This window comes from Rossellomorea aquimaris, assembly GCF_001877785.1.
In the GTDB taxonomy this organism is placed as follows: Bacteria; Bacillota; Bacilli; order Bacillales; family Bacillaceae_B; genus Rossellomorea; species Rossellomorea aquimaris_A.
In genome coordinates, this window is sequence record NZ_MINN01000033.1 from 1 (window position 1) to 57,671 (window position 57,671).

The 57,671-nt window shown below is 49.0% G+C and carries 57 protein-coding genes and 1 pseudogene (1 of these 58 running past the window's edge); 14 read left to right on the forward strand and 44 right to left on the reverse strand.

Annotated elements, in window-relative coordinates; translation table 11 throughout:
• Positions 1–257 precede the first annotated feature (257 nt).
• The 4 genes from BHE18_RS01130 to BHE18_RS01145 form a co-directional block, all read right to left on the reverse strand.
• Positions 258–1,157, reverse strand: coding sequence for a YitT family protein (locus BHE18_RS01130; protein ID WP_411158752.1), 900 nt, complete (start codon positions 1,155–1,157; stop codon positions 258–260).
• 67 nt (positions 1,158–1,224) lie between these two features.
• Positions 1,225–1,545: a hypothetical protein gene (locus BHE18_RS01135; protein ID WP_058298818.1), complete on the reverse strand. Its 321-nt coding sequence runs from the start codon at positions 1,543–1,545 to the stop codon at positions 1,225–1,227.
• 576 nt (positions 1,546–2,121) lie between these two features.
• On the reverse strand, positions 2,122–3,141 hold the full coding sequence (locus tag BHE18_RS01140) for a DUF4179 domain-containing protein (protein WP_071616925.1): 1,020 nt from the start codon (positions 3,139–3,141) through the stop codon (positions 2,122–2,124).
• Positions 3,138–3,701, reverse strand: coding sequence for a sigma-70 family RNA polymerase sigma factor (locus tag BHE18_RS01145; RefSeq protein WP_071616926.1), 564 nt, complete (start codon positions 3,699–3,701; stop codon positions 3,138–3,140). Before BHE18_RS01145 ends, BHE18_RS01140 begins: the two co-directional genes overlap by 4 nt.
• A 166-nt stretch (positions 3,702–3,867) precedes the next feature.
• Here BHE18_RS01145 and BHE18_RS01150 point away from each other — a divergent pair, with 166 nt between their 5' ends.
• A complete protein-coding gene (locus BHE18_RS01150; protein WP_064567512.1) occupies positions 3,868–4,362 on the forward strand; it encodes a DinB family protein in 495 nt (164 codons plus the stop codon).
• Between the two features lie 33 nt (positions 4,363–4,395).
• On the opposite strand, the gene BHE18_RS01155 is transcribed toward BHE18_RS01150, so the two are convergent.
• Entirely contained in the window at positions 4,396–4,758 is a 363-nt protein-coding gene (locus BHE18_RS01155) for a YciI family protein (RefSeq protein WP_071616927.1), read from the reverse strand.
• A 153-nt stretch (positions 4,759–4,911) separates the two neighbouring features.
• Here BHE18_RS01155 and BHE18_RS01160 point away from each other — a divergent pair, with 153 nt between their 5' ends.
• Positions 4,912–5,520: an FMN-binding negative transcriptional regulator gene (locus BHE18_RS01160; protein WP_071616928.1), complete on the forward strand. Its 609-nt coding sequence runs from the start codon at positions 4,912–4,914 to the stop codon at positions 5,518–5,520.
• Between the two features lie 558 nt (positions 5,521–6,078).
• Here BHE18_RS01160 and BHE18_RS01165 read toward each other — a convergent pair.
• Together BHE18_RS01165 and BHE18_RS01170 are read right to left on the reverse strand one after the other, a co-directional pair.
• Positions 6,079–7,113 (reverse strand): zinc-binding dehydrogenase, encoded by a 1,035-nt coding sequence (locus BHE18_RS01165; protein WP_071616929.1) that lies wholly within the window; start codon positions 7,111–7,113, stop codon positions 6,079–6,081.
• 137 nt (positions 7,114–7,250) lie between these two features.
• Positions 7,251–7,625 carry a hypothetical protein gene (locus tag BHE18_RS01170; protein ID WP_071616930.1) on the reverse strand — a complete coding sequence of 125 codons (375 nt, stop codon included), beginning with the start codon at positions 7,623–7,625 and terminating at the stop codon, positions 7,251–7,253.
• Positions 7,626–7,765: 140 nt separating this feature from the next.
• Here BHE18_RS01170 and BHE18_RS01175 point away from each other — a divergent pair, with 140 nt between their 5' ends.
• The 3 genes from BHE18_RS01175 to BHE18_RS01185 all read left to right on the forward strand — a co-directional run bounded on the left by BHE18_RS01175 (position 7,766) and on the right by BHE18_RS01185 (position 9,594).
• Positions 7,766–8,248 (forward strand): HXXEE domain-containing protein, encoded by a 483-nt coding sequence (locus BHE18_RS01175; protein ID WP_071616931.1) that lies wholly within the window; start codon positions 7,766–7,768, stop codon positions 8,246–8,248.
• A 77-nt stretch (positions 8,249–8,325) separates the two neighbouring features.
• The gene (locus tag BHE18_RS01180) at positions 8,326–8,841 is read left to right on the forward strand and encodes a DinB family protein (protein WP_071616932.1); all 516 of its coding nucleotides are present in this window, start codon (positions 8,326–8,328) and stop codon (positions 8,839–8,841) included.
• Between the two features lie 39 nt (positions 8,842–8,880).
• The gene (locus BHE18_RS01185) at positions 8,881–9,594 is read left to right on the forward strand and encodes an alpha/beta fold hydrolase (protein ID WP_071616933.1); all 714 of its coding nucleotides are present in this window, start codon (positions 8,881–8,883) and stop codon (positions 9,592–9,594) included.
• A 461-nt stretch (positions 9,595–10,055) separates the two neighbouring features.
• Here the strand turns inward: BHE18_RS01185 and BHE18_RS01195 are convergent, their stop codons facing one another.
• The 5 genes from BHE18_RS01195 to BHE18_RS01215 form a co-directional block, all read right to left on the reverse strand.
• On the reverse strand, positions 10,056–11,507 hold the full coding sequence (locus BHE18_RS01195; protein WP_071616935.1) for a serine hydrolase domain-containing protein: 1,452 nt from the start codon (positions 11,505–11,507) through the stop codon (positions 10,056–10,058).
• A gap of 1 nt (position 11,508) precedes the next feature.
• The gene (locus BHE18_RS01200) at positions 11,509–12,084 is read right to left on the reverse strand and encodes a hypothetical protein (protein WP_235860230.1); all 576 of its coding nucleotides are present in this window, start codon (positions 12,082–12,084) and stop codon (positions 11,509–11,511) included.
• On the reverse strand, positions 12,015–12,356 hold the full coding sequence (locus tag BHE18_RS01205) for a PadR family transcriptional regulator (RefSeq protein ID WP_071616936.1): 342 nt from the start codon (positions 12,354–12,356) through the stop codon (positions 12,015–12,017). Before BHE18_RS01205 ends, BHE18_RS01200 begins: the two co-directional genes overlap by 70 nt.
• Positions 12,357–12,506: 150 nt before the next feature.
• The gene (locus BHE18_RS01210; protein ID WP_071616937.1) at positions 12,507–13,253 is read right to left on the reverse strand and encodes a hypothetical protein; all 747 of its coding nucleotides are present in this window, start codon (positions 13,251–13,253) and stop codon (positions 12,507–12,509) included.
• The gene (locus tag BHE18_RS01215) at positions 13,250–13,978 is read right to left on the reverse strand and encodes a hypothetical protein (protein WP_071616938.1); all 729 of its coding nucleotides are present in this window, start codon (positions 13,976–13,978) and stop codon (positions 13,250–13,252) included. Before BHE18_RS01215 ends, BHE18_RS01210 begins: the two co-directional genes overlap by 4 nt.
• Positions 13,979–14,230: 252 nt before the next feature.
• Between BHE18_RS01215 and BHE18_RS01220 the strand changes: the two genes are divergently transcribed.
• Positions 14,231–15,526, forward strand: a complete 1,296-nt coding sequence (locus tag BHE18_RS01220; RefSeq protein ID WP_071616939.1) for an MFS transporter — start codon at positions 14,231–14,233, stop codon at positions 15,524–15,526.
• 432 nt (positions 15,527–15,958) lie between these two features.
• Positions 15,959–16,936: an MBL fold metallo-hydrolase gene (locus BHE18_RS01225; RefSeq protein ID WP_071616940.1), complete on the forward strand. Its 978-nt coding sequence runs from the start codon at positions 15,959–15,961 to the stop codon at positions 16,934–16,936.
• A 226-nt stretch (positions 16,937–17,162) separates the two neighbouring features.
• Here BHE18_RS01225 and BHE18_RS01230 read toward each other — a convergent pair whose 3' ends face one another.
• The 7 genes from BHE18_RS01230 to BHE18_RS01260 all read right to left on the reverse strand — a co-directional run bounded on the left by BHE18_RS01230 (position 17,163) and on the right by BHE18_RS01260 (position 24,701).
• Complete coding sequence (locus BHE18_RS01230) at positions 17,163–19,745, reverse strand: FtsX-like permease family protein (protein ID WP_071616941.1); 2,583 nt, start codon at positions 19,743–19,745, stop codon at positions 17,163–17,165.
• A complete protein-coding gene (locus BHE18_RS01235) occupies positions 19,742–20,425 on the reverse strand; it encodes an ABC transporter ATP-binding protein (protein ID WP_071616942.1) in 684 nt (227 codons plus the stop codon). Before BHE18_RS01235 ends, BHE18_RS01230 begins: the two co-directional genes overlap by 4 nt.
• Positions 20,426–20,504: 79 nt before the next feature.
• Positions 20,505–21,518, reverse strand: coding sequence for a sensor histidine kinase (locus tag BHE18_RS01240; protein ID WP_071616943.1), 1,014 nt, complete (start codon positions 21,516–21,518; stop codon positions 20,505–20,507).
• A 1-nt stretch (position 21,519) separates the two neighbouring features.
• Positions 21,520–22,206 carry a response regulator transcription factor gene (locus BHE18_RS01245; protein WP_071616944.1) on the reverse strand — a complete coding sequence of 229 codons (687 nt, stop codon included), beginning with the start codon at positions 22,204–22,206 and terminating at the stop codon, positions 21,520–21,522.
• A gap of 413 nt (positions 22,207–22,619) precedes the next feature.
• Positions 22,620–22,838 (reverse strand): hypothetical protein, encoded by a 219-nt coding sequence (locus tag BHE18_RS01250; protein WP_064567549.1) that lies wholly within the window; start codon positions 22,836–22,838, stop codon positions 22,620–22,622.
• Positions 22,839–22,842: 4 nt separating this feature from the next.
• Positions 22,843–23,550 carry a DNA alkylation repair protein gene (locus BHE18_RS01255; protein WP_071616980.1) on the reverse strand — a complete coding sequence of 236 codons (708 nt, stop codon included), beginning with the start codon at positions 23,548–23,550 and terminating at the stop codon, positions 22,843–22,845.
• 359 nt (positions 23,551–23,909) lie between these two features.
• On the reverse strand, positions 23,910–24,701 hold the full coding sequence (locus BHE18_RS01260) for an aminoglycoside N(3)-acetyltransferase (RefSeq protein WP_071616945.1): 792 nt from the start codon (positions 24,699–24,701) through the stop codon (positions 23,910–23,912).
• 114 nt (positions 24,702–24,815) lie between these two features.
• Between BHE18_RS01260 and BHE18_RS01265 the strand changes: the two genes are divergently transcribed.
• Both BHE18_RS01265 and BHE18_RS01270 read left to right on the forward strand, forming a co-directional pair.
• Positions 24,816–25,619 (forward strand): putative hydro-lyase, encoded by an 804-nt coding sequence (locus BHE18_RS01265; protein ID WP_440480374.1) that lies wholly within the window; start codon positions 24,816–24,818, stop codon positions 25,617–25,619.
• A gap of 198 nt (positions 25,620–25,817) precedes the next feature.
• Positions 25,818–26,753 carry a nucleoside hydrolase gene (locus tag BHE18_RS01270; protein WP_071616946.1) on the forward strand — a complete coding sequence of 312 codons (936 nt, stop codon included), beginning with the start codon at positions 25,818–25,820 and terminating at the stop codon, positions 26,751–26,753.
• Between the two features lie 197 nt (positions 26,754–26,950).
• On the opposite strand, the pseudogene BHE18_RS01275 reads toward BHE18_RS01270, so the two are convergent.
• The 9 genes and pseudogenes from BHE18_RS01275 to BHE18_RS01315 all read right to left on the reverse strand — a co-directional run bounded on the left by BHE18_RS01275 (position 26,951) and on the right by BHE18_RS01315 (position 32,855).
• A pseudogene (locus tag BHE18_RS01275) lies at positions 26,951–27,398 on the reverse strand (N-acetyltransferase family protein).
• A gap of 83 nt (positions 27,399–27,481) precedes the next feature.
• On the reverse strand, positions 27,482–27,724 hold the full coding sequence (locus BHE18_RS01280) for a hypothetical protein (protein ID WP_058298847.1): 243 nt from the start codon (positions 27,722–27,724) through the stop codon (positions 27,482–27,484).
• A gap of 45 nt (positions 27,725–27,769) precedes the next feature.
• Positions 27,770–28,138, reverse strand: coding sequence for a PH domain-containing protein (locus BHE18_RS01285; protein ID WP_071616947.1), 369 nt, complete (start codon positions 28,136–28,138; stop codon positions 27,770–27,772).
• Between the two features lie 707 nt (positions 28,139–28,845).
• Positions 28,846–29,304, reverse strand: a complete 459-nt coding sequence (locus BHE18_RS01290; protein ID WP_071616948.1) for an ASCH domain-containing protein — start codon at positions 29,302–29,304, stop codon at positions 28,846–28,848.
• A 27-nt stretch (positions 29,305–29,331) separates the two neighbouring features.
• Entirely contained in the window at positions 29,332–29,577 is a 246-nt protein-coding gene (locus tag BHE18_RS01295) for a hypothetical protein (RefSeq protein ID WP_071616949.1), read from the reverse strand.
• Positions 29,549–30,052, reverse strand: a complete 504-nt coding sequence (locus BHE18_RS01300) for a phosphotransferase enzyme family protein (RefSeq protein ID WP_071616950.1) — start codon at positions 30,050–30,052, stop codon at positions 29,549–29,551. Before BHE18_RS01300 ends, BHE18_RS01295 begins: the two co-directional genes overlap by 29 nt.
• 6 nt (positions 30,053–30,058) lie before the next feature.
• Positions 30,059–30,316, reverse strand: a complete 258-nt coding sequence (locus BHE18_RS01305) for a hypothetical protein (RefSeq protein ID WP_071616951.1) — start codon at positions 30,314–30,316, stop codon at positions 30,059–30,061.
• Positions 30,317–30,633: 317 nt separating this feature from the next.
• The gene (locus BHE18_RS01310) at positions 30,634–31,140 is read right to left on the reverse strand and encodes a hypothetical protein (RefSeq protein ID WP_440480373.1); all 507 of its coding nucleotides are present in this window, start codon (positions 31,138–31,140) and stop codon (positions 30,634–30,636) included.
• Positions 31,141–31,292: 152 nt separating this feature from the next.
• Positions 31,293–32,855 carry a fatty acid--CoA ligase gene (locus tag BHE18_RS01315; protein ID WP_071616952.1) on the reverse strand — a complete coding sequence of 521 codons (1,563 nt, stop codon included), beginning with the start codon at positions 32,853–32,855 and terminating at the stop codon, positions 31,293–31,295.
• A 178-nt stretch (positions 32,856–33,033) separates the two neighbouring features.
• Between BHE18_RS01315 and BHE18_RS01320 the strand changes: the two genes are divergently transcribed.
• Positions 33,034–33,243 carry a hypothetical protein gene (locus tag BHE18_RS01320; protein WP_071616953.1) on the forward strand — a complete coding sequence of 70 codons (210 nt, stop codon included), beginning with the start codon at positions 33,034–33,036 and terminating at the stop codon, positions 33,241–33,243.
• Positions 33,244–33,283: 40 nt separating this feature from the next.
• Here BHE18_RS01320 and BHE18_RS01325 read toward each other — a convergent pair whose 3' ends face one another.
• The 4 genes from BHE18_RS01325 to BHE18_RS01340 form a co-directional block, all read right to left on the reverse strand.
• Positions 33,284–33,703, reverse strand: coding sequence for a hypothetical protein (locus BHE18_RS01325; protein ID WP_071616954.1), 420 nt, complete (start codon positions 33,701–33,703; stop codon positions 33,284–33,286).
• 106 nt (positions 33,704–33,809) lie between these two features.
• Entirely contained in the window at positions 33,810–34,286 is a 477-nt protein-coding gene (locus BHE18_RS01330) for a GNAT family N-acetyltransferase (protein WP_235860231.1), read from the reverse strand.
• A 37-nt stretch (positions 34,287–34,323) separates the two neighbouring features.
• Positions 34,324–34,854 carry a DinB family protein gene (locus BHE18_RS01335; RefSeq protein ID WP_071616956.1) on the reverse strand — a complete coding sequence of 177 codons (531 nt, stop codon included), beginning with the start codon at positions 34,852–34,854 and terminating at the stop codon, positions 34,324–34,326.
• A gap of 53 nt (positions 34,855–34,907) precedes the next feature.
• A complete protein-coding gene (locus BHE18_RS01340; protein ID WP_071616957.1) occupies positions 34,908–35,330 on the reverse strand; it encodes an SRPBCC family protein in 423 nt (140 codons plus the stop codon).
• A gap of 251 nt (positions 35,331–35,581) precedes the next feature.
• Here BHE18_RS01340 and katG point away from each other — a divergent pair, with 251 nt between their 5' ends.
• Positions 35,582–37,804, forward strand: coding sequence for a catalase/peroxidase HPI (katG, locus tag BHE18_RS01345; RefSeq protein ID WP_071616958.1), 2,223 nt, complete (start codon positions 35,582–35,584; stop codon positions 37,802–37,804).
• Positions 37,805–38,235: 431 nt separating this feature from the next.
• On the opposite strand, the gene BHE18_RS01350 is transcribed toward katG, so the two are convergent.
• The gene (locus BHE18_RS01350) at positions 38,236–38,565 is read right to left on the reverse strand and encodes a winged helix-turn-helix transcriptional regulator (RefSeq protein WP_071616959.1); all 330 of its coding nucleotides are present in this window, start codon (positions 38,563–38,565) and stop codon (positions 38,236–38,238) included.
• A gap of 124 nt (positions 38,566–38,689) precedes the next feature.
• On the opposite strand from BHE18_RS01350, the gene BHE18_RS01355 reads away from it, so the two are divergent.
• Entirely contained in the window at positions 38,690–39,181 is a 492-nt protein-coding gene (locus tag BHE18_RS01355; RefSeq protein WP_032085867.1) for a lactoylglutathione lyase family protein, read from the forward strand.
• Between the two features lie 234 nt (positions 39,182–39,415).
• A complete protein-coding gene (locus BHE18_RS01360; protein ID WP_032085731.1) occupies positions 39,416–39,931 on the forward strand; it encodes a DUF3231 family protein in 516 nt (171 codons plus the stop codon).
• A 60-nt stretch (positions 39,932–39,991) separates the two neighbouring features.
• Here BHE18_RS01360 and BHE18_RS01365 read toward each other — a convergent pair whose 3' ends face one another.
• The 7 genes from BHE18_RS01365 to BHE18_RS01395 form a co-directional block, all read right to left on the reverse strand.
• Positions 39,992–41,125 carry a zinc-dependent alcohol dehydrogenase gene (locus BHE18_RS01365; RefSeq protein ID WP_032085730.1) on the reverse strand — a complete coding sequence of 378 codons (1,134 nt, stop codon included), beginning with the start codon at positions 41,123–41,125 and terminating at the stop codon, positions 39,992–39,994.
• A gap of 159 nt (positions 41,126–41,284) precedes the next feature.
• A complete protein-coding gene (locus tag BHE18_RS01370; RefSeq protein ID WP_071616960.1) occupies positions 41,285–42,124 on the reverse strand; it encodes an MBL fold metallo-hydrolase in 840 nt (279 codons plus the stop codon).
• Between the two features lie 141 nt (positions 42,125–42,265).
• Positions 42,266–43,312, reverse strand: a complete 1,047-nt coding sequence (locus BHE18_RS01375) for a lactonase family protein (RefSeq protein ID WP_071616961.1) — start codon at positions 43,310–43,312, stop codon at positions 42,266–42,268.
• Positions 43,313–43,487: 175 nt separating this feature from the next.
• Positions 43,488–44,171 (reverse strand): hypothetical protein, encoded by a 684-nt coding sequence (locus tag BHE18_RS01380; RefSeq protein ID WP_071616962.1) that lies wholly within the window; start codon positions 44,169–44,171, stop codon positions 43,488–43,490.
• 675 nt (positions 44,172–44,846) lie between these two features.
• Positions 44,847–52,433 (reverse strand): carboxypeptidase regulatory-like domain-containing protein, encoded by a 7,587-nt coding sequence (locus BHE18_RS22805; RefSeq protein WP_171910632.1) that lies wholly within the window; start codon positions 52,431–52,433, stop codon positions 44,847–44,849.
• Between the two features lie 787 nt (positions 52,434–53,220).
• A complete protein-coding gene (locus tag BHE18_RS01390; RefSeq protein WP_032085726.1) occupies positions 53,221–53,877 on the reverse strand; it encodes a hypothetical protein in 657 nt (218 codons plus the stop codon).
• Positions 53,878–53,892: 15 nt separating this feature from the next.
• Entirely contained in the window at positions 53,893–54,117 is a 225-nt protein-coding gene (locus BHE18_RS01395; protein WP_071616964.1) for a hypothetical protein, read from the reverse strand.
• Positions 54,118–54,283: 166 nt separating this feature from the next.
• Here BHE18_RS01395 and BHE18_RS01400 point away from each other — a divergent pair, with 166 nt between their 5' ends.
• Positions 54,284–55,045: a DUF3891 family protein gene (locus BHE18_RS01400; protein ID WP_032085724.1), complete on the forward strand. Its 762-nt coding sequence runs from the start codon at positions 54,284–54,286 to the stop codon at positions 55,043–55,045.
• A gap of 827 nt (positions 55,046–55,872) precedes the next feature.
• Here BHE18_RS01400 and BHE18_RS01405 read toward each other — a convergent pair.
• The 4 genes from BHE18_RS01405 to BHE18_RS01420 all read right to left on the reverse strand — a co-directional run.
• Positions 55,873–56,694, reverse strand: a complete 822-nt coding sequence (locus BHE18_RS01405; protein WP_083573571.1) for a DUF817 domain-containing protein — start codon at positions 56,692–56,694, stop codon at positions 55,873–55,875.
• Between the two features lie 46 nt (positions 56,695–56,740).
• Positions 56,741–56,962 carry a helix-turn-helix domain-containing protein gene (locus BHE18_RS01410; RefSeq protein WP_071616965.1) on the reverse strand — a complete coding sequence of 74 codons (222 nt, stop codon included), beginning with the start codon at positions 56,960–56,962 and terminating at the stop codon, positions 56,741–56,743.
• 10 nt (positions 56,963–56,972) lie between these two features.
• On the reverse strand, positions 56,973–57,452 hold the full coding sequence (locus BHE18_RS01415; protein WP_032085722.1) for a DUF2975 domain-containing protein: 480 nt from the start codon (positions 57,450–57,452) through the stop codon (positions 56,973–56,975).
• A 181-nt stretch (positions 57,453–57,633) separates the two neighbouring features.
• A protein-coding gene (locus BHE18_RS01420; RefSeq protein WP_032085721.1) for a DnaD domain protein crosses the window boundary here: on the reverse strand, positions 57,634–57,671 show its end. The gene runs 289 nt beyond the window's last position; the window shows 38 of its 327 coding nt (coding positions 290–327); the start codon falls outside the window, past its right edge — the gene reads right to left on this strand; the stop codon is at positions 57,634–57,636.

The window sequence follows — 57,671 nt, forward strand, 5'->3', positions numbered from 1 at the left end:
CCAGCTAAATAAGACAAAACCTTCCAAACAAGGGTAAGTGGAAGGTTATTTGGCATGCATATTTTCAGTATAACATGAGTTATTTTAAGTTTTTATTGAAAAATGTTGACAAACTATTAGCTGGTTTTTTGATAATATATCAATCCGCAGACCCATCCCAAAGCTTGTTTCGCCCTCAAATCCCATGTAAACAGACATACTCTAGTAAGTTTAGTTAGTTTTTTTAAAAAAACCGACCCATTCCGTGAATGCCGCTATTAATGTATATCCCTCTTCTTAAACCGTCCGCCGCGGACTTCGTTGATATCGGCTACGGCAAGGAAGGCCGACGGATCCAGTTCCTCGACGATCGACTTCAGCTTGGCTTCTTCCAGCCTGGTCACGATGGTGAAGATCACTTTTTTGTCATCACCTGAGTAGGCGCCTTCCCCTTTCAGATAGGTGACCCCGCGCCCGAGCCGGGCCATGATCGCGTCCCCGATGTCCTCGTGTTTGTCACTGATGATCCAGGCGGATTTCGATTCGTCGAAGCCGTCGATGACGATATCGATCGTCTTGAAGGCGATGACGTACGCGAGGACCGAGTACATCGCCCGGTCCCATCCGAGGACGAAACCGCCCCATGCAAAGATGAACACGTTGAAGAGCATGATGAATTCCCCTACTGAGAAAGGGAATTTTTTATTTAAAAGAATGGCCAGGATCTCACTGCCGTCAAGGGCACCTCCGTACCGGATGACCAATCCCACCCCGGCGCCGAGCACGATTCCGCCAAAGACCGTCGCCAGCAGCACATCCTGCGTAAACGCCGCGACATGATGCAGATAACTCGTCGCAAGCGATAAAATCGTAATTCCGAATAATGTGGATATCGCGAACGTTTTTCCGATTTGCTTGTAACCAATGAAGAAAAACGGGATGTTCAGTAAGAAGATAAATAATCCGATGCCGATACCGGTCAGGTTATAAAGAATGATCGAGATTCCAACGATCCCGCCGTCCATGATCAAATTCGGTACGAGGAAAACTTCAATTCCAAGCGCCATCATGATGGCTCCCAGCAGGATGAAGACTCCCCGTTTCAAAACTTTCAATTTCGTTAATTTCGGATGCTGCAATTCAGCTTTTATCTGCTGTTCGATTGATTCATCACTCAATGTCGCTTCCCCCTGTTTCTATGTACTCATATTAAAGTATCTGTTTACGGTCGAATATATGTATAGATCAGGAGAGATAGTTGGACTGATACATCATGACTTCTATGAACCCATGTGTGTCTGGAGAGATGTCCACGGAATAACATGTCTGATCAGCGGGTGCATATGACTTTATTTTCCGGGCTGAATGGAAGGGAAGAGGAGCCGCACTGTCATCGTGGTGAGGGGACGAAGAGGTTGGAGAAAAAATCATCTCGATATTTGACAGGTGCGAAGTATCAACTTTTAAATCGGCTTCATTCATGGCAGCATCCTCGTATTTCAGTACATGGATCTGCTGCAGACCGGCAAGACAAACAAGTAAAATCCAGATCGACACATTCCTCACTCGATAACCTCCCTCCGCATTTCTTCTTATTTAATTATACCTCATTGCATTCCGCAGGGGAACGGATTGAACTTGCCGCTACAAGCGGCGGTGGTGGTGCGCCAAGCTAAAAAAACCGGAATCCCCGACTGAACCAATTTGGAGGGTAGATTTATAAGCGGAGAAATTCCGTCTAAGGCAGCTGGAGGAGGGTTAAGGTACTGAAATAAGGGGAGGAGTTACGCTTAACTGCTCAATATGTAACTATTTTTAACGGATATTTTACTATAAGCGGAAAAACTCCGGCTATTATCCGTGAAATAGCGGCATTTTCCGGTTTAACCGGAATTCATCCGCTAATTTTCAAACGCCAGGGAACCTGCTCTATTTGTTCCACATAAGGGTGCTAAAAAATTGATGATAAATAAGGCTCGAAGTATAATGGCTCCGAGCTTTTTCATGTGCTAATTTCACTGCTAAAGTGTCTTCTGATTAAACTGCAAATTACCGTACGAAAAACACTGTTAATTCAAATTTTGCACTTCAAAACCGAAACCGTTACCCCATCCAGGTCCGGTTTTCACTTCTATTAAAATTCTAATCCACAAGCTCAACTACAATCGGATCAAGCTCGACTTTCTCATGTCCTTTCCCGGACGTCAGGCTCGCGATGATCACCGGCTGGATGATGAGCTGTCCGCCCCCATCCCGAATCGCACCGAAGTCCGTCGTCCCTTCAAACGTTTTGCCGTCATCCATTGAGACACCGGGTCCGCTCGTACCGTCTGCATAGACATGCCCGAGATCATCCGTCACCCTGAACACCGGCGTCACACTCGGCCATTTTTCAAGGAAATTCTCTTTCACGAGCTGACTGTAGGAAATGATTGTCGACACATCCGTGAACTCCACCGATTTCAGGGTGAACGTCACATCTTCATTCTTCACCGTTTCATTTACGAGCTGCTGCTTCCCTTCCAGTCGCTCCAATGAAAAATCGAACGACCAATCCCCCTTAATCACAGCATCCTTTTCAACTCCGCTGAACCCTTGAGGTGACCATGAAATGTCCACCTTCTCAGGAGAATCACTGCCTTTAAAGTGAGGAGTAAACGTGGACAGCCCGACATAGCGGGTGTCACTAATCTTCGTGATTTCGGCGGTGCCGGCACTGCCGTTAGAGCCTGCGACCTCGAACCATTCCGCCCCGCTCATCTGCACCGATTCACCCAGATCCCGATTCGTTTCAATCGCGAACGACACCGTGATATTCGTACCGTCATAGACCGCATCATCGATCATGACCGTCGTACCATTGTCCGTCTCGGCAAGACCGATATCGGTGGAGAATTCATCAAAGGCGCCCTGATCTTCGTTTTGAAAATATGCGATGACATCATCCATAAACGGAATCTGCGAAGCGATCGACGGCACCGCAAAGCCCGCCGCAGCAGACGCCCCGATCAAGATGACCGCTGCAGCTGCAGCCGGCCGCCATACCGGTGCCTTTTTCCTTTTTTTCAAAACATGCTGTTTCACCCGTTCTTTCTCCGCATCCGTCACGTCCGATAACTCCAGCTGCTCCACATCGAGTTCCATCCATTCCTTCATGCTCATATCAATAGCTCCTTCAATTTCAAATTAGTCGCCAGGACCTTCTTCCCCCGGTACAAACGGTTATCGACCGCTGCTTTCGAGAGTCCCAGGTGTTCCGCAATTTCACGATTGGAAAGCTCCAAGTAATATTTCATCATGAAAATGTCCCGGTCATCGTCCTTCAATCGACTGATAGCAGCCAATAATTCATTTCTACCTTCACGCCTCATGACCGATTCTTCCGTTGCTGAGGCACCCGCTTTTTCTTTTAACAGGACATCGGACTTCTCACGCTCCCTGCGCTTTTTTGCCTGACGGTACCGGTCGATGGCCTTATACTTCGCGATCATGCCGATCCATTTTTTAAAATCAGCTGCCTCACCCTGAAACTGACGGGCATTCTCCCAGACAGTCAGGAACACATCGTTGACGCATTCATCGATATCATGCTCGTGCATACTGTGCAAAACCTTCGCCGCGATTGTTTTGACAAGCGGCATATATGCATCAATCACATACTCAAGCGCATCTTCTTTCCTTTTTTTCAGCCTCGGGATAAAATTTGCCGGCGTACTTTTCATCATTTCCGCTCCTTTTGTTTTTGAAAAAGCTTTTTCATAAAATACAACGAGTGACGTGTGACAGAATTCTCAACTTTATTGGATAGGAGCTTAATAGAAGCAATGGGAGGACCCTCCATGCTAAAATGAAACCGAAAGTCTTTTTGAAAAATGGGAGGGATTCACAATGTTCACAACGGTAAACGATTTTCTACAGGAATGGAAACAGGAAGCGGCAGTCACTCAGAAAGTGCTCGACGCCCTCACGGATGAGTCATTGAAACAAGAGGTCGCACCCGGCCTGTACAGCATCGGGAGTGTCGCGTGGCACATAACCGGAGCCGTGTTCTACTTTCCGTCTCAAGTCGGCATCCGCTTCGAGGCCCCGGATCTTCAAAAAGAAGCCCCTGCTTCTGCATCCGAAATCAGCGAAACTTACAAACTCGTAAGCGACCGTCTGTCTGAAGCCGTGACCGAACAGGTTTCTGATGAAAAAATGAACGAAATGGTCAATCTATTCGGTATGGACATGCCCGTCCAGGCCGTCCTGCGCCTGCTGATCCAGCATCAGGCCCACCACCGCGGGCAGCTGACCGTCCTCATGCGCCAGGCAGACCTGAAAGTTCCAGGGGTTTACGGCCCGAGCAAAGAAGAATGGGAAGCGATGAACGCTTCGAAATAAGAAGGAAAAAGACCGGCGCCGGCCGGTCTTTTTTTACTCTTTGAAATAGTGGACGGGCCTGACTTCAATACGCCAGCCAAATTCTCCCCCGCCCTCCACCTGCACAGCCGGATGCAGCCTCGCCAAACCCGCTGCGGCATCCAGATCCTCTGCTTCAATGAGGAACACGCTGCCGATCATTTCCCCGGTTTCTTCCATATCACTTACAATCACTTTGCCGCCATTTTTTCTTATGTCTTTTGCTTCAAGACCCGTACCTGCATCCATCAGGACCTGTCCTGTTTCGTACAACTCCTGAAGATGCGGCTCGCACTCTCCCATGACGGCATTGATCTCTTCCTCCGGCCTTGCATCCATCTTTTCCCGATTAAAATAGCCCACGCATAGAAATTTCATTTCACCGTCTCCTTTTCTGATCCATTACATGTAAAGTTCGACGTCCTGCGGGAAATCCCTTGTTCCGGATTAAGCCGCCGCATGGCAAAATAAAGAGGGATTCGTCTCTTTTTACAGAATCTATCCTTCATAGACTTAAAAAGGAGTGCCGCTATGTATATCCCGCCATATTTTAAAATCACAGACGAAACGACCGCCCATAGCATTATCAGCGAAAACGGCTTTACCACCCTGATCTCCCAGGGCGACGGCATGCCCATCGCCACCCATCTGCCGCTGCAGCTTAATGAGGATAAAACCTGTTTACACGGCCACTTCGCCAGACCGAACCCGCAGTGGAAGGACATCGAATCCCAAACTGTGCTCGCCATTTTCCACGGTCCGCACTGCTACATCTCCCCGTCCTGGTATGAGACGGATCAAACCGTGCCCACCTGGAACTACGTAACCGTCCATGTGTACGGAAAAATGGAGCTCGTCCATGATACCGATGAGAGCATGAAATCTTTAGAAGAGCTGGTCGCAGCATACGAAGCTCCCGACAGCCCTTACAGCCTGGAAAACGTAGATGCCGGATATCTCGCCGGACTGAGCAAAGGCATCCAGGCATTCAAGCTACATATCACGAAAATCGAAGGCAAAGCAAAACTAAGCCAAAACCATCCAGCCGAGCGTCGTGAACGGGTGATCCGGCAGCTCGAACAGATTCCCAGGGACGATGAAAGGGAGATTGTGGAGTGGATGAAGAGAAGTCTGAAGTGAAGGCAGAGCAGACAAAATAAGAGTGAAATTTCATTTAATAAGGGGGATGAAATATGTCCTCGAAAGTAAAACTTGTATACTTCATTGATGGCAATGAAGTCAGAGACCTAATAAATATGAAGTTCCAAATAGATCCCAATGATCTGGCCGGAAATTAATCGAAATGATTTAAAAAATATTTCAATAGGGGCATGGCCATAATTGCGAATCATGGCCATGCCCCCCTTGTTTTCAAAGAAAAGTGAGTCAAAATGACTTATTTTTTAAAAAATCTCTGCAGTGTTTTGTAGAAATCCAGTTTTCAACCGGATTCCAGCCCGCTATTTCAGTAGAGAGAAGGATCAGGCATCAAATATGATCCTAAATCTGATTTTATGAGCCCAATTGGAAATATATGATCCTGATCCCGATTTTATGATCCTAATTTCAAAAATATGATCCTAATTCAAATTATATGATCTTACAAGAATCATTCGAAACTAGAATCCCGAATATTCTCCTATCCATCAAATCAAAGATCACCAAAAAATTAGCCGCGGTACTGTCCCCCTGACCCGCTCAAGGCAGCAATACAATTTTCCCCAACTTCCCTTTTTCCTTAAAATACACCTGTGCTTCTTTTGCTTGTTCCAATAGAAAGGTTTTATCGATGACAGGCACTAGTTTTCCTTCAGAAATGGCTCCCAGCATCTCTTTGAACTCTGCCCTAGTCCCCAGCACCGACCCGTACATGGTGATATGTTTTAAATACAATGTCCGAAAATCCAGATTTGTCTGCTGTCCACCGGCAGATCCCGAGATAAAAAACTTCCCGCCTTTTTTTAAAACCCGAAGAGACGTATCGAATAGTGCATCCCCCACGACATCAAGGACGGAGTCGACCGGACCCCCATTTACATTCAGAATGTCTTCTGCCAGGCATTCGGAGTGATAGGATACGACATGGGCCGCCCCTAATTCCTTCAGCTTTTCCTCCCCGGCCAAGTCACCGATGACCGCAATGACCTTGGCTCCAAATACCTTTGATGCAATCTGCACATTCAACGAGCTCACCCCGCCGTTCGCACCGGTGACGACCACCGTTTCTCCGGCTTGAACCTGAAGCTGGTTCACCATATGCCACGCTGTCAGACCGCTCACTGAAAAAACAGCGCTTTCCGGATAACCGGGAAGTGGCATATCAAAGCAGAGTTCAGCCGGCCACACGACGTATTCAGCATATCCGCCGTCATACTCCGATCCGATGAATGACATATCTTCCGAAATATGCTCGAATCCACTTTCCCCACTCGATGCAAATGGAAAAAGCACAACATCCCTGCCCACCATCGATTGGGGGACAGAACTTCCAACCTTCACAACCTGACCCGTAATATCAGAGCCGGGAATCCGCAGGAACTGTACCCCTTCCGGCCGCCAGCCCGATTTGGTGCCGCTCCCGTAAGCCCCTTCCCTCATCCAGATTTCTGTATTATTAATCGCGCAGGCCTTAACGTTCACAAGCACTTCATCTGCTTTTGGTTCAGGAACCGGTATATCCACCACTTCCAGCTTATCCACATCCCCATATCCCGTTACTCGCACCGCTTTCATCGCTATCATCCTTTGTCGAATCAGATTTATTTGATTATGTAAAATATAGAACTTATTATTTGTTGTTTCCCTTTTTTTAAACGTATCCCACTGGTTCATGAGGGAGCGTGATGGTTGTGCCCCGGGACAATACCCAGTCACCGGGATCCTCCGCCAAATCCAAACCCCGTCTCAACCTCCCAATACTTCGTCACCACATTCCCTTTCGGCAGCACCACTCCCAGCTGCACCTTCTCAGAGCCCTTTGTGAAAACCAGCATTCCATGAGGCAGATAATCATAGCGGAACCCTTTCTGCGGATGCCAGCTGCGGCTGCTCGTATTGATTTGTTCCATTATCTCACGGATCTGTTCCTTATCGTCTATGACTTTAACTTCCTGCCCCTGCGTCGAAATCCTCAACTCATCAAAATCCCCCTCGACAATCGGAGCACGGTAAATCCAATAAACTGAAATACCCAAGAGGCACACAACCGCAAAGAAGCCCGGCACCAACCGCTTTTTTGCTATCAAAAAAGGTTCCACCCTTCATGTTTTCCTATAGTTTACTATATTTTGGATAAACCCTATAACCCTCTAAATCTTCTATATGGTAAAATATACTACATCCAGCACCATTTGAACGGAGACCCAGCCCAAAGGAGGTCATCACCATAAAAACCCATTACGCCCTTTTCTTCTGCCTGGCCATCAGCCTTCATAATCTCGAAGAAGCCCTGTGGCTCCCACAGTGGTCGCAAATGGGAATGGCCCTGCAAAAGCCAGTGACATCAAACGAATTTCACTTTGCCGTACTCATCATCACGGCACTTGCCTATCTCATTTCTTTTTTATATGTAAGCTTCCCAGAATCAAAATGGATGAAATGGGCCTTCACCGGCTTCCTCGGTTCCATGATCATCAATGCCGTTTTCCCGCATCTGCTGGCATCCATCCTAACGAAAACATACGCCCCCGGAGTCGGCACAGCACTCCTGCTGAACATCCCGGTCAATACGGTCATCTTATACAGATTACATAGAGAAAAATGTATATCCAGAAAAGAAATCTTCCTCTCCACGGTCGTGATCGGGGTTCTGTTGCTGGCATTGATTCCGGTTTTATTTATGTTGGGGGACAGTTTTATTAATTATTAACTATTGAGTCTATCATTATAGGAACTTATTAAGCAGCGAAGACAAACTTTTAAATGAATAAACGAGGTGCAAGTTAGATGGAATTTAAAATCGAAAAAATAAAGGGATTCAGCCCCCAAATTGGTCATCTTGTCTCACAAATGAATTATGCAAGGAAAACAACGATAGAAGCTGTAGATGGTTTATCGGCTTCCGATTTGGATTATTTATCGAGCAAGGACGGTAACAGTATCGGTGCCCTTTTACTGCATATGGCAGCTGTGGAAAAAGGATTTCAAATAGAGATTTTTGATGGCAGGAGACCGAATGAACGAGAAATGGAAGAATGGGGTCCCCCATACAGTCTAGGAGATAAAGGGAGAGCGCATATCAAAGGACATCCTCTAGAATTTTATACAGACAAACTGGAAGAAGTGAGAAGCAGAACCTTGATAGAACTGGCTAACCTTAACGATGATTGGTTATATGAAAATAGATCATGGGATAATCACCCTTCCAATAATTACTTCATCTGGTTTCATGTATTTGAAGATGAAATTAATCATAGAGGTCAGATTCGAATGATCAGAAAAATGCTGAAGCCGCAATCATAGGGAAAAGAATCCTGGGCATGCCCCAAAGGAAGGTCTATCATGCAAACACACCAAACAGGCAAATTTAAATACCATTCCACCACCCCGGCCAGCCTGGAGATCTGCCAGAAAACTCTCATCCTCTACCACGGCTGGGGCGGTTCCGCTGCAGGTTACCATGATGCAGCAAACGAAATAGCCAAAACAGGATATCGTGTCATCGTCCCTGAAATCATCTACCACGATACTCGGGAACCGCTCGCCTATCATTTCGTCCAAAAAACAACACAGCACTATTTTTGGAAAACAATCGTTGAGTCAATTGAAGAGTTTGATTCATTTGTCACTGAGCTGGGTATCCGAAAAGAGGATATCGTCGTTGCAGGCAGTTCCATGGGCGGCTTCATAGCCACCGGCATCTTCGCCCGTGAACACAAGCTTTCCGGTCTCGCTAACATCAACGGTTCTGGCTCCTTTCTTCTATCTGAGAAGGTATTCAGGGAGGCAGATGGACGGGGCGAGATACCAGATGCGATCGAGAAGGAATTAACCGAATACGATCCCGTCAAAAGAATAAACAGCCCATCCCCCGTCCTCCTCATCCATGGCGACTCCGATGAATTTGTTTCGATTGAAGGACAGAAAGACTATTACAGATATCTCACGGAGACAGGGGAACGAACCAATGTGGAGTTCAGGATTTATGCAGGGGTCAATCATGTTTTTACGGATGAGATGGTTGCGGATTTGGCGGAATGGTTGAAAACTTTATAAAAGAATTAACAGGGGCAGGGCAATGGTGACGTATGATGGCCCTGTCCCTTTATTTTCATAGAAATATAGAGTCAAAATGACTCATTTTTTATAGAATTTCTTTCAACCTTGATGGAATAATCAAGGTTCCAATCGATTCCAGGTCTACAATGATTCAAGCAGGACCGTCCGCAGTCATTTATGATCCATTCCAGAGATTTATGATCCAAACTGAAATTATATGATCCATTTTCCATTTTTATGATCCATTCTGAAAAAATATGATCCATATTCGAATTATATGATCTTTTAAGAATCATTCTAATTTACCGGCCTCATTGGATTCCCGCAGCAAAGCCGAAGCCTGTTTCCGCACTACACCCGCCAAACGGCACAAAAAACGGGCCGTGGTACCTGTCCCCGCGACCCACTCAAGAAAAGAACCGTCCCCTCCAAAATTCAGAAACAGCCTCCCTTAACAATCACATAAAATGTTCGGTACGTTCCATTTTTCTAAAAGCACCGGCAAACACCCAAATCCCATTCAACCCCAACAACCCGGCAATGACCATCACCAAAAAAGCCAGGTCAGGGGAAAACATCCACACTGCATGCCACGGCGACTGCGAAACATAACTCAGCGCCGGAATGAGGCCAAACGATAAAGCAATCAACACACTACCCGTTACGAAACCTCTTCCCCTTTTCAAAACCGGCTTCCTTATAAAAAACACCAGCATCCCCGCAAGCAAAACCGTCACCAGAAGAAGGATCAACTGAATCACAGGTGTATTCCCCGGAATCTCACCAGGTTCATCCCCGTTAAGAATATCAATGATCCCCATCTTCAAATAATAGAGACCTTCTTCTTCCAAGACATTATTTTTATTGGTGAGAATCACCCCGCCCCACCCGGTTTCAGGCATCGTGAATAACTCCGAATGCGAATCGGGGGTCGAGCCGGAGTGCCAGATCATTTCTTCAGGCGAGCCCGGATTTGAAACGCGGATTCCCAGCCCATAATAACGGTCTTCCCCCGTTTGGACATGGGGCGTAAGATAAAGCGACTTGCTTTCTTCACTTAAAAGCCCATCCGTATCCTCCCCGTTCAAAAATAAAAGGAACTTCACCATGTCATTCGCGCTTGCCGTCATGTATCCATAAGGAGCACCGCCATTGTCATAAGCAACGCTACTTTTCACCGGCACCCCGAACCATGACTGATAGCCTCGAGCGTATCCGTTCTCATAAGAATTCTCACGGTCACCAGCAGCATGCTCCATCCCTAGCGGCTTCAGCACGCTTTGATCCATATACTCTGAAAAACCAACACCCGTCACCTCTTCGATGAGGGCACCCAGAATCATAAAATTCGAATTGCTGTAGAGATGTTTTTGCCCGACAGGTACACTCAATTCAACATCTGCAAGGTTCTTTACATTCTCGCGGATTGCACTTAGATCGCTTGCTTCCTGATCTGACATAATAAGCCCGGTGTACGTACCCAGCCCGCTCGTCTGGGTTAGCAGCTGCTTGACTGTTATTCGCCCCGCCGCCTCTTCATCACTCAGCGTAAACCAGGGGAGGTGTTTCCGGACCGGATCATCCAATTCAATCAGATCCTCATCGACCAGCTTCATCACACCAAGGCCCGTCAATGATTTACTGATTGAACCAATCGTAAACGGCGTGTCAGCGGTCACCTTCCCTTCCTCTTCACCCGTCACACCCCACGATTTCGAATAAAAAACATCCCCGTCCTTCAAGAGGATGACCGATGCCCCCGGAACCCGGTACTCATCCACATACCCATCAATATAATGATCCAGCTCAGTCTCCACATCTCCTTGAGCGGAAACCGGCCAGCCTGTCACCAGCAAACTCCAGATCAGAGAGCACCCCATAACCATAAGCATGCGCTTCTTTATTTTCATATCACGCACCCATCTTTCGCTTATTCATCGTTTGAATAAGCACCCCCGCAAGCACGGAAATCCCAAGACTCACCAGTACAAGAAGACTGTTCCACCACGAATTCCCTGAAATACGATAGAGGAGATTGTACTCGAAATCGTTCAATTTTAGTGGATTGAATGCTTCCGTTAAAAATAAAGAGAAAAGAATTTGCGACATAAAATAAGCAGCCGCTGATGCGAGAAGGGCTGGCAGAATGGAACGGCCCGATTCTTTTTTTGTGAGATGAGTCTTCTTAATGCGGGAGTGAACATCAATTTCGTTGATCTCCACATAATCTTTTACAAAACCTTCCGCACCCCCGAGCTCTTCCAAGGCGTCGGTTCCATGCTCATGTGATTCTTGTATATGCTCCACAATCTGAAATTTCACCTTTTCCCGCTCCTTCGAACGGACTCCATACTCCTTCAACGCAGCCAATACTTCATTAACGAATTGTTTTTCCTCCGCCGTCATCCAATCCATCTTCACTCCGCCCCCTCTCCTTCTGAACCGCTCTTCAGCAATGAACGAATATCTTTCTGCAGCTCCATCCATTCGTCTATCTTCTGGCGAAGCACCTTCCTTCCCCTGTCAGTGATTTCATAATAAACTCTCATTTTCCCGCTTTCCGTCAGCTCCCGGCTGTTTTCAACAAGCTCTGACTCCTTCAATTTCGTAAGGATGGGATAAATGCTCCCCACACCCTTCAACTGCAGGCGGTGATTCTCCAGCTCCTTCATGATTTCATACCCATAGCTCTTTTTTGTCGACAATATCGACAACACACACATTTCCAAATGACCTTTAATCAAACTGGTTCTATTCATAGGAAAAATTTAACATACTTATATATCGGAATCAAGTATATATTTTTATTAAGTTTATTCGCCGAACTACTCAAAAAAAACCGCCCCGGCAAAATGCCGAAGCGGATCAAAAAAGAGTCGCGGTACCTGTCCCCGCGACCCACAATCTATTCATTCAACAACTTCATCCAAATTCACAATCATCATATGTTCTTCTTCCACTAGCCCAGTATGATAGCTCGATCCATTCACTGCACTTTCAGGGAAGGTTTCCTTACCGTTTTCATCAAGCGGGATCCATCCGATGCCGGAAGCCACCTGGCGCATGATTCCTTCCAAGGGGAAAACGCCGTTGTGAGATGCCCCATCGGCCATCTCTTCCATCACTGCGATCCAATCATCCGGCAGCTTTAGGACTCCGTATGGGTTCTCGCCAAACGAAACTTCCTTTTTCATCCGGATGCTCGGGGTGTATTCATGACGTGTGCCGGAAACGGAATAGTTCCGGTCCCTTTTATAATAAAAATTCAGCGTATCGATGTTCTTTTCTGAAGGATTGATATTCCACACGATCCGGTACGTTGACGGATCTTCAGGATCGACCTTCCAAATCTTCGGTTCCCCTTTCGTGCGCACGGTCCCAAGCTTCCATTTATGACGGTGCCACACCCAGGTACTTACTCCATATATCCCCTCTTTTGATATGAAAGGGGCCGCCGCGTGTTTACCGTCAATATTGATCACTTCCTGGATCTCCCCGGCCTGCGCTTCAGGCAGCAGCTCGTTGATTGCTTTTACCATCTGTTTTTCACCAGGCAGTGCATCTGGCTCTGAAAAGTAAAACCAGTAAACTGCCAGAGATCCCGCCACCAGAAAGAGTACAGCCCCTGATAGAATGGCTTTCATTTTCATCGTCATCTGGCTGCTCCTCCCTTCAATACCGAATCATCCAATCTATAATAATACTGATTCCGAGAGGTGGAGATCAGGATCCCCTTCCCGTCTTCCTCCACATAGATGATCGGCTTCAGCCCGCTTCCCCACTTCGAAGAAACACCGGTCATCTGATAAGGAAAACGCTCATTGCGATTCCTCTCGCCGTCTGATTCCTGGAACATTTCCTCGTACCAGCCATCGCTATCCACTCTTTCCTGCTCGGCAGAAGCCAGTTGATCCGCGAACTTCCCGCGATCCAGGGCCGCATCCCCGGCCCCAGAAGGATGAGTGGCGATAATCGAAGCCTCATCCGTATCCGCGATATGCGTCGAGAGATCACCCTCTGGATACACCGCCGCATACATCAGGAATGAAAGCAACGATGCTGCCAGGAAAATAAAATTCCCGGCAAACCCCAGCCAGGCAAATCGCCTGTAATTGTCCCACCGGTCCTCCACCCGGTTCAAAACCGCATACAGTATCCACACGCCTAGCGGCAGCACAGGGAACCTCATCATCGTCCCTTCCATCTCCCAGTCAATCGAGAACGCGAATACTCCTGCCAATATGGCAACGACAACCTTCCACACCCGCGGTTTCGCCTGCTGTTTCCGGTACAGCCTGACAGCCAGAAATCCGATCACCAGCCATGCCAGTACATCCAGCGCCACTGATACGGCATCCCCTGTAAAGTCCAAATTAAACATAATCCCTTTTCCTCTCTTTTTCTATTTAACTCCGATACATCCAATATAAGCCTTTATTTTACCATTCATTCCCACTATAAAAAAAGCCCTTTCCTCATTGCCTCAAAAATAATAAGGGAGACTTTTCATACTGAACGCTTTTCATACATACCCATTAAGGTATATAATCAACTAAACGTTTATAAGATAATCAAGAGACTAGTAGAATGATAAAGTGAACATACATTCCCACGTACAGATTGGAAGGATACCATGAATTCACATAATGAACTCGCGATAAAAGACTGCCTGGATTCCCCTGAACACCAGCAGGCTATTTATAAAAAAACGTTGATCATCATCATGATCGCCCAGGTCTTCGGAGGGGCGGGGCTCGCTGCCGGCATTACGGTGGGCGCGCTTCTCGCCCAGGATATGCTCGGGACTGACAGCTTTTCCGGCGTCCCCGTCGCCCTCTTCACGCTGGGGTCAGCCGGCGCGGCCATGTTTGTCGGAAGGCTCTCCCAGCGTTACGGAAGACGGACCGGTCTTTCCATCGGCTTCCTGATCGGCGGGATCGGTGCAGCCGGGGCCGTCGCAGCGGCTGTCACCCATTCCGTGATCCTGCTTTTTATTTCGCTTTTAATATACGGAGCCGGGACTGCCACAAACCTCCAGACGCGCTATGCCGGGACTGACCTGGCAAAACCGTCACAGCGGGCTACGGCGGTCAGCTTTGCCATGGTGGCAACGACATTCGGTGCGGTCGCCGGACCCAACCTCGTTGATGTGATGGGCCGATTCGCTGTCTCCATCGGGATCCCCCCTCTGGGAGGACCATTTATCCTAGCTTTTGCCGCCTACACTCTTGCCGGCATCGTCATCTTCATTTTTATGCGGCCGGACCCCTATGTATTGGCGATGGCGCTTTCAAAGTCTGAGGAAACAGCCAAGGTCAGGGAATCAGTCACGTCTTCTACAAAAAACAGCCGGGGGATATTCCTTGGAGCCTCTGTGATGATCCTGACACAGATCGTCATGGTCGCCATTATGACCATGACCCCCGTCCACATGGGGCACAACGGCCACGGGCTGACGGCCATCGGCCTGATCATCGGAATCCATATCGGTGCGATGTACCTGCCGTCGCTCATCACCGGTGTGCTTGTCGATAAAATCGGCCGGATGCCGATGGTTGCAGCGGCCGCGCTTACTCTTCTTGCAGCAGGGATCCTGGCTGCAGCGGCGCCGACCGACTCAATTGTGATTCTCGCCATTGCCCTAGCGCTGCTTGGACTCGGCTGGAACTTCGGTCTGATCAGCGGCACGGCCATCCTTGTCGACTCAACGGATACCGCCACCCGGGCCAAAACCCAGGGCAGCGTCGACGTCTTCATCGCCCTAGCCGGAGCTTCCGGCGGTGTGCTCTCAGGCATCATCGTCGCGTTCTCCAGCTACCCGGCCCTTTCCATCGGGGGCGGAATCATCTCCCTGATCCTCATTCCGGCGATGATCTGGTATCTCATGGGGAACAGGCAAACCGGCAAGACGAAAAATCAAGCAGACTAAAGAGCAGGACCATGCTGACGCAGCTTGGTCCTGCTCGTTTTTATTAGAAAATTCACTTATTTCAGCTTCGTTTCAGAAGGTTTTTTCAAATTTTGTGCAAAAACCCTTCAAAAGCCACAATCTCCTCTTTAATTTCATCCAATGAAACCTTCCAGACAAGATATATGATCCATTTCAGAGATTTATGATCCTAACTAGAAATATATGATCCTCATTCCAATTTTATGATCCTATTTTTAAATATACGATCCTAAATCGAAATATATGATCTTATGAGAATCATTCTAAACTGGCTGGCCGAATCCTTCCTCCATCAAAAATCAGACGAAGATGATCCGCGGTACCTGTCCCCCCTGCAACACCAAGCAGGAATTCACCCTCCTCATGTTAAATACTAATAAATACCAATCCGAAGTAAAAGAGGGATCCATCATGCCAACCTTCATTAAAAAGACTGACTTCTTCAAACTGTATTCATTAACTGACGGGGTCTATGCCGCGATCGCCATACCCGGAAAAGGGGCCTGGAGCAATGCTGGGATCGTGGATCTCGGGGAGGAAGTACTCATCTTTGACTCATTCTCCACTCCCTCTGCCGGACAAGAATTACGCAAGCAGGCAGAGCTCCTTACTGGTAAAAAGGTAAAGCACCTGATCAACAGCCATTACCACGGCGACCACGTCTTCGGCAATCAAGCATTCCGCGATGCTTCCATCATCTCCACCGTTGAAACAAAAGAGCTGTCCAAGGAAAAAAACAAGCTTGGAGACGTTAAAAAAGAAATAGAACATACAAAAGAGTACCTGCGAAGTTTAAAACAACAAATTGACCTCACCCGGGATCCGATCCTCAAAGCCAGCCTTGAGAACCAGTACGACGAAATGAATAAGGTCCTGAACGACATACCCCGTCTAGAAGTGGTCCTTCCATCCGTCCTTTTCGAAGAGAAACTGCTCCTAAAAGGTTCGAAAAGAAAAGTGGAATTGCACTGCCTGGGAGGGGGACACACACCCAGCGACACCTTCATGTATTTACCGGAAGACAAGATTGCCTTCATGGGGGATCTCCTCACGGAAAATCTGCATGTACCGATCATTAACCCCGAAGAATTTCTTCACATATTTGAAAGAGTAAGAGAGTTGAACATCACCACCTATGTCCCTGGCCATGGGAATGTCGGAAATAAAGAACTGTTGAATGAACTCGAAGGATATATCACATTTTTAAAAGATACTGTGACCGATGCTATCAACAATCACGTGCCTCTGGAATCACTTATTACCCGCTTCGAAGCACCTCTTCCCTATAAAAATTGGATGGGCGTTAGCGGAATCGAGGGGAACCTTTCAAAAATGTATGAATTCTACCGGGGTAAAAAACAACTTAGATCTGGACGTACTCTTATTTGATTTCCGAACTGCCTCCCAGGTTTGGAGGGGCATAAGCGGAAGCAAAGGTAACCCCACGAAACGGTATACTTTTTATACAGAGGAATAGCAGCACCCTAAAAGAAGCTTAATGGGTCTTGGCCCCGCTGTTTTCATAACGTATCGGAACCCAGCTCCCCCAATGGCCCAAAACCCACGAAAAAACCGGCCCCCGCTAGTCACGGGACCGGTCCTGATTATCGTGTTCCTACATATTCTCCTGCTTCAAGCCCTCAATGATGTTCTCATTCTTGATCTTCCCGATCGAATACAGCATGGCCGAGCTGACGATGATGAAGATGGCGATGATGACGAAAAGGAGGTCGAACCAAGGCAGTTCGAATCCGTATTCGAAGGTCCCTCCGACCGCTCTGTGAATGAGGTACATGACCCCGATGCTGATCGGGAGCCCGAACAAGAGGGCGTTGACGCCGTAAAATATGCTTTCGTAGTTGATCATTTTGTTGAATCCTTTAGGAGTCATCCCCATCGATTTCAGCATCGCGAATTCACGTTTACGGAGTGAAATGCCGGTTGAGATCGTGTTGAAGATGTTTGCAATCGAAACGAGTGAAATCAAGGTAATGAACCCGTATGTGAAGACGGACAGGAACAGGATCATCTGCTCTTCCTGCTGACGCCTTTCATAGACGTTATAAATGTACAGATTCGACGGTGCCGCTTCTTCAAGGGCTTTTTGGGTCTTCATCGGATCGGAGCTTTCCAGGAAAAGTTGGCTCTGAACCCCGCTTTCCATCAGGCTCCCCGCCATCGCCTCCAGTGTATCCATAGGCACGATGATATCCAATCCTCCGGCCATCGCCGTCCCGATTCCCATCGGCACCTGATCGGTCAGTGCCCCTATGGTCACCTTCCCGAACGGCTCGCTTTTATTTGTATCAAAATCCGTGAAGGTCAACTCGAGTTCATCCCCCCGGACCGCCTTGATGGATGAGGTTTCGACGAATTTACCAGTTGCCGGATTACGGTAGGAAATCTCACCGATGACTATCGCCGCCCGTTGTTCTGGATCAGAGAACGCCTCAAGATCGGCTCCCGCCTTCGCCGCATACTCCTTGAAGCTCTGTTCATCCAGCCCGTAGAAATTCACATAATATTGATATCGTCCGTTTTCCAGCGGTATGTTTTCCTGTTCGATCATATCCTCCAATTCTTCAGGGAATTGTTTTTTATCGATCAATGATGAAAGCTGCATGGTTTTATGCAGACTTTGATCCGTCACACCCTCCACACGGGCAAGGTCCTCAAGCTCAGCGGAATCCCCGCCTTTCCCGTAAACCTGGATGTCGTAATCGACCCCATCCTGCGACATCATCACTGATTTCTTCAGGTTATCCGTAAAAAAAGACACCGATAAGAAAAGGACGATGCTGACGACAAGGGAAATGACCGTCGCATAATATCTCTTTTTATTTCGTTTCAGATTTTTCAGGCCGATCTCAGCTTCCAGTCCGAACACCTTGCGGACGAGTTTGGACGTTTTGACCGTCTTCCCGGACAACTTGACGTCCTGGGTCTGCCTGATTGCATCGATGGCTGAGATCTTCGATGCCTTCCGGGCAGGCATATAGGTCGAAATGAAGATGGTCACGACCGAAATCAGACAGGAAAGCAGAACAGAAGATGCAGTGACGACGGTCTGAAGTTTCTCTGATATCCCCATTGCCCCGTCAAGATACGAATTGATGAACCAAAAGGTTGCCGAGATGCCCCCGATTCCGGCAAGAAGACCGGCCGGGATGCTGACGGCGCCGATGACAGCACCCTCGAAAAAGACAGAGTCCCTCTTCTGTTTCTTCGTCGCCCCGACACTCGACAGCATGCCGAGATGTCTGGCGCGCTCTGAAACACTGATGGCAAATGCGTTATAAATGAGGGAAACCGAACCAACAATGATGACGCCCATGATGATGCCGAGCAGGGAAAACAGCGTAAAACGCAGATTGTCATCATCCGTCACACCGTAGTAGCGGAGCAATTCGTTATTGAAACCCACCTTCTCAATGTCGTTCTCCTCTGCCAATTGCTTGGCATGATCGAATAACGATGCCTTCACTTTATCAAGGATGACTATTGCATTCACCTGTTCGGAATCCTTCATGGAACCTTTATCGATATAACCGATCATCGTGTAGCCGGGAGACCATGACGGTTCCCAGGATGGGCGCTTGATGACACCAGTCACGGTGAATGTTTCAGTCGAGTCCACCTTGAGCTCTTCCGTGACGCCGTTCTCACCGCGCTGCAGAGGATCATTCTGGCCGAGTTCGATTTCTTCCCCCTCGATTTCACGTTTCCCGATATCCAGGGTGATTTCATCTCCAATCTCAAACTGTACACCCGCATCTTTCGCGACCTGCTCGGAGATGGCCACTTCGTTTTTCGAAGAAGGAAGCTTTCCTTCCACCAATTCAATCGGGAACTCCTTCAAGCCCTCTTCATTATATTTTTTCAAAAAAAGATAGGGCCTTTCATCAACCTTGGCCCCTTCAAGCTTTGCATAACCGCCATTGCTTGACAGTATCAGCTTCTCTGTTGCCCCGTCACCTGTAATCGCATCGATCTGGCCGGCATTGACGTTGCTGTACTGAACATGCCATTCACCGTTATCCGCGATCGACTGCCGTTTCATGATGTCGAGGAATGAAACCCCGAGCGTCGAAACGGCCATGATCATCGAGACGGAAATGATGACACCGATGATGGTCACGAGCGTCCTTTTTTTATTTTCCTTAAGGGAACGCAGGGTCAGTTTATTGATGATGTTCATGGACGGATCACCTCATCCTTTGCGACCCTTCCATCTGCGATTTCGATCACCCGATCCGCCTGCAGGGCGATCCGCTCATCATGCGTGATGACGATCAGCGTCTGGTTGTACGTCTTGTTGAACATCTTCAACAGTTCGATGATCTCCTTGCTGTTCTTGCTGTCGAGGTTCCCTGTCGGCTCATCCGCCAGTATGATCGCAGGATTGCTGATCAGCGCCCGTCCGATCGAGACGCGCTGCTGCTGTCCGCCCGACAGTTGGTTCGGCAGGTGATCTAGACGTTGATCAAGCCCCAGTGTCGACACGATCGATTCAAGCTGACCGCTGTCTACCTTATGCTGATCCAGCAGCATCGGCAGCGTGATGTTTTCCTCTACCGTCAAGATCGGGATCAGGTTATAGAACTGATAGATCAGACCGATCTGACGCCTCCTGAAGATCGCGAGCTGCGTTTCATCAAGCTTGTAGATATCCGTGTTGTCGATCATGACCTTCCCGCTCGTCGGCCGGTCGACGCCACCGAGTAAATGAAGAAGCGTCGATTTCCCAGACCCCGATGGACCGATGATGGCCACGAACTCGCCCTTATTCACGGAAAACGACACGTCATCCAGTGCCTTGACCGCCGTTTCCCCTTTTCCGTAGATTTTAGACAGATTTTCAATTTGTACGATACTCATAATTCTCCTCCAACATTTCAGGTGATGCCCTCAGTATATCTGCCTAATATGACTGTAAAGTGACTCGGAAAGTGACAATCTATTCACTTTGCCCATTCCTTTTATAAAATTTGATGGAGAACGCTGTGCCATCCCCTTTTTCACTCCTGACCTCGAGATCCCCGTGCTGACCGGTGATGATGCTGTGTGCCATCGCCAGGCCGATCCCGACGCTGTCATCCCCCGCATTCTTTCCTTTATAAAACCTTCTGAATATGTAAGGCAGGTCTTCTTTCGATATCCCCGGCCCGTCGTCGGCAATCGATATTTCCGTGAAAAGGGGGTTTTCCTCATATGAAATGGAAATCGTCCCGCCGTCCCCTGTATGTTCCACACAATTTTTCAGGATATTGATCAGTGCTTCTGCCGTCCAGCGCAGGTCACCGGTAAATGCTGCATCTTCCGTTCCGTTCACAATGAGGGTCTGCTCCTTGATATCCATCGGGATCAGCACCGGCTGTACGGCCCTGTCGATCAATTCACGCAGAGGGACCCGGTCTTTTTTAAACGCAATGGTCCCCGCATCGATCTTCGATAATTTCAGGAGCGACGAGACGAGCCACTCGATCCGTTCAAGCTGCACGCGGATATTCCCGGTGAACTCCGCGCGCTTCGATTCCTCAAGCGAACTGTCGCTCAGGAGGTCCGCCATCACCGTCATCGACGTCAGCGGTGTCTTCAGCTGGTGCGAGATATCCGACAGGGCATCCGTCAATGTCAGCTTGTCACGCTCCAGCTGAGAACGGCTCTCGGATAACATCAGCGTCACCTTGTAGATGTCATTTTTCAAAATGCTCAGCTCGCCTTCATGATTGTCGCGAAGATCGAGACTGACATCCCCGCTGCTGATCTTTCTGAGGTATCCCGACAGCTTCTCAATCTCACGGTAACGCCACCTTGTGAAAAACACACTGCAGAGAGCGAGCAGCAGAGACGTCATGAACACCATGCCTGCCGACTGGATGGACAGCAGAAATCCTGCAGCCGCGGTTCCGGCCATGGTGACAATCCCGATGACGATGAAAAACAGCTTGATCTCCCGGTTCCTCCACATCTCAATCACCCGCCTTATAGCCCATGCCGCGGATCGTCTTGATGATCTCCGGCCGCTGTGGATCGTCTTCAAGCTTCTCACGCAGCCGCTTGATATACACGGTCAGCGTGTTGTCATTCACAAAATCACCGGCGACATCCCATATCCGGTCGAGCAGCTGCGCCCTCGTCAGCACCTGTCCGACATGGTTGGCAAAGATCAGCAGCAGCCTGTATTCAAGGGCGGTCAGCACGACTTCCTCTCCATGCTTATAGACCTTCCCCTCAAGCGTATGTATGCGGATGTCCCCGATTTCCAACCACACATTCGGCTGGGCCGGCTGCTTCTGATATCGCCTGAGCACCGAACGGATCCTCGACAAGAGCTCACGGATACGGAACGGCTTCGTAATATAATCGTCCGCCCCCATATCAAGCCCCATCACCACATTCACTTCATCATCCAGCGCCGTCAAAAAAATCACCGGCTTATCCCCCTGCTTCTTCACCAGCTCACACAACTCATACCCGCTCCCATCCGGAAGTGACAAATCAAATAAACACAGATCAATCCCGTCAAGGCGGTCCCGAATCTCCGCCTTCGCGGACCCCGCATCATAACAAAGAACTGTCTCAAAACCCTCCTGCCGCAGCGAATACTCAAGCCCCGCCGCAATCGTCCGATCATCCTCCACAAGCAAAATCCTCACACCAAACACACCCCAGCCTCAAATAAAAGTTACCCATATCTTACCACGGGAATGGGTCGGGGGGACAGGTACCGTGACCCGGTTTGAGACGGGGCCGGGTTTGGCGGACCGGGGAATCCAGACGGGTTTTAATTAGAATTTTTCTAAGCTGCTCATAAACTTGGAATGCGGCCTGTATTTTTGGAATGTGGCCCGTAAATCTGGAATCTGGCTTGTATTTTTAAAACAGTGTCCCATAAACCTGAATAGCGGCCTGCATTTATACCCCTTCGCGTCTCAATCGTCCTCCTCGCATAATAAAAACTGCCCCACCACGTTCTCAAAAGATTAATTTGTCTATTTTAACTATAAAGCCGGGGAAAATATATCGATTTCCAGTCAAAAAAAGAACCAGGGGCTCTCCCCCGGTTCAATCAATTCCCTTCCTTCAAAACCGCCCTCCGCGCAAACACAACCCCCGCGGCCAGGGACACCATCACCGTCGTAATCGACCCCTGGATCCCGGTGAACCCATTCTCGCCATCCAAGATGAACATCGTCTTGAGCCAAACGATATCAAACAGGAAGCCGATCAGGGTGAGGAGGGCAGCGCACGCTATAAAGGTAATCGTGAATATTTTCCAGAATATCATTTCATCAACACCTCACATACTTCCGCTTAAACCCAATCCTCCCCCCGTCAACCTGCTTCTGAATCTCCTCAGATGCATTCAGGATACTCGGCTTCTTCCCATCCCGCTTCATCTCAACCGGCCCCATTTCCTCTGCAATCTCAACCGCCTTCTCATGCAGCGCCACATAGGAAACTGCGACCGTATACACGAAATTATTCATCGCGGATTTCGCCCGTTCCGGCGCATCATGGATGGTCTTTTTCACCGTTTCAAGCATCCCCTCAAGCTTTTCAATGGAAAATTCCTCGTCCTTCCGGTTCCCGAGCAGCCAGCAGTAGCAGCTCCAGCCTGCCGACATCCTCAGTTCTTCCCCGCTAGCAATCCATTTATCGGCGACTTCCTGTGCAATATCCGCCTCTGCAAGCGTCACGGACACCACATTATCAGACAGCATGTAAAAATAAGCACCGTCCATCCAGCGGTCAAAATCCACCTCGGTCATCGCCTTCGGATCGGCGATGATGCCCGCAAAGTACATCGCATCATAGTTCCCGGTTGCATACAGCTCCTCCGCCAGCCCCTGATTCACCTTGATTTTCTTCGCCAGCGGCTTCATCGCACCCGTCGCCACGCCGAACACCGGCTCCTTCGCTCCGTTCGATATATACATCTTCTTCATCCGTTCCTTGCCTAGTGCTTCAAGCTCCCTCATCACGGTACCGGCATCCAGATTCTCGACTCCTTCTCCGGCTTTCCCGCCTGTATCACCTTTCTTGTCTCCCGCAAAAGAAAGTCCCTTCTCGCCAAGAACTTCCTTCAACATCCTCACCGCTTTTGGCCCTACCCCGTGAAGCTTCAGGATCTCCTCCTCTGTCACTCCGGTAAACTGCTCCAACCGGTAAAACCCAGCATTGTGAAGTCCCCGTTCTGCAGGCTTGCTCAACTTCGGCAACTCACTTTTCGGTGCTGCTTCATTAGTCATATCGACTTCCTCCTCATTCATTATCCATTTAGTAGTAGTATTCTCTTCCCGTTCTTTTTTTCCTCCATAAAAAAAGAGCCGCCTGCCATAACAGCCCGCTCAACCGCTCACTCCCTGTGCCCATTCATCCACCCAACCGCATACTCCACCATTTCTCTCATCGGCATCAAATAACTTTTTGCCTCCCCGACCTTCCCTTCCATCACTCCACTCGTATCCTGGCTGTAATCCTCAAAAATCCGATCGAAATCATCCGAGTCATTGTTGATGTCCCGATAGGTTGTCCACACTTCTTCCTCACCCTGCTTCACTTTTACATCCCATATCTTTTCCTTCACAAAACTGTTCTCCTGCCTGTATTCGGCAAGATGCAGGGACGAATTCGAATCCGCCGGCGCACCGAGCAGCAAGATCCTGCCGTCAAGTTCATACAGTTTCCCAAGCGGTGACCTTTCACTCAGCGCGAAATCCATCCCATGGTTTTCCGTTATGTATGCTGCATCCTTCCCCCATGCCGCAAACGAAGTATGGGGGTGGGCGCTCCTGAATACACCGTCCTGCTTCCTGAACGTTTCCGGGATGAAGCCCATATAGCAGGTCGGCGTCAAGTCGGAATGATACACCGGCATATGGTCCCGGATGACCCGCATCTCTTCCTCGCTTAAATCCCCCTCGTATTCAGAGGGGTCGCACAGCTGCTCGGTCTGGGTGGGCATCACGATGTTCCCTTCCGCACCGACGGCTTCCTCGAGGGCCATGATGACAGAAACCGGACCCCCGATCACTCTCCCGACCGACTTCAATGAAGAATGCACCATGACCGTCATTCCTTTTTTTACACCCAATGCCTCCAGATCCTTCTTCAGCTGATCCTTCGTGATGAGTTTCCCCTTCTTCATGAATCTCTCCACCCCTCAAATCTATGACTCTCTCCATACTAACATATTATTCCATCCCCACTTTTAAAATAAATGCCCTGCCGCCAAACATGTTACAATGACAATAATCAGAGAATTCATACAAAACGGAAGGAGCCATCACCCATGCACCCGTCAGAATTAAGAGCCAGAATCAGAAACGGTACCCATACTACCCACACATCAGGCGTCTCGCAGGATTATGTCCAGGCAAACCTGGTCGTCCTTCCAAAAGAATACGCCTTCGATTTCCTGCTCTTCACCATGAGGAACCCGAAATCCTGTCCGATCATCGAAGTGCTCGAGGACGGTAGATTCGAATCCAACTATGCCAAGGGATCGGATATCCGAACCGACATCCCCCTCTATCACGTCTATGAGAATGGCAGATTAACAGATAAGAAGCAGCGGATCGACGACTGCTGGAAAAAGGATTTCGTCAGTTTCCTGATCGGCTGCAGCTTCACGTTCGAAAGCCAGCTGATCAAAGGCGGCATCCCCCTTCGGCATATTGAAGAAAATAAAAATGTGGCCATGTATAAGACGTCAATCCCAACCGAAAAAGCGGGGGTGTTCGAAGGCCCGACCGTTGTCTCATTGAGGCCGGTTCCCGATTCTCTTGTTCAAAAAGCAGCGGACATCACGTCCCTGTTCCCTGAAATGCACGGCTCCCCGCTTCATATCGGCGACCCTCGCGAGATCGGCATCGGGGATGTGACCAAACCGGACTTCGGTGACTTTGTCGGAATCAAGGAAGGCGAGACCCCGATGTTCTGGGCATGCGGCGTCACCCCGCAGGCTGCCGCCCTCCAGGCGGGAATCCCCTATATGATCACACACGCCCCAGGGCATATGTTCGTGACGGATTGGAAAAACGAAGAGTATCTAAAGTCCAACTAACAAAGGCCCGTCCCGCACCCCGGTAAAGCATCACCGCAGTGAGGGACGGGCTTTCGCGGGCCAGGGGGCAGGTCCCGCTCACCGGGCCACTGGACCTGTCCCTCTGGCTCATTCTAAGGTTCCTCGACAGGCATAATCTCCTCCCTCAACCGATATCTTATAGAAACTACACAAATTCTAATGTGAGGAGAATGAAGGATGAAAAAAATCATTCTGTTTGCTGACCCCGGCATCGATGATTCCGTGGCGATCATGTATGCGCTGCGGAATCCTGAGATCAAGGTCCTCGCGATTGTTTCAAGCTACGGGAATGTAGACAAAGAACAAGCCACAGACAATATCGCCTATCTTCTGAAACTCGCCGGAAGGGAGGACATTCCGATCATCGGAGGCACCAATGCCCCATCATCGGGTGAAACGCCTACGTATTATCCAGAAATCCACGGCAAGGAAGGACTCGGCCCCATCCGTCCGCCGGAAGACCTTCAAGTAGAACTGACCAATTTCTCGGAGCTTTACACGATCATCAAAAATAACCCTGGCTTGACAATTGTTGATGTCGGCAGGAATACGTCACTTGCTGCCCTCTTCCTTTTAGGTGAAAATCTGACTAAAGATGTCAGCGAATTCTATATCATGGGAGGCGCTTTTTTAGTACCCGGGAACGTGACTCCTTTGGCCGAGGCCAATTTCTACGGTGATCCGACCGCTTCCAACCTGGTCATGCAGAACTTCGACAACCTCTACATTGCACCACTCAACGTCACAAACAAAGCAATCATCACGATGGAACACGTAAATACGGTACTCGACATGACCGATCACCCGCTCGTCCAGATCCTCGACGATGTCATGGAATACTATATTGAAGCGTACAAAAAACTCATCCCGGGTATCGGAGGCGCTCCCCTTCACGACGCCGTCACCCTCTCCCTCATGGTCAACCCTTCAATGGGCAAAACCATCCGCAGGGAAGTCGAAGTCTTCACCGGAGTCAGCGGAATGGGCACCTCCAGCGCCGACTTCAGAGTCAGCTCCAAAAACGCCGAAAAAAACATCAACATCTTCCTCGAACTCGACTACGAAGCCTTCCTCAAAGACTTCATCCAAGTCATGGGCGGTCCGGGAAAATGAGCCGCGGGGACATGAGCCGCGGGGACTGGTACCGCGGCCCATTTAATGGGTCAGGGGTGGGTCGGGGGGACAGGTACCTTGACCCATTTTCAGGAGCGAACTTCCGGTTCACAAGTAAAATACAATTACACACAATTAAGGCCCATCCCTCCTTCCAGCACCTCAATGGGGATGGGACTGCCGCATATAAACACAGCTCATTCTTTTTTCCATTCATAAAGAATATCCGGCAGATTCTCTTCATTTTCATGTCCTCTGCCTATGATCTTAAATCCATGCTTCTCATAGAACCGCCGGGCTTTTTCATTGATTTCAAATGTATAGCCTCAACACCCCCGTCGATTGTACTTTCGCTCGATTGAGAAGCCTTTCTCCAATCCCGACCCCTTGATAACCCGTATGAATGTAAAGCTGATTTATTTCAGACTCATTGTAGGCCACCATTCCGACCACCTTATCATCCACAAGCGCCAGTTCAACCTGGAATCCTTCAGCAAGTGTATGATTCAGAAAGTGTACATGATTGTCAAAACTATGAATCTCTTTCTGCCCGATCGCTTCATGCTTGCTGTCGCGCCACATTTTTACAGTCCTTTCAGCATACTCCGGCTGATAGGGAACCATCACAACCTTATCCAAGTCCATCGGTAAACCCCTTTCATTTACGTTAAAAGCCCGTCCCTCAACACGGTAAACCACTACCGTAACAAGGGACGGGCCTTCAAAAGTCACGACCAAAAACGAATGACCCCCAGTGTCAGCAAGACAACTGTGGCCACTGCGAACACGACGCCGAAACCCACCGGGATCTTACCTTTTTCCCGATAAGAACGGATTGCCGTTTCAACACCGGTGATCAACCAGAAAAGTCCGATGATCAGCCACGACTCACTAAGATGCTCGGTCGCAGCCAGAAAAAAACCAGCCGCTATCAATATGATTTTTATGCCGAGAAAAAAACGTTTTAACATAAGAACACTCCTGTCATCTTTTCTTTTTCATAAAAAAGATGTCTCCTACAAGAGCGCCTCCGCTATCAACTTATCAAACTTCCTGACATCGATCCCCTTCTTGAGCTTCACCTTGATATGCCCGGCCTTCGTCCAAAGCTCGACCTCCGCATTCACATCAAGAAAGCTCCCTGCATTCTCCGTCGACCACATCAGAACAGAAGAATACGGCAGCGAATACACTTCCACCTTCTTCCCGGTTATTCCCTGTGAATCCCTGACAATCAATCTCTTATTTGTAAAAATGGCACTGTCACGAAACGTCTTATACGCAGCAACCGCTTCTTCCCCATTGACAAGAAGAGCCGTTACATCATCCGGTACCGGACATTCCGATAACAGCGTCCATTCCAAAATACCTGTCGTTGCAGCCATTTGTCATCCCCCTTGGAAAATTTGGTTTACTCTATATCTATTCGACATGAATGTCGAAAACCCTTTTTAAAATCAGTCTGAGAGGATAAACATGCAGCGAAAAAGAGGTTGGGACATAACTAAAAAGCCGCCATATAAAGATGAACAATATGAGTATAAATTCTTTATACCGCTAATGATTTCCGTGCAAGACTACGCTTTCCGCGGGTAGCCCGTGAGCCTCCTCGGCAAGCCTGCGGGAAGAAAAGCGGAGGGGCTTTGAAAAGAGGCGGTGGGCATAAGGCGAATCGGCCACGAAGGCGTTCTTTGCCTTCTTGGCCGATTTGACTTATGACATGTGCCTCTAAGCCCCGCAGCTAGACAAATAGAAAAGCGGAAGCGGCTCGCCCAGAGGCGACAAGCATAAGGCGAGCAAGCCGGAAAGGCGTTCTTTGCCTTTTTGGCTTGCTTGACTTATGACCTCGAGCCTCTAGCCGCTGGAGCTGGACAAGTCTCACATAAGCTACTCTTCCCGCAGGAGTCTTCGTCTTGCACTCCAATCAACCGCTAGAAAGAGTAAAATCTAAATGTACTTGGAATAAATTAAAAACCCGAACTAATTTGCCTAGACTTGTGCAAACTAGTTCGGGGTTTAATCAGACTAAAACAATTCTGTCCCAGCCTCCATTAACAGTCCACTATTAAAAGTAAATTCCCCATGGTATATCCTAATCTTTCTTTCTCACATTCACTAACTCGAAACGCTCACAGACCAACATCATATCTTCCGAAAATTCCATCCCCGCATCATTTAGCTCTCTAGTGAAGAATCTTTCATGCGCTTCTTTCCAATATTGATAGGTTCTGTCTCCTTCACCTTCCGCAATCGCAAAATCCTCCGGAACCTCGTTCATCGGCATGATTTTCACATCCACCGTTTTGATGATCGCTAAAGGTTCATCCTTACTGCTTAAGATAATGCTGTAATCTTCATCGGTTGGTAAAGGCTCATTTTCCATTTCATAAAAAACCAGGCCAGAACATGTGGCTGACTTCACACCATCTATGACCAATTGAGCTAAATGGTCCGGCTTGGCCCCGAATTGCCATGCACTTACACGTAAAGGCTTTTCTTGCCCTTTTGACTTCCAAAATTCATCCCAATAAATCTGCGATGCCTCATTCATATTTTTCTCTCCCCAATCATTTTATAGTCAAACGTAATCTTTTTGGCCAAACTTCTCAATACAAGAGCGATAATTCCCCATCACCCCAACCAGCTTCACCCGTAAATCCTCCAGCCATCCAGGATGACCGCCGCCTTCCTCAATATCAACAGCCCTGATCAACCTGGCAAGGGAAATCAAATTGTGCATCCTCTCGAAACCAGATGCCGACTTAAGTATATCCAGATCGAGATCCGTTTCACTCTCATAACCTTCTATAAATATTTTGGTCACCGGATTTTCCATCCCTTAATGCATACACAATATCCGCGGCATACCAATGTACCGATGAGTCATCAAAATCAAGCTTTCCGATTATTTCATGATCAAACATCACATTGTCCAGCTCAAAATCATAATGGATGAGCCCGTAATGTTCTTTTGATAAGCTCAACCCGTCTGCCCATTCAAGCAGCCTGTCACACTCTCTATGCGCGGCCAGTTCTTGCTTCGGAAGGATATCTTTTGCTGCTATCAAACGTTCTTTCAAGCTTGGGCGATTCACCCTGAATCCTTCAGGCAGCTGTTTAAGATGTTCATGAAGATTTCCGAGGGCCTTCCCCCACAGATATACCTGCCGTTCTGTCATCTCTTCCAAATCAAGATGGTCACCTTCCATCGCTTCGAATACGACAGCATAAAACGTCCCTATATCAGTTTCCGCCACTTCGATATCATTTCCCTTTATTGATGGTACCGGTTTAACCACATTCAGCTATTTCTCCCCCAGATACCTAACAATGGCAAGCTCTGCTTCGATTGACGAATACTCCCTTTCTGAAGAATCATTAAATCTTAGAAAATACCGTTTTTCTTCTAAAGTAAATGTTAAAACAAAATTCGCACTCGCCCTCACAATCGCCACAGTGTCTTCGTCCACCCCCCACGGTTCAAGGATTTGCTGGATGAATGAATCTCCCTCTTCACTGTACAATCTGTTCATCACTTTTTTCATCGTACTTAATTTCATCATGTTACCGACTTCCCCTCTTATGATTATTGACAAAACTCAATAAGCACGGGGCTTTTTCTACATAAAAAAGGAGAGCCAAATCAAAAATCTTCGGCTCTCCTGTCAATTTTAAAGATGCTGGTGTAACGTTCTTAAGATGGAAGCCCTGCGTCCGTCCCATCCATTATGATCTTTTCACAACGGGGAAGGCGGACGAACTTATTGAATTAACAGACATACACCTCACCCCTTCCGATTAAAGTTACTATAATAATAAACTAGATAATTTTGGAAAACAAGAAAAACTTCTTTTATTCCCCTCTTAAACTCTTATACATTCAAACTCCCCCCTTACGCTCCTGACTCATATGCATCTGCTTCATCACACACCTCGCAATCGGCTGCGCAACCAGTAGCTCAATCCACAAAGCAATCCCGAAATTCCGCGGCCAAATATGAAGGAAATTCTCAATCGGGTCCATGCTGATTTGTTTCGTTCCGATCCAATTCCCGATGATGGACAACAGGATGGATAAAACCGTAACAGTAAATAGCGTTTCAAATAAAACCCTTGCATTGAATCCATCCGCCTTCTCCACAAATTTAGGCATCAGCTTCCCGACAACCGGTCCTGCTATCAGGGTGACACAAAAAATCACGACCACCCACATGATCGGAATGATCTTCAAGGTATCCGTGTATACGTCCATGCTGAACCCGCGTTCCAATCCGACGATGATCGGGGCAATCGTATTCACTGAAATAATGGATATGATCAACAAAAAGAGGATCCCTTCTTTTCCGTTCCTCGGCAGCCTTGTCTCTGTGTACATAGTATTTGTCATGTTCAACATCCCTTCTCTTTAGCACCTTGTCATTATAGCGATAGCGGGACTGCCTTCATAAGTGAACATTTTGTGAATTCCCCATAAAAAAGAGGTCTGAGCCCGGCTGCATCAGCACCCGAATTTCAGACCCCTCTTACTCTTTATTTAACCTACCCCTCCGTCAACACATCCTCCATCCGCTTCCGCAGCACAAACTTCTGGATCTTCCCGCTCGCATTCCTCGGCAGCTCCTCCACAAATTCATACTTCCGAGGACGCTTATAGTTTGCAAGACTATCACTATTCTTGCACCACTCATCAAGCTCCTCTTCCGTCACGCCCGGATCCTTCTTCACCACAAAAGCCGTCACACTCTCGCCCCAACGATCATCCGGCATCCCGACGATCGCAACGTCCAGCACGCCTTCATGGGCATGCAGCACATCCTCTACCTCGAGCGGATAAATGTTCTCCCCGCCGGAAATGATCATGTCATCTACGCGGTCCTTGATCCAAAGGTAGCCGTCTTCATCGAGATACCCGATATCACCTGAATGGTACCATCCTTTATGCATCGCTTTTTCCGACGCTTCCTCGCGGTTAAAATAACCCATCATCATACACGGCCCCTGAACGATGATCTCACCGCTTTCTCCCGGCGCAGCGAGTTCATCCGGATCACTCGGTCCGTTTTCGTTCGGCTTCACGACCCTGATTTCATGGTTGAGACATGCCTGCCCGGCTGCCCCTGCTTTCCGGAGCTGGTCATCTTCAGATAAAAATGTGATTGCCGGCCCCATCTCTGTCATCCCATATGCCTGTACAAGCTTGATACCAAGCCGTTCGTGGCATGCATGGACAAGTGACGGTGCCATCGGGGCTGCCCCGTAGAGTCCGAGTTTCAGACTTTCAATATTGTAGTCTGCCAGATTTTCCTGCAGAATCATATTCCACATCGTCGGCGCGGCGAAGAACTTGGTGATTTTTTCTGAATCAATCAACTCAAGCACTTTCTTCGGATGGAACTGGTGGAGGATGACATTGCTGCCGCCGGCATGAATCCTCGGAAGGAAGGCGCAGTGAAGCTCGGCACAATGGAACATCGGCGCTGTCACGAGCCCTACATCGCCTGCCTCCAGTTTCGTCGCACCAATGACGGAAAGGCTCTGCTCCGCCATGCTCCTATGCTTATGCATGACACCCTTCGGACGGCCGGTCGTCCCGCTTGTGTACATGATCGCGTACAGGTCGTTCTCATTGACTTCCGCTGCGACTGCTTTCGGTTCCGCCGCCTTCACGTTCTCATGATAGCTCGCGGCATAGTCAGGTGCATCCTCGTCTATGAACCAGAACGCAGTATGCGGGAACCGGTTTTCAATCGAAGCAATGACAGGCTCGACCGCCTTCTCAAACAGGACGACTTTCGGGGCGGCATCACTCAGGATGAACGCCACCTCTTCTGCCTGCAGCCGGAAATTGATCGGATTGAACACCGCACCGATTTTTGCGCATGCGAAGAATGCGGTCCCGAGCTCCTCGGTATTGAACATGAACGTCGACACCCTGTCCCCCTTCTTCACACCCTCCGCCATCAGCGCATTCGCCAGCCTGTTGACCTCATCACTCCACTCCTTGTATGTAAATCGGAGATCTTTCCGTACATCATAAAGGGCTTCCTTGTTCGGGGACTTCATTACCGTCAGGTCAAAAATCCTGCCAATCGTCGTACTCATTTACATTCCTCCCTGGGATAAGTTTGAACGATCTACACCTGCCGCTGCTTCGTGTTGTTTACATTACACACTATTAGAATATTCTGCAAATTAAACCCAAACCCTTTTCATTTATAAGAGAAACTTTCCTGCGCATATGGTAAAATTTAGACAACAATTCATAGAAAGGGATGTTCGTATGGAAGTCATCCTTGCAAGCGCGTTTTCAACCTTGATCATTGTCATTATAGTCTTCTCGATGATTAAAGTACTGATGATCGCTTATAAACGAAATGAAATTACCTTAAAAAAACTCATCACCTACTCGGTTGCTGCAGTTATGACCGGTCTGATTGTTGCTTCTCTTTTACCTTTCGGGTATGAAAAAATTTTCACTCTAATCACTTAACAAAGAAAAATGGGTCAAGGTACCTGTCCCCCCGACCCGTTCATTTATCCCGCACTCTCCACCATTTCTCCCCCACCGCATACACCAGGATCATCAGCACGCCGACAACAAGCGCGACAGCGAGCCCGATCAGTCCTGCGAGCCCGGCCCATCCCGTGACCGTCGCCTGAAAAAGAAGCTCGAATCCGAATCCTCCCAGGATGATGGCAAGCGGTACATTATACGGAAACAACTTCTTCCATAAAACAATAAGCATAAGTGTACAGGCACCCACTATTCCAGCAAATACCCACAGATCCTGATTCCAGCGATTTTCGATCCGCGACTGCATACCTTCAAGTTCGTCAGGGGTTGCATTCATCAGGCTGCCGAATGTACTTCCGGCAAATACCAGCCCACATAAAATCAATAGTCCCAACACCGTCCAGTTAACACTTTGAGCCGTTTTTTTCGCACTCAAGTGATCTCCCCCTTTGCGTCGTTCCTCCCATCCATCTTACAGGTAATTCCATAATAATCCAATTATTATTTTCATAAAAAAGAGGCCCCTGCGGCCCCGGCATAACTCAAACCTTCAAATGCAGTACATGCTGCGGTCCCTTTGGCCCCACATATTCTTCCCCTTCATCCTCAAATCCTGTCTTCAAATACAAACTGATCGCGGCTGTATTCCGTTTATTCACCCCAAGCACCACTTCATCGACCCCCGGAAGATGATCCCTGACGAATGCCGGCAGCAATCTCAGTCCTTTTTTTGCAAGGCCCTTGCCCTGGCGGCCTGAATCGATCGAGAACGACGTCAGAAGCCTGGCCTGCTCATTTTCACTATACTTATGCAGCTTCTCCCCGTCTTCCAATGCAAAATAACCGACCGGCTCTTCATCTTCCACTATCAGCACATGTGCTGTGTTATCAGAAATATGCTGATTATGTATCTTCTCCAGCGGCATACTCGTGAATTCCAGCTGCTTTTCCGGCAGATGGAAAGCCGACAACTGTTCCTTATATTTTCCGCTGTACTCTATCAGTCTGACTGTCCCCATGTCCATCCCTCCAACTTTCCCATCGCAGTTTTACAACTCAGCACTTCTTTAATACCCCCAAATACTCCACCCATGGTCCAACGTCATCCCTGTACCGGTTCGAAAACACCCTGACGATCTGGGAGATATGAGTCAAATCATGCACAACCCAGGTCGAAATCAGTTCGCTCGCGCTCACTTTCCCGCAAGCAGGATGAAGCCCTGTGGAATCAAGGGAGTGACCCTGTTCAGCGATCAGCCGTTTCAACTCAGCCACACTTGCTGATCTGAGCGAAGCAAATTCCGCCAGCTTCTCTTCTAGACTCCTCGGGGTGCCCGCTTCCAAATGTGAAAACCGGTCAAATACCGGAAACACCCTGCTCTCCCCCTCATGCAGAATCATCTTAAGCCTTGGAACCCAATTATTTTTCTCACCTTCGATTAAATGCCTGATGACCCCGTCCGCATTCCAGGTGCCTTCTCCTTCATCACATTCAACCCACCCTGCCGACAAACCTGAAAGCAATCCCTCCAACGTCTTCGGCGTCCTCTCCAGAATCTCGATTGCCTCATTCAGTTCGAAGTTCATAAGCTTCTCCCCTCTTAAAACCAACAATTGTATTTCAGTCATGCCTCAGGGGGTCACTTAACCAAACCAGCCCTCAAATTAACCCCAAACTCCATATATCCCTTCAAACAGCTCAACATATACACCCATCCTTCTTTATTATCCACCAGCTGCGCGATGAAGTTTTCATCTTTCTCATCGAAACCCTCTTCACTGACTTCCACGATGGTGCTATCTTGCTCTGAAGGAAGGAAGTTGATGGTGACCATACGGCCGCCTGCCCATTCGTACACAATTTTTTCATTCTCAAGGATCTCTTTGATCTCTATCTCGCCCTCGGCATTGTATTCTTCATACCTGAGGGTAATCATCTTCCCTTCTGACCATCTTTCTGAACTCGAAGAAAACCAGAAGTGTCCGATTTTTTCAGGATCGACAAAAGCCTCGAAGATTTCTTGTGCCGGTTTCCTGATGTTCATTTTCGTCGTATTGTTCACTTACCTCAGCTCACTTTCAGATTTGATTACAAGAAATTTGCCTCCTTAAACATTTCGCTAACGACCAAAGACTTTCCTACTAAAAAAATACGAATTCATTAAAACAGGCCTGTATATAATAAAGTGCACGTCCAAAAGCTTCACGCTTTTCATACGGAGTGCTGTCCAATATAATAGAAAGTAAGAATTTTCATAATTATTCTACTTCTTGTACGAATTGTCATTTTTTCAAAAAAGAAAGGGGAATGGGAATGGAAAACAATCACAGGCCAGATCGGAAAGAACACTCGGCAGCTTCGGGGCAATGCCCTGTTACCCACCACAAGGACACGGCGATCACGACAACGACGGATCCGCGGGGGACCACGAATAAAGATTGGTGGCCGAACATGCTGAACCTTGGCATCCTGCGCCAGCATGACCGGAAAGCAAACCCCATGGGGGAAGATTTCAACTACCGGGAAGAATTTTCGAAGCTCAATTACGATGCACTGAAAAAAGACCTCCACTCCCTGATGACGGACAGCCAGGATTGGTGGCCGGCCGACTACGGTCATTACGGTCCATTCTTCATCCGGATGTCGTGGCATGCAGCAGGTACATACCGCGAAGGTGACGGCCGCGGAGGCAGCTCATCGGGTTCACAGCGTTTCGCTCCGCTGAACAGCTGGCCTGACAATGTCAACCTAGATAAGGCACGGCGCCTCCTGTGGCCGATCAAACAGAAGTACGGGAACAAGATTTCCTGGGCCGACCTCCTTGTACTCACCGGTAATGTGGCCCTTGAGTCGATGGGCTTGAAGACATTCGGTTTCGGTGCCGGACGCGAGGATATCTGGCATGCGGAAGAGGATGTGTATTGGGGTACGGAGAAGGAATGGCTGGCGGACAACCGCTACTCGGGCGACCGCGACCTTGAAGATCCGCTTGCAGCCGTACAGATGGGGCTCATCTACGTCAATCCGGAAGGCCCGAACGGTGAACCGGATCCACTCGGCAGCGCCCGCGACATCCGTGATACATTCGGCCGGATGGCGATGAATGATGAAGAAACGGTTGCCCTCATCGCTGGCGGCCATACATTCGGAAAAGCCCACGGCGCAGGCGACGCTTCCCTTGTCGGCGATGACCCGGAAGCCGCGACGATGGATAAACAGGGGCTCGGCTGGCACAGCAGCTATAAGAGTGGAAAAGGCCGCGATACGATTTCAAGCGGTGTCGACGGTGCCTGGACGACGAACCCGACAAAATGGGATAACGGGTACTTCGACCTTCTGTTCGGATATGAATGGGAACTGACGAAGAGTCCTGCAGGTGCATCCCAATGGGCACCGGTCGATATGACGGAAGAACATATGGCGCCGGACGCCGAAGATCCGTCCATCCGCGTGAAGACGATGATGACGACGGCAGACATGGCCCTGCGCATGGATCCCGATTATGAAAAGATTGCCCGCCGGTTCCATCAGAATCCGGATGAATTCGCCGATGCCTTCTCCCGTGCATGGTTCAAGCTGCTCCACCGCGACATGGGACCGAAAGCGCGCTACATCGGGCCTGAGGTTCCGGATGAAGAGCTGATCTGGCAGGACCCGGTGCCGGCGGTCGATTATGACCTGTCCGACGCAGAAATTGCTCAATTAAAAGCAGCAATCCTGGATTCCGGATTATCCGTGAGCGAGCTCGTGAAAACAGCCTGGGCCTCCGCCAGCACATTCCGCGGCTCCGACATGCGCGGCGGTGCGAACGGTGCCCGGATCCGCCTCGCCCCGCAGAAAGACTGGGAAGCGAACGAACCGGATAAGCTTGAAAAAGTACTCGGTGTCTTCGAAGAGCTTCAAAGCGGTCTGGACAAGAACGTCAGCCTGGCCGACCTGTTCGTCCTCGGAGGATGTGCAGCAGTCGAAAAAGCTGCCAAAGATGCAGGCTTCGACGTCACGGTTCCATTCACACCGGGCCGCGGCGACGCCACACACGAGCAGACCGATGTCGACAGCTTCAAGGTACTGGAGCCGGTTTCGGACGGATTCCGCAACTACCAGAAGAAGGAGTATTCGGTCAGTCCTGAAGAAATGCTCGTCGACAAAGCCCAGCTCCTTGGCCTGTCCGCGCCTGAAATGACCGTATTAGTAGGCGGCATGCGCGCACTCGGTGCCAACCACGGAGGTACCGCACACGGTGTCTTCACAGACAGAGTCGGCACTTTGACCAACGACTTCTTCGTGAACCTCCTTGACATGGGCATCGAATGGAAACCGGCCGGCTTCAACCAGTATGAAGGCCGCGACCGCAAAACAGGTGAAGCCGTCCGCACGGCTACCCGCTTCGACCTCGTCTTCGGATCCAACTCCGAACTCCGGGCCCTCGCGGAAGTCTACGCACAGGACGACAACAAAGAGAAATTTGTCCGTGACTTCGTTTCAGCCTGGGTGAAGGTGATGGATGCAGACCGGTTTGATGTGAAGTGTAAATAAAATAAGAAAGTCCGGCCCCCGATGCAGAATGTTTCTGCTGCCGGGGGCCGGACTTTTATTTTAAGTTGGTATAAGAGGAGCCGATTCAAGAAAAGTGATTGATAATTTTAAAAAACGGGGCCTCCACCACCGTTCAAGACATTCTCTCAGGGCATTCCAGTCAAAAAAGGTGATTCTAACATTAAATAGTTGCAAATTGAACACCTTTCTAGCTGCAAAAAAGAATTTATTATCGATTTCCCGAAATTTATTATCGATATCTTTAAATTTATTATCGAAAATCGCAATCCTATTATCGAAATTGCCGGAACCGCTTTGTGCTATTGATTATCAAATCCTAAGCTTTATCAGCGAATAAACGTCATTAAAAACGAATGTGCCCTCTCATTGCCAAATGCCAGCCGATTTTATCACTCACCATAACTGCCTTCTCACTGCTCCGTCCCCCACCGATGCATCTCCTCCAACAACGGCTTCAGCGTCAAACCCTTCTCCGATATCGAATACTCCACTCTCGGCGGGACCTCATTGAACTGCTTCCGGTCAATCAGCCCATCCACTTCGAGCTCCTTCAGCTGCTGGCTCAGCATTTTATGGGTGATGCCGGGCAGGAGCCTTCTCATTTCGTTATACCGCTGCGTGCCGTCATAGGCAAGATGCCAAAGGATCACGGGCTTCCATTTGCCCCCGATCTTCCCCAGTGTATATTCAATCGAGCATTTCAGCTTCCCGTTTTCATCCACAGTGATCGAATCGCTCATCCCCGTCTCCACTCCTTACTTACCTTTTGGGTAGTATCTCTCCAAAAAGTGCATACTTTTGAGAAGAAGAATAACCCTCTATACTTATGATTGTCAAACAAATGAAGGAGGAATATTTAAAATGATGCCATACCCAAGAAACTTTTCACATATCGGCCTGTCCGTGCCGGACCTCGACAAAGCCGTGAAATTCTATACAGACGTATTAGGCTGGTACACGATCATGGAGCCGTCTGATGTCCATAACGACGATTCAGCCATAGGCCAGATGTGCCGCGACGTATTCGGTGACGAGTGGGAAACCTTCCGCATCGCCCATCTTTCAACAGGCGATAAAATCGGGGTCGAACTATTCGAATTCCCGCACAACGAACAGCCGGAAAATAACTTTGAATACTGGAAAACGGGAATCTTTCACTTCTGCGTTCAGGACCCCGACATCGAAGGACTCGTCGAGAAAATCGTCCAAAACGGCGGCAAGCAGCGAATGCCGATCCGCGAATACTATCCTGATGACAAGCCGTATAAAATGGTCTACGTCGAAGATCCATTCGGTAATATTTTTGAGATTTACACCCACAGTTATGAGCTGACGTATTCTGAAGGGGCTTACTGATCGAGGTTAATCGGAACAGCCCTCTTCCCACTGATGACCCAACCAAATTGGGAATGCCTGCCTAGACAAATGAGCACATGTTTAAGCCAGGCTGCCTTTAAAAATTACCACTTGCTCCGGATCGAAAAGATACCTCGCAAATACATTGATAAGTCTTCATTGGGAAAAGATAATCCTTGTGCTCTTAAAATGTATTTGAAGGGTGGCACAATTTTGACGATCAGGAGGATGATTATGGGTATATTAAGCGGCAATCCACAGGAAGAGCCTCTTCATTATGGTGAAGTATTCGGTACCTGGAGCTATTTGATGACGGCGAACGCTTCTGTTGCAAGTTATCAGATGCAGCTCAACCATGCCGGGGATGATGATCTGAAGAAATTGTTGAATGACAGCATCGAGGCCGGGCAGGAAGAAATCAAACAGGTACAAAAACTGTTGAAAGAAAATGGGATTGGGTTACCGCCTGCTTCACCGGAGCCTCCGAAAGCGTGTCTGGATGATATCCCGACAGGTGCCCGCATGCCGGATCCGGCAATTGCGGCGGCATTATCCGCCAGCATCTCTGCAGGTCTCGTCGCTTGCAGTGCGATCATCGGACAAAGCATCCGTGAAGATGTGGCTGCAATGTTTGGCCAATTTCACATGGCAAAAGCACAACTCGGGGCAAAAGTCCTGAAGCTCAATAAAGAAAAGGGATGGTTGATCCCTCCTCCGCTTCACAAAAACAAAAATGAACATTGCGAATAACCATTAACAAAAAAAGATTCTCAGGATCCGGAACATTCCCGGCAGCCTGAGAATCCTTTTTTATGGCTTCAAAATCACCTTGATACAATCATCTTCCTTCTTATTGAACAACTCATACCCCTTCGCCGCCTCCTCCAGCTTCAATGAATGAGTGATGATCGACGTTGAATCGATTTCTCCTTTGACGATCCCTTCATACAGAGGCTCCATATAGCCCCTTGCCGGTGCCTGCCCCATTTTCAACGTGACGTTCCTGGAGAAAAACGGGCCGAGCGGAAACATATTGTAGAGTCCGCCGTACACCCCGGTCAGCTGCACGGTTCCGCATTTGCGCACCGCCTTCGTGGCGATCTGGATCGGGCCGATTGTACCGCCCTGAAGCTTCAGTTTCTGCTCGACAAACTCAAGCGGAGACTTCTTCCCGTCCATACCGACGCAGTCGATGACCACGTCCGCCCCGCCTTTCGTCAACTCCTTCAGCGTCTCGCCCATGTCCTCGTACTGGGTGAAGTCAAAGGTTTCAGTTTTGTTCATTTTCCTTGAATGCTGCAAGCGGTAATCGAAATAATCGACCGCGATGACGCGTTCCGCCCCTTTTTTCCACGCAAACTGCTGCGCCATCAACCCGACCGGACCGCAGCCGAGGACGATGACCGTATCCCCTTTTTTCACGCCTGCATTTTCCACGCTCCAGTAAGCGGTCGGCAGGACATCGGACAGTAAGAGGATTTTTTCATCCTCCAGCTCGCAATTCTCCGGTACCAGAAACGGTGTGTAATTACCGTAAGGAACCCGCAGGTATTCAGCCTGTCCGCCTGGATAGTTGCCGAATTTCTCGGAGTACCCGAACAGTCCCCCTGAATCATAATGGGGGTTGGAGTGATCGCACTGGCTTTCCTGATGCTGTTCACAGTACGGGCAATGTCCGCAGGCCACCGTGAAGGGGATGATGACGCGGTCCCCCTTCTTCACTTTCGTTACGTCATTCCCGACTTCCTCCACGATCCCCATCGGTTCATGTCCGATCACATACCCGATCGGCAGCGGAAAATTCCCTTTGTACAGGTGCAGATCCGACCCGCAGATCGCCGTTGATGTGATTTTGACAATGACATCTTCTGAATCTTGAATGCGCGGGTCGTCCACCTTCTTGACGGCAATCGAATTCTTTCCTTGATACGTGACTGCTTTCATGATCTTCCTCCATTCCAGGATGTTATGAGGGTGGGTCCGGTCTCATCCACCATCACCCAGACGCCTCCCAAACAGCCCGCTTTTCGAAAAATAAACCCCCTTCGACTTTGAAGAGGGCCTGATTTTTTCATATTGTGCCCAGAGGGGAAGCGATTATTCTCAATGAGATCTCCGGTTCGGCGGCAGCGCCCAGTCATCAAACCGGTCAACCAGCGTCTGCAGCGAACGCTCCAGTTCCCCGCCTTTCAACATCTCGCCATGTCCCGTCACAGCCGTCTTCGGATGCAGAGCTGCCAATTTTCCTACAGAAGCTTCCGCAGCCTCCCAATCACTCGTAAAATAACGCGGCGGACCGCTGATTTCCTTCTTCTGGACCATCACCCGGTACAGCGATTCCTGTTTCACCGTCACAAATGCATCGCCGGCAATCAGCACGCCGTCCCCTTCCCGGTAAAAAGAAACATGACCCGGTGTGTGGCCAGGAGTATGGATCCATTTCCATCCCGGCATAAACGGGACATCCCCGTTTTCAGGGAGCATCCGGACCGATTCCGATACATCGATCCCGTGATGGGGATAAAATGGGGACAACTCACTGACCAGCCCGCCGTCAGCCGTCGGATCTCCCTTAGGATAATCCTTCTCCCCATTCAGATAGGGGATTTCGAACTGGTGCGCATACACCGGCACGTCCCATTCCTCCAATAGAGGCTGGAGCGCTCCGACGTGATCAAAATGCCCATGCGTCAACAGGATCGCTTTCGGCTTCCCACCGTGTCCGAAACGCGCTTCTGCCGCCTCCATGATCTTTTCCTTCGAATGAGGCATCCCGCAGTCAATCAACACCCAGTCACGGGACCCCGATCCACCGTAAAAACACACATTCACAATCTGATTCGTCCAATAATAGACATCCCTGCATACTTCCCTTCCCTCACCGCTTTTCACGCTAAAAAAAGGAAGATGCGTTTGGGAAAAATCATTATCCAATGGCTTCAAAGAGATAGCCCCCTTCACTTTTTTGTTCTGAAGAAGTGCCTGCCTGTCTCTTTATGTATCCACATTCTCCCCTGTGATTATGTGCTTTTTTTCAAAAAAAGCCCGGCCGCGGTACATGGACCGGGCCGGGCAGATTCATTTTTATGCATCCAGGAATTTCACGCATACAGGCTCTGGTACTTGGACACCTGATTGAAGAAGCTCCAGCTTGCCGGTTTCTTCGTTTCTCGCAAACAGCGCCATCGTGTTCGATTTCTGATTGGTCGCGACGAGGAATCCGCCTGTCGGGTCCATCACAAAATCTCGGGGCCAGTTTCCTTCCGTCGAAGTCCAGTCCACAAATGTCAGTTGGCCGGAATCCTGGTCGGCCTTGAAGACCGCCACTGTGTTATGTCCGCGGTTGCCGGCGTACACATAGTGACCGTCAGGGGATACATGGATCCCACTTCCGTCATTCGTTTCATTGAAATCTTCAGGAATCGTCGGGATATACTGCTGCTCAGAAAAGCTGCCGTCACGTTCATCATAGTGCAGCACAAGCACCTCAGAGCTTAGCTCGGTCATCACATAAGCAAATTTCCCGTTCGGATGGAACGCAATATGCCTCGGGCCGCTCCCCGGCTTCGTTTCGAATACGGCAGCCTCCCTTAGCTCACCTTGATTGACGGCATAAGTGTAAATGCGGTCGCTCCCGAGGTCGATTCCGATGACGTACTTCCCGTCAGGAGTGAAACCTGCATAATGCATATGGGGCTTCTCCTGTCTTTCATGCGGGCCGGATCCCTCATGTTCGATGCTTGAAACAAGCTCTTTCAGGGAGCCATCTTCATTCGTCAGCCAGGATTCAATCATCTTCGTATGATAGTTCGCAGCCACAACGGTACGGCTCTCATGATCGACGCTGACGTGGCATGGATTCGCGCCAGGTGTGCTGTCGCTGTTCAATTTCTCTAACGACCCCGTTTCAGATTCAATCGCAAACGCCGTGACACCGCCGTTTTCGCCCTCTTTGGATACAGCATAAAGATTGTTCCTGTCTCCGCTCACCGTCACATAAGTGGGGTTGTCCACCTCAGCAGCAAGCTTCACATCCGTGATTTCTCTTTTATCCGTATCCAGCGTGAACTGATACACGCCTTTACTTTCCTGTTTCGTATATGTACCAACGTATCCAATCATTTTTGTCATTGTATAAACACTCCTTGTGCGCTTTTTAAAAATTGACGCATTCACTCTTTCCTTACTATAACAAAAAAATCAGGCGGTATGATAATGGGACCGCCTGATTTTCCCGGGTGACTCGCTTTTTTATGCTTACCGCTTGAATGGCAGCCGGGTCGCGGTACCTGTCCCCCCGGCCCGCCTACTTTGGAATGATGTCCACGAATAGGAAGCGGTCGCGTTCTGTGCCGGGGTCCGGGGTGATCCTCTCTTTACCCAGCTCATATTTTATTGGAGATTTGAAGTTCGGTCCGTTAAATACGAAGGAGTGGAATTCGCCGTTTTCGCCGCAGATATCTCTGCTCGCGACCGGATAATCTTTTATCAAGGACTCATCATAGACCCTTCCGGCGAAGGAGCGGTCGATCTGATCCATGTCGACGCATGTGATGACGGTTTGAAAGCCGAGGTCGATGAAATCAAGGGAAATCTCCCCGACAGGTCGTCCCCATAGCGGGAAGATAGGCGTGATGCCCGTCCCTTCCATCATCTTTTCCCGGTATGCGCGTACATCCGCCAGATGGATATCACCGAATACGATATGGGTGATCCCGTCGGCCTGCATTTCCGAGACCGCCTGCTGCATCCGTTCCTGATACACCACATTCGTGCATCCTTCCGGGATCCACACTTCCCTGAGCGCAATCCCGAGCGAATCCGCCTGATGTTTCAGCAGTTCGTGCCGGACGCCGTGGATCGACACCCGGTCGAATCCTTCCGTCATGGTGACGAACAGTGAATCCACTTCATATGCGGGATCCTGCTGTATTTTATAGAGTGCAAGCGTGGAATCCTTCCCGCCGCTGAATCCGATTGCTGTTTTCATGTTGAGTCCTCCTTTATCTGATTTTCTGTTTCCCTTGATTAGCCGGAGACAGCCAGGCATTAAAGGGAATCTCTAAATAATTTTGTCAAACCATTTAACAAACCCTTTAACTTGTCTTCTTTTAAGGCTCTTTTCGCATACTTTGGTGCTACTCAGACATGAAAATACCCGAACTTGGTTATTTTCTTGTTGTCAGTCTGTCTCTAGTTTAAACTTGAGTTCGAAAACTGCCCGTCTACTAGCTGCATTCAGGTTACAAGCCTACTTACGGAAAGCAACAATCTATTAGAAAACAGCCTTTTTTTATTAAAAACTCGTTTACTCTATCAAAATAATATCATATTCATCGTCAGCTGACGCCCGGTTGTTCCCGATTCCCTGTAAATTGACGCAGAAGCCCTATGATTTGGCGTTCCTTTGAGATTTGTGCTTCTAACTGTAGACTTTCCCTTTACTAAAAATCTGCATTATTGCACCCTTATATTCAATGATTGTGTCCGTTGACAATTTAATTTCTCCCTTCGGCAAAAAACACCGCTTTCAATCCCCACCCGGATCAAATGACAAGATCCCATGGTCTTCAACCCAGCGGAGTCTGCGATGTGCAAGTTCTAAACTTAATTCATAAAAAAAACGAGCCCAATCAATAATTGGACTCATCAAAACAAATCATTATTATATTTCTTCCCTCTTACAGTCCAGCATAGATTCCCATATACACCGGGTATCATCAGAAAGTTCGGTCCTCACTACTCTCCGCGGCATGCACGGCTGCGTCAGGACTTCTATGATGACGTCGTCGATGATTTCCACTTCGAGGCAGACAAGCAGTTGAAGTCCGACACTCCGGGAGGTGACCGCCCCCCTGCCGGCCATGCACTTGACATCGACTACGGAGCAGTTAATGTTTCCGGAGTCCATTCCTTCCGGCAGGCAGACCGCGATTTCTTTTTGCCAATATACCGGGACGGTGAAGCTGCATGCCCCTTCCTCTTCGCCTCCCGCATTCAGAGTGATGACCGGTCTCGCCGTACCTTCGATTACGACAGTCCCCGGCCGGCCATTTTTGAATGAAAAGAGGCGGCATTCTGCATCTGATGCTGACAATGAACATTCAGGGATGACCGCTCCCCCTCTTTCAAATACTGCTTCCGCAAACAACATGCAATCTGCTGATAACGGTACGTCTTCCTCTCTGCGAACAGTTGCGATTACCCAGTCATATACCTTTACGGCCGAGATGCATTCAGTTCTGAGAGTGGACGGAGGCGGTATTTCTCCAAGTGTGACATCCAGTCTCAGGTTTTCCCCTGCAGAGAGGGTGATTTCTATTTCCCGATCAGGGTACCCTGGTGACGAGAACCTAATGATAAAGCTTCCCGCCGGCAGCCCGGTCAGGATATAAAATCCGTTCACATCACTCAATGTCGAACGGATCGGCACCTGTGATCCAATCGGATAAACCCTCACCAGCACTTGCGGGATCGGCTGGCCGGTTAATGCATCCGTGATGAATCCTGAGACTGATGCAGGATTGTCTTCCAGGAGAAAATTGACGATGGCGGTTTCCCCGCGGACGAGGAACACGCTTCTTGCTTGCGCCTGCCGTCCTGCGGCGCGCGCGTTCACGACCACTTCCCCGCCCGGGAGACCCGTGATGACATAGTTTCCATTTCGATCAGTCAATGTGGATCCGAGGAAAGTGCCGTCCGGAAGGAATACCTGGATCAGCGCTTCTTCAATCGGCAGAAGGGTTCCGGCATCCCTAACCGTCCCCCTGAACGTCGCCGGGTTCGGCTGCAGGGCTTGGTTCAGGGTGCGGATTTCTCCTGCGCTCAACGTGACCTCAACTGTATTGGTCACATATCCTTCTGCAGAGAAGATGATCTGGTATTCTCCTGCGGGCATGCTGTTCAGGATATAATTCCCAGATTGATCGGTCAGAGTCAAAGCAATGATGATGCCGCTTCCTGACACGACCGTCACCACGGCTGCGCCGAGGATCGGTTCGCCTGTCACCGCATCTGTCACCCGGCCCCTGACTACGGCCGGATTCGTACCGAGGAATCCGTTGAGCGTCCGGTCCTCACCGTTTCGGAGTAAGATCCGGTAGACATCGCTCGCAAAGCCGTCTGCCGAGAACACCACCCTGTATTCCCTCGATTCGAGACCCGTTATCACATACCCGCCGTTTCCGTCTGTCAGGACGGAAGCAACCGGGATCTCAGTTCCGATCCGGAAAACCTGGACAAGTGCACCCGGAATCGGCTCATTTGTTCCTGCGACCCTTACCCCTCCCCTAAGCGTCGAAGCGGCTGGACTAAGAGCCACATTGAGGATTTCGGTTTCACCGCTGAATAGGGTTACAAGATCAATTTTGTCCCCAAAGCTTGTTGCACTGGTGATGACCGTGTAGGTTCCTTCAGCAAGCCCGGAAAGGCGGTAGGCCCCGTCAGCTTCTGTCAACGTGCTGGTGATGAGCACCCCGTCGAGATCAAAAACGCGGATCAGGGCACCCGGTATTGGGGCGGATGTGTTGGCATTGGTGACTGTCCCCCTGATTCCTGCCGGGTTTGGATCAAGGAACGCATTCACCATTTCGGTCTCATTCGGGGTGAGTATGACCGGGATCACTTCATTCGCGAATCCCGAAGCGGTGATGACGGCGGTATATGATCCAGCAGGCAGGTTTTCCAACCGGTACGTCCCGTCCGATCCAGTGATGATGCTTGCAATCACCACATCACTGTTCGGCAACAGTACCGAAACGAGCGCTCCCTGAATCGGTGCATTATTGACCGCATTCCTCACTGTCCCCTCGATGGCTGCTGGGAACGGGATGAGTGCGATATTCAATACTTCACTTTCGTTAGGCGATAAAAATACGGTGTTCACATTGATTGCATAATTCTGCAGTGTGGCCTTTACATCGAACGTTCCTGCTTGCATCCCTTCGATAAGATAAAATCCGTTCTCATCGGTCAGCACCCTCCTGACGAGTGTATCCGTCCCGCTGAATACCACTTCGATGACGGCCCCCGTAAGAGGTGCACCCGTAATCGCATCCGTGACGACCCCGCTCAAGACAGCAGGATTTCCTGCAAGGCGGAAGTTCAGTGTGGCTGCGGTATTGGATTCAATTGTCACTGCGGATAATTCAGCTTGGTAATCCGGATTGACGGCGGTCACTGTGTAATTACCCGGGGCAAGCCCCGCAATGACATACTCGCCGTTTATGTCCGTCTGGACGTTCCGGATCACCACACCCGTACTGTCGATCACGCGGATCAGTGTATCAGGAAGGAGCTCGTTCGTCGCAGCATCCCGGACTGTCCCCTTCAGACTTCCTGGATTCGGTGTCAAAAAGATCGTTACGTCGGTGGTCTGTCCACTGATTACTTCTGCTGAAATTGCATTGCTTCCGAAGTCGGACCGGCCTGCCACGAGTACGTAAACCCTCGGGGACAGGGCAGTAGTCCGGAAGAAACCATTTCCATCCGTCACGGTAGTATAGATAACAGGGCCTGTGCCAGATAGATCACGTACCGTCACTGTAGCATTCGGAACCGGCACATTGTTCACCGCATTTCGGACATAGCCTTCAATGATTCCCGGATTCGGTGACAGCGCAAAGCTCAATAAGCTCGTTTGCCCAGATGCAACATTGGCTCCAGCCGTCTCTGGACCGAAATCGGCTGCATTCGCCACAACGGTGTATCCTCCTGGAGAGACACCAGAGAACGCGTATTCACCGAACTGGTTAGAGAGTGTCGTCTCGACTAGGACATTTGCGAAATTATATAATTGTATCACGGCATTCGGAATTGAGGCTCCTGTTGTTAAATTCGTGATATACCCCGAAATCTGTCCCGGATTCTGAACAAGCCTCAGCTCAGCTGATAAAACATCACCCGGTACTCCGATCACGGTCGCCGTGTCAGTTCCAAACGAGACGGCGTCTGCCGCTGCTGTCAGCGTCCCTGCCGGCAGGTTCGTGAATGTGATGAGACCTGAGTCATCTGTCAACCCCGAGGCAACAGGAAGGTTATTGGAGTGGCGTACAGTGACATTTGCCCCTGCAATTGGCGTCGAAGTCCCCTGGATGACCACCGAAACCGTCAGTGTGACCGGATTGGACGCAAGCCGGTTTGTCACATTGGTCGTCTGATTCGAATTGACGACGGCTGAAACGGTGGATACGGCATATCCCGGGGCAGTGGCGGTGATAAAGTACGTTCCCGGGGCGAGCGATGGAACGGTATAGGTGCCGTCTGAATTCGCGAGCAGACTTGCAACAAGGATATTATTTTCATTGTATATTGATATGCGGATATCGTTTCCTGTAATCGGGTTACCGTTAGTATCAAGAACAGATCCTAAGACCGTACCCGGATCCGCGACGAGGGACAGGTCGGCAGTGGTCGAGCGGTTGCTGGTGACGAGTGCACCGATCTGTTCCGTCGTGAAATCAGCCTTGCTTGCCGTGATGATATACGATCCCGGCGCGAGTCCTGTAATCGTATAGTTCCCGAACAGGGTGGTCGTGGTCGATGCTACAGGAAGCTGGGTCACACTGTCCGTCACAACAACAGTTGCACCAGGAATGATTTCGGTTGTCAAGCGATTCGTGATCTGTCCGTTCAAGGCACCGGGGTCCGGGCTCAGCGTAAGGTTGACCCCTGTTTTCCCCTCGCCCGGCTGCAGCGTAACACCGACGACTGCCTGCCCGAAGTCCGGTGCATTTGCGACCACATTATACGTTCCCGGCGGAAGATTGCCGACCGTATAGTGCCCATCGGCATCGGTCTCGCCTGTTCCGACGGCCACTCCATTCAGATCAAGGATATCAATTACGGCATTTCCGACTGGATCTCCGCCGGGATCAAAAATCGTCCCTGAAACAGAAGCTGGATTCGGAAGCATTGTCAAGCTGACATTGGAAGTCTGGCCAGCCGATACCGTCGCCCCTGCCTGGCTGGCTGCATAACCAGGTGCAGTCGCTGTAACGACAAAGACTCCCGGCGCCAGGTTAAGGAACTGGAAAGTCCCGTCGCTGTTTGCCGGTACTGCATTGATCAGGATATTATTGGCATCCCGGAGCTGGATGATCGTATTTTGCACGACTGGGGAGACCGTTCCCGTTATGGCCCCCGGGTTCGAAACAAGACCGACCGAAACCGGAGTCGTCAATCCAGAAACAACTACAGCTCCGATGGAACCGTTCTGGAAGTTATCAGCAAAGGCAAGGACCGTATAGGTATCAGGTGCGAGGCCTTCTGCCATGAATATTCCGTCCTGATTGGTCAGGGCCGTGGAAATCAGGATGCCGCTGCTGTTGACGATATTGACGACTGCCCCAGGGATCGGGGCCCCTCCAACACTGTTTACGACCGAACCTGTGATGGCACCTGGATTCGGCACCAATTCTACATTGGCTGTAGATGTTTGATTGGATTGGACCTGTACCGTTGTACTGTTCGTTTGGAAATCTGGTGCAGATACCTGGACAGTATATCCTCCAGGCGCCAGGCCGTTAACTGCATAATCTCCTTGACTATCCGTTAATATGGAAGCAACGACGACCCCGCTTGAATCGAGGATACTGACCTGGACATTAGCCCCGGAAATCGGGTCACCTGATTGTGCATTCGTAACTTTCCCGGTAATAGAACCTGGATCGGCGGCAAGGATAAAATTAACTGTCGTAGTACTGTTTGAGTTTATGACGGCCCCCTTGGCCGCCGTTTGATAGTTTACAGCCGAAGCAACAACCGAATACGACCCGGGGGCAAGCCCTTCTACTGCATAAGTTCCGTCGTTCTGGGTAACGACAGTTGCAATGATGATTCCTGTCCCGGTGCTGATTTGGACGTTCACAGTCGCTCCCGAAATTGGATTACTTGCTTCATCCAGAACCGTTCCGTTCAACCTTCCCGGTGATCCGGCGAGCGTCACATTCAGCGTGGTGGTCTGACCATTCTCGATCATCGCGCCCACCGTCGCTGACTGATAGTTTTCTGCTGAGAAAACGACCGTGTAGGTTCCCGGCGCGAGTCCTGAAATGGTATATGTCCCGTTTTCATCTGTGTTCACCGCGGCGATCTGGATATTATTTTGGAAAACAGTGGCCAGTGCACCGGCAATTCCTGCTGCTCCGGAGTTTTGGACAACACCCGTCAACGTACCGGCAAGCCTTGAAAGATCTGCATTGACCGTCGTCGGCGTGTTCGAGGTAATGACGGCACCCACTGCCTGACTGGAAAAGCCGTCAGCCAGGAAAACCACCGAATAGGATCCCGGAACCAGTCCGATAACCGAATACTGTCCGCTCCCGTTGGTCAACGTTGTGGCAACAAGAACGTTCTGGCTGTTGACCACCTGGACGGTGGCGCCTGATATGGCAGTCAGAGTTCCGGCATCGCGGACTGTTCCCTGAAGAGAACCGGCGTCTGGCTGCAGGAAGACATCCGTCGTGGTCGGACTCCCTGCCGTAACGGTCGAGGAGGCAATCGCAGTTCCGAAGTTCACTGCACTTGCCCTGACTTGATAGCTGCCCGGCGCAAGTCCTCCAAACGAGTACTGCCCGCTTCCGTTTGACGTTGTCAGGGCCAAAACAACCCCAGAAGAATTCAGAAGTTCAACATCCGCTCCAGCAATAGCCGCGGAATTGAGTGCATTCCGGATCGTGCCTGAAATTGAACCCGGATTTGCAATCAAACCAAAGTTGACGACGGCAGCCTGATTCGGCTCCGTTATGACTGTTTTGACCTGAGACTGATACCCCGCGGCGGCGACACCGACGTTGTAGGCACCCGGGGCCACGGAAGGAAAACTGTAATTTCCTGCACCATCTGTTACTGTCGTATCGATGATTACCCCAATGTTGTTGGTGAGGCTCACGATCGCGCCTGCAATGGCACCGCCGCTCGAAATATTTCCTGAAATCGAACTGGGCTGAGGAACTAGCGCAATGTTCGCTGTCTGGGTCGTACCGGAGACGGCCGTCAAATTTGCGGTACCCGTCACATAATTTGTCCTCACCGGCTGTACCGTGTAATTTCCCGGCACAAGGTTTGTAAAGGAATAATATCCCGTTCCATTCGTAACGATTGACGCTATCAAAGTCATACCCTGCAGCAAGTTGACCGTCGTTCCCGGAAGTACATGGCCGGACGCTGCATCCGAAATGGTCCCGTCGATTGCGGCTGCCTGCTGGGCAGTGACATTCACCGGGGCAGAGTTTGAATTGATTGCATTTCCGCTGAAACTGTCAAATCCAGAAGCCTGGACCCGGTCGAGCGTACGGGATCCTGAAGAAGTGAAGGCCCCCGATTCCGTAAACGTCAGGACAGCCGTCGCCCCAGGAGCGAGATTCCCGATGTTCCAGGTAAGGGTTTTGCTCGATGGCTGATACGATATCAACCCCTGTGAAACCGAATTCACCGTAAACGAATTGACGGTATCCAGTCCAATGATATTTTCTGCAATGATGGTTGTCGCCGAGGAAAGACCGGTGTTCTGGACCGTGATTGTCCCCGTCCATGTTGCTTGCTGGCCGATCAAGACGGAAGAAGGTCCTGTATTCAAGGTCTTCACCGCTCTAAGCCTTGCCCTGACATCCGCCTGATCAGGCGTCACTGGATCACTGATTGCACCTGAAAACGAAAATCCTTCCTCAACCCTGAGAGAATCTTTGTTATAGTTATTTGCATTTGCTGAAGTAAAATCGACAATCCTGATTTGAGATGATGAATCGATCCCAAGGAAAGAAAATACAACACTCGCCGGCAGGAACCAATCAATGAAAAAATCCGGATTACCGCCGAAGTTTGAATCGGCTGGTGTCACCCTCGCAAAGTCGAAATTTGTGATCGGCTGTGCATAGTTGGGATTACCGCCTCCCGTCCCCTCGGCAGGATCATTCCAAGAGTTTACGAGTTTCACAGTATTCCGTATCAGACTGACCCGGTTATTCAGACCGTCCACGTTGAAAAGCCAGTCATATGTCCCTGCCGTACCAGTCGTATTGATGAGCACCCCCCACGCGAAATTCCTGAAGCTCGTCAATGCATTGTTACGCGGATCGGCATTCAACCTGATCCTGAAATACACATTTTCTCCATCATATGCTACGTACGCTGCCGGAAACGTCGAATTGCCTACAATATCCGTAGACGCAGGACTTTCATCTCCTGTTACATCGAATAGCGGTGCCCCTCCTAGAAGTATAGGGGTAAATTGACCATTACTGGGAAATGGCACAATCATCCTCCTCCTTTTAAATGAATTTTTTTAGTTATAGTATTCTATTAAAAAGAGGACAAACTTGCCCCGGCCATGTGACTAAATAAAATAGAGAAACTCAGGTGAAAAGAGGTGAGGCGGATCGGAGGGGACAGGTACAGTGACCCGCACAGGCATACTGGCACCTTCCCCATTCCTTTCACGAATGTTACAGGGCACGGTCAGCGGGTCAGGCCCAAATCATTGACTGAGTTGCATAACGCAGTGGGATATATCTAGCTCCAGCACCCAGGAACAGATTTCTAAACCGTTTTGATAATATATTGGGATTTTTGAAAATATAATGAACTTTTGAAGAATTAGTGACCGGATTTGATAATATTCACCCATAAATCCCCCTGCCTCCTTAACAATAAAATCTGATTCAGCCGGTGAAGAAGACAAAATATACGATTTCTCATCCAAAACCAGTGATTACCCAAATGATTTTTCAAATAGCATGATTTAAAACAAAAGCTCTTTTCGCATACTTTGTTGCTTTACATGCAAGAAAATACCGGAAATTGGGTATTTTAGGGTTGTACGTCTGTCTTTGTTTAAGCTTGAGTTCGAAAAGAGTGCGTTGACAAGCTTCATCCCAACTACTGTCCTATGTACGAAAAAAAACAAACTTTTAGAAAACAGCCAGAACAAAAAACCAAGCCAGGATCAATGCTTGGTTTATAAGCAACACCATATGAAATCAAAAAACAACCAGAGGTGGATTTAGTTTATGTACCCGAGCCACCAAACCAGCCGGCCGTGTCTATAAAATCCTGCTCTCCTCCCCATCCTTCAACCTAACCTGAACATTCGAAAAAGACCCGCCGTCAATCGTTTTAGGTAAACGTGATACATCAAGGAGCTCTTCAAGCTTTATGCTCCTCTTCTCATTCGCCCCAAGCGTAATGACATAAGGACCATTCACATTCATCAAGGACTCCATCCTGGCTTCCTCTCCCGGAATGTAGGTATCGATGAACTCCACCTCCACCGTCGTCTCTTCACCACTGTGATTATGTAAATTCAGCTTGCATTCCCCGTTCAGCATTTCCTCTTCAGCCGCCCGTTCGAACACACATGATCCTTCGCCGTCATACGAAACGGCATAAATGCCCTGTGCAAATGTTTCCTGATACAGCCAAATAAGGACATAGGGCAGGAGTACAAAACTGAAAGAGACAATCAACACTCCCCGGACCCGATACTTCTTCAGTCCGATGACCAACAAAATCATCGCAGCGATAAACAAAACAGCCCCCGCGACCCCGAGCGGCACATAACCATTCCACGTCTCAATCGGCAGCCCCATGAACTCCGACCGCGTCATATATTCCTCATTATCCGGAAACGGAAAAAATAAAATCATCGGAATCGCCAGCAGCACGAAAGAAACCATCAGGGCGAACTTATTTTTCACCATCTTCCCCTCTCCTCTCTATTTCTCTATTTTTCTTGAATTCTTGATTACTTTAAACATGACACCCGCTATAATAAAGGCAGCGGCCGCCAGCAGAGGAATCACCACAAACAGGCCGATCAGATCCGTTTTATAATTCCAGGGTATGAAAGCATCCCTTAGCGAAGCCGTCATCTTCCACAGAACAATAAAAATGAATATCACAAAAATAAAGTAAATGAATTTTTCCTTGAGAGCTCTCATTTTATTAATCCTTTCGTACGGATAATTTAACGCCTGCCATTAGTTTAGCATAATTTTCCTATTCGCTTTCATCATTTATGAATCGTTGAATCCAATCTTTCAAACCAACCCCCATTTGATATAATCATAGTATCAAAACTCCCGCAGAAAGGAGCACGGCCAACCTATGATCATCCGCCAAACCCAAGACTCCTTCATCATGATCAAACAACATGACCATGCCTTCCTGTCCGGTGAAATCGTAAAGAATTTCAACACAAGTCTCCTGAAATCAGACCAGCATTTTGAAGAAATGACGTATGCCGCGTATCAGCACGACCGCAGCTGGATCGGACTCGATGACACACCGATCTGGAACGACGGGGACGATATCCCTTATACTTTTTCAGACTATCCGTTACTGCCCAAAATGGCCTTCTACAGTATCGGCCTTGACGAAATCGAGAAGGTGAGCCCCTATGCCGCCCTTCTTTGCAGCATGCATTTCCACTCTTTTTTTACAATATCGAAAAAGCCTGACTGCATCGCCTTCATGAACGAGGAAAGCAAACGTCAGGGGAGGCTGAAGAAGCTCTTCCCAAGGCTCGATGAAGATCTGCTTCACCAGCATTTTCTGCTGCTTCAATTCTCAGATGACCTGTCATTGTATATGTGTCTGAATGAACCCGGCGTCACCAAAAAAGAAGAGCACCCATGGTTCAAAGATGGATTCAAAAATACGGAATTGTTCAATGAGGGAGGAGGGCGCCTAGACGGGGAGTGGCTAAACGACAAAGAAATCCGTGTCGGGACATTCCCCTTCAAAACCGATTTTTCGGTCACATTAAAGTTTAAGAACGTCTCAAAAACAGCCATCCAAGAAAAAGGAATCGCCGCTGCCTACGAAACGGCCGAAATGAAGGAAAAGTCCTTTCGTATACTCAAATAAATGCTTCCCTTAAATGAAAAAGCTCTCCTATTAAAATCTAACGGGTTCGGTTTTCGAGTACAAAAACTTGATTCACCCGTAAATTAGCAATGAAGCATAGTGCTTAGATGATCCCATTTTGGCGGTAGATTTATAAGCGGAGAAATTCCGTCTAAGGCAGCTGGAGGAGGGTTAAAACGCTGAAATTAGGGGAAAAATTCCGCTTAACTGCTCAATATGGAACACTATTTAACGGATATCTTACTATAAGCGGAAAAACTCCGGCTATTATTCGTGAAATAGCGGCATTTATCGATTTAACCGGAATTCTTCCGCTAATTTTCAAACACCAGGGAACCGACTCTCCTTGTTCAACATAAGGTTAAGGGTAAAGAATGATGATAAAAAAGCTCGAAGCATAATGCTCCGAGCTTTTACACTTGCTAATTTCACTGCTAACATGTCTGCTATGGAAATTACCGTGCGAAAAACACTGCTAATTCAAATTTGCACTTCAAAAACCGAACCCGTTAATCAAAATCAGGAGAGCTTTTTTCAGGATACCGGCGGATTTCATGAAGGGCTTCTCACCCCCGAACGCCACACGCCTTCTGTATTTGTCCTTTTGAGCTGAAAATGCGATGAATATTCAGTAAAAAGGACTCATCCACCGTAAATCCGGCATCTTTAATGTATTTCGCCTCCACATAGGGCTTGAATCCACGCTTTACGACATACATATTATCAAAACTAGACAGTTTATTATCAAAAATCCAATTATATTATCAAAAACAGAAATATATTATCAAATCAGCCTATACGCTTTAATCAGTATATAAACCAAGCACCTACTTTACCGCAGAACCCCCGTCTCCACTCCCGACAAGCCTGACGATATCCCCAGTAACGCGCTCTCCCCCCTTGACCCGTTTCAACGAAGCCACAATCAGAAAACTCACAATCACCAAAAGCAGCCACGAGCTCACCTTCCCAAGATGGACAAGACTCCAGGCATTGGCCTGATTCGGGTATTCCCAAGCCCCGAAGAACGTGGCGATGTTCTCGGCGACCCAGATGAAAAATCCGATGAGTACGAACGACAGCGCAATCGGCATCCTGTACCGCCTGCCGCCGACCTGATACAGGACCCATGACTTCCAAAACACGATGATGACCAGGGCAGACAGCCACCAGCGCATATCCATCCAGAAGTGGTGGGTGAAAAAGTTCAAGTAAATCGCCGCGGCAAGGGCCACAACCGTCCAGAACGGCGGCCACTTCACAAGCTCCACCTTCAGCCGCCTCCACGCCTGGCAGAGATAGCTTGCCACGCTTGCATACATGAATCCGCTATACAATGGCACCCCGAAAATCTTGGAATACCCGTCCTCAGGATAGGCCCACGACCCCATATGTACCTTGAACAGTTCAAGTGCAAGGCCGATCAGGTGAAACAGCGTGATGACCATCAGTTCATCACGTGTCTCAAGCCCCGACCGCAGCATCCCCCACTGCATCACGAGGCAGATGATCAGAAGCCAGTCATACCGCGGCAGGAATGGCAGCGGAATCACCTGCGTCAGTGCAAGCGACGCAAAAATGACGATAGGAAACAAACAGGACAGCGCCTGCTCCCAGCCAAACCGGACGAGTTGTTTGAATGCTCTCATGATTTTTTGCCTCCTTGTTTTTTTAAATGGAGGAGCAGCCGTAAGCTTACTCCTCCGTTCCCCCATCTTCCCTGTATTCCAAGAGATCCCCCGGCTGGCAGTCCAGTGCCTTGCAGATCGCTTCCAATGTCGATAACCGGACCGCTTTTGCCTTGCCGTTTTTTAAGATCGACAGATTCGCCATCGTGATCCCGACCCGTTCCGAGAGTTCGGTCACGCTCATTTTCCGTTTCGCAAGCATTACGTCTATATTGATAATAATCGCCATGTCATTCACCTCAGACCGTTAAATCATTTTCTGATTTTATTTCAATGGCATTCTTCAGCAGCTTCTTCAGGACGGCCGCAAATACCGCAATGACCATGCATCCGAAGACGATGACCAGACCGATCAGGATGATGCCCGGCGCGTCATCCTTCTCCGCCATCAAATAGATGAGCGGCATGAACAGCGAATAAAAGGCGCCGATCGTGACCGCGCAGTTTCTGATCACCTTCAACGACCCTACCGATAAATCCGAAAATGCTTCATCCCTGTCGATATATCCGAGAAGCTTGAACGTCTGGTACAACGCCGCGAAAAACACAACCGCGGTGATATACAACCCGATCAAAAAGGGATATTGTAAATAATCCAGCGTAGGATTCAGTTCTGCGAAAAATCCGGCGATCTCCGGCAGTACAAACAGGCACAAGGCAAGTACCGGGAGTCCCATAAAGAATAAAACGACCTTCAAAAACAGCGTTTCCCGTTTCATAAAAAAACACCTCACTCATTTATCTCATATTGAATCTAACATATTTTTTATTGATTTACAATAAATAATTATTGATTACTTTAATCCAATTAGTTTTCAGGTATAATTTCTATAAAACAAAAAAGCATCTCCCTCTGCGGAAATGCTTAATCAATAATTGATTCAATTTTGCGGAACCCTTTTAAGGGCGATAGCCCAATTCAGAGTGAATATCCCTCT

What these genes read in the sequence shown, in the direction of transcription:
- BHE18_RS01140 (WP_071616925.1), bottom strand. Translation starts at nt 3,141, where the DNA reads ATGAGCATGAAGGAATGGATGGAACTCGATGTGGAGCAGCTGGAGTTA.
- BHE18_RS01145 (WP_071616926.1), bottom strand. Translation starts at nt 3,701, where the DNA reads ATGAAAAGTACGCCGGCAAATTTTATCCCGAGGCTGAAAAAAAGGAAA.
- BHE18_RS01150 (WP_064567512.1), top strand. Translation starts at nt 3,868, where the DNA reads ATGTTCACAACGGTAAACGATTTTCTACAGGAATGGAAACAGGAAGCG.
- BHE18_RS01155 (WP_071616927.1), bottom strand. Translation starts at nt 4,758, where the DNA reads ATGAAATTTCTATGCGTGGGCTATTTTAATCGGGAAAAGATGGATGCA.
- BHE18_RS01160 (WP_071616928.1), top strand. Translation starts at nt 4,912, where the DNA reads ATGTATATCCCGCCATATTTTAAAATCACAGACGAAACGACCGCCCAT.
- BHE18_RS01165 (WP_071616929.1), bottom strand. Translation starts at nt 7,113, where the DNA reads ATGAAAGCGGTGCGAGTAACGGGATATGGGGATGTGGATAAGCTGGAA.
- BHE18_RS01180 (WP_071616932.1), top strand. Translation starts at nt 8,326, where the DNA reads ATGGAATTTAAAATCGAAAAAATAAAGGGATTCAGCCCCCAAATTGGT.
- BHE18_RS01185 (WP_071616933.1), top strand. Translation starts at nt 8,881, where the DNA reads ATGCAAACACACCAAACAGGCAAATTTAAATACCATTCCACCACCCCG.
- BHE18_RS01195 (WP_071616935.1), bottom strand. Translation starts at nt 11,507, where the DNA reads ATGAAAATAAAGAAGCGCATGCTTATGGTTATGGGGTGCTCTCTGATC.
- BHE18_RS01200 (WP_235860230.1), bottom strand. Translation starts at nt 12,084, where the DNA reads ATGGATGGAGCTGCAGAAAGATATTCGTTCATTGCTGAAGAGCGGTTC.
- BHE18_RS01205 (WP_071616936.1), bottom strand. Translation starts at nt 12,356, where the DNA reads ATGAATAGAACCAGTTTGATTAAAGGTCATTTGGAAATGTGTGTGTTG.
- BHE18_RS01210 (WP_071616937.1), bottom strand. Translation starts at nt 13,253, where the DNA reads ATGACGATGAAAATGAAAGCCATTCTATCAGGGGCTGTACTCTTTCTG.
- BHE18_RS01215 (WP_071616938.1), bottom strand. Translation starts at nt 13,978, where the DNA reads ATGTTTAATTTGGACTTTACAGGGGATGCCGTATCAGTGGCGCTGGAT.
- BHE18_RS01220 (WP_071616939.1), top strand. Translation starts at nt 14,231, where the DNA reads ATGAATTCACATAATGAACTCGCGATAAAAGACTGCCTGGATTCCCCT.
- BHE18_RS01225 (WP_071616940.1), top strand. Translation starts at nt 15,959, where the DNA reads ATGCCAACCTTCATTAAAAAGACTGACTTCTTCAAACTGTATTCATTA.
- BHE18_RS01230 (WP_071616941.1), bottom strand. Translation starts at nt 19,745, where the DNA reads ATGAACATCATCAATAAACTGACCCTGCGTTCCCTTAAGGAAAATAAA.
- BHE18_RS01235 (WP_071616942.1), bottom strand. Translation starts at nt 20,425, where the DNA reads ATGAGTATCGTACAAATTGAAAATCTGTCTAAAATCTACGGAAAAGGG.
- BHE18_RS01240 (WP_071616943.1), bottom strand. Translation starts at nt 21,518, where the DNA reads ATGTGGAGGAACCGGGAGATCAAGCTGTTTTTCATCGTCATCGGGATT.
- BHE18_RS01250 (WP_064567549.1), bottom strand. Translation starts at nt 22,838, where the DNA reads ATGATATTCTGGAAAATATTCACGATTACCTTTATAGCGTGCGCTGCC.
- BHE18_RS01260 (WP_071616945.1), bottom strand. Translation starts at nt 24,701, where the DNA reads ATGAAGAAGGGGAAACTCATCACGAAGGATCAGCTGAAGAAGGATCTG.
- BHE18_RS01270 (WP_071616946.1), top strand. Translation starts at nt 25,818, where the DNA reads ATGAAAAAAATCATTCTGTTTGCTGACCCCGGCATCGATGATTCCGTG.
- BHE18_RS01280 (WP_058298847.1), bottom strand. Translation starts at nt 27,724, where the DNA reads ATGTTAAAACGTTTTTTTCTCGGCATAAAAATCATATTGATAGCGGCT.
- BHE18_RS01285 (WP_071616947.1), bottom strand. Translation starts at nt 28,138, where the DNA reads ATGGCTGCAACGACAGGTATTTTGGAATGGACGCTGTTATCGGAATGT.
- BHE18_RS01290 (WP_071616948.1), bottom strand. Translation starts at nt 29,304, where the DNA reads ATGAATGAGGCATCGCAGATTTATTGGGATGAATTTTGGAAGTCAAAA.
- BHE18_RS01305 (WP_071616951.1), bottom strand. Translation starts at nt 30,316, where the DNA reads ATGATGAAATTAAGTACGATGAAAAAAGTGATGAACAGATTGTACAGT.
- BHE18_RS01310 (WP_440480373.1), bottom strand. Translation starts at nt 31,140, where the DNA reads ATGACAAATACTATGTACACAGAGACAAGGCTGCCGAGGAACGGAAAA.
- BHE18_RS01315 (WP_071616952.1), bottom strand. Translation starts at nt 32,855, where the DNA reads ATGAGTACGACGATTGGCAGGATTTTTGACCTGACGGTAATGAAGTCC.
- BHE18_RS01320 (WP_071616953.1), top strand. Translation starts at nt 33,034, where the DNA reads ATGGAAGTCATCCTTGCAAGCGCGTTTTCAACCTTGATCATTGTCATT.
- BHE18_RS01330 (WP_235860231.1), bottom strand. Translation starts at nt 34,286, where the DNA reads ATGGGGACAGTCAGACTGATAGAGTACAGCGGAAAATATAAGGAACAG.
- BHE18_RS01335 (WP_071616956.1), bottom strand. Translation starts at nt 34,854, where the DNA reads ATGAACTTCGAACTGAATGAGGCAATCGAGATTCTGGAGAGGACGCCG.
- katG (WP_071616958.1), top strand. Translation starts at nt 35,582, where the DNA reads ATGGAAAACAATCACAGGCCAGATCGGAAAGAACACTCGGCAGCTTCG.
- BHE18_RS01350 (WP_071616959.1), bottom strand. Translation starts at nt 38,565, where the DNA reads ATGAGCGATTCGATCACTGTGGATGAAAACGGGAAGCTGAAATGCTCG.
- BHE18_RS01355 (WP_032085867.1), top strand. Translation starts at nt 38,690, where the DNA reads ATGCCATACCCAAGAAACTTTTCACATATCGGCCTGTCCGTGCCGGAC.
- BHE18_RS01360 (WP_032085731.1), top strand. Translation starts at nt 39,416, where the DNA reads ATGGGTATATTAAGCGGCAATCCACAGGAAGAGCCTCTTCATTATGGT.
- BHE18_RS01365 (WP_032085730.1), bottom strand. Translation starts at nt 41,125, where the DNA reads ATGAAAGCAGTCACGTATCAAGGAAAGAATTCGATTGCCGTCAAGAAG.
- BHE18_RS01375 (WP_071616961.1), bottom strand. Translation starts at nt 43,312, where the DNA reads ATGACAAAAATGATTGGATACGTTGGTACATATACGAAACAGGAAAGT.
- BHE18_RS01380 (WP_071616962.1), bottom strand. Translation starts at nt 44,171, where the DNA reads ATGAAAACAGCAATCGGATTCAGCGGCGGGAAGGATTCCACGCTTGCA.
- BHE18_RS01390 (WP_032085726.1), bottom strand. Translation starts at nt 53,877, where the DNA reads ATGGTGAAAAATAAGTTCGCCCTGATGGTTTCTTTCGTGCTGCTGGCG.
- BHE18_RS01395 (WP_071616964.1), bottom strand. Translation starts at nt 54,117, where the DNA reads ATGAGAGCTCTCAAGGAAAAATTCATTTACTTTATTTTTGTGATATTC.
- BHE18_RS01400 (WP_032085724.1), top strand. Translation starts at nt 54,284, where the DNA reads ATGATCATCCGCCAAACCCAAGACTCCTTCATCATGATCAAACAACAT.
- BHE18_RS01405 (WP_083573571.1), bottom strand. Translation starts at nt 56,694, where the DNA reads ATGAGAGCATTCAAACAACTCGTCCGGTTTGGCTGGGAGCAGGCGCTG.
- BHE18_RS01410 (WP_071616965.1), bottom strand. Translation starts at nt 56,962, where the DNA reads ATGGCGATTATTATCAATATAGACGTAATGCTTGCGAAACGGAAAATG.
- BHE18_RS01415 (WP_032085722.1), bottom strand. Translation starts at nt 57,452, where the DNA reads ATGAAACGGGAAACGCTGTTTTTGAAGGTCGTTTTATTCTTTATGGGA.